General features: G+C 70.5%; 47 protein-coding genes, 1 tRNA gene and 1 pseudogene (1 of these 49 cut by a window edge). 21 read left to right on the top strand and 28 right to left on the bottom strand.

The features are described from left to right. The 3 genes from deoC to ABD658_RS10765 form a co-directional block, all read left to right on the top strand. Positions 1-229, top strand: partial view of a deoxyribose-phosphate aldolase gene (gene deoC, locus ABD658_RS10775; RefSeq protein WP_344681216.1) — the 3' end only. Its footprint begins 497 nt before the window's first position; the window shows 229 of its 726 coding nt (coding positions 498-726); its start codon lies off the left edge, out of view; the stop codon is at positions 227-229. Positions 230-294: 65 nt separating this feature from the next. Then, on the top strand, positions 295-615 hold the full coding sequence (locus ABD658_RS10770) for a hypothetical protein (RefSeq protein ID WP_344681214.1): 321 nt from the start codon (positions 295-297) through the stop codon (positions 613-615). 94 nt (positions 616-709) lie between these two features. After that, a complete protein-coding gene (locus ABD658_RS10765; protein ID WP_344681212.1) occupies positions 710-1,699 on the top strand; it encodes an acyltransferase family protein in 990 nt (329 codons plus the stop codon). Here the strand turns inward: ABD658_RS10765 and mfd are convergent. Next, positions 1,602-5,243 carry a transcription-repair coupling factor gene (gene mfd / locus ABD658_RS10760; protein ID WP_344681210.1) on the bottom strand — a complete coding sequence of 1,214 codons (3,642 nt, stop codon included), beginning with the start codon at positions 5,241-5,243 and terminating at the stop codon, positions 1,602-1,604. The two genes, ABD658_RS10765 and mfd, sit on opposite strands and share 98 nt — an antisense overlap. Positions 5,244-5,271: 28 nt before the next feature. Next, positions 5,272-6,243 carry an EamA family transporter gene (locus ABD658_RS10755; protein WP_344681208.1) on the bottom strand — a complete coding sequence of 324 codons (972 nt, stop codon included), beginning with the start codon at positions 6,241-6,243 and terminating at the stop codon, positions 5,272-5,274. A 79-nt stretch (positions 6,244-6,322) separates the two neighbouring features. Here ABD658_RS10755 and ABD658_RS10750 point away from each other — a divergent pair, with 79 nt between their 5' ends. Continuing rightward, on the top strand, positions 6,323-7,189 hold the full coding sequence (locus tag ABD658_RS10750) for a LysR family transcriptional regulator (RefSeq protein ID WP_344681206.1): 867 nt from the start codon (positions 6,323-6,325) through the stop codon (positions 7,187-7,189). 22 nt (positions 7,190-7,211) lie between these two features. On the opposite strand, the gene ABD658_RS10745 is transcribed toward ABD658_RS10750, so the two are convergent. After that, on the bottom strand, positions 7,212-8,351 hold the full coding sequence (locus ABD658_RS10745) for a calcium/sodium antiporter (RefSeq protein ID WP_344681203.1): 1,140 nt from the start codon (positions 8,349-8,351) through the stop codon (positions 7,212-7,214). A gap of 78 nt (positions 8,352-8,429) precedes the next feature. Between ABD658_RS10745 and ABD658_RS10740 the strand changes: the two genes are divergently transcribed. Together ABD658_RS10740 and ABD658_RS10735 are read left to right on the top strand one after the other, a co-directional pair. After that, entirely contained in the window at positions 8,430-8,837 is a 408-nt protein-coding gene (locus ABD658_RS10740; RefSeq protein ID WP_344681201.1) for a helix-turn-helix domain-containing protein, read from the top strand. A gap of 206 nt (positions 8,838-9,043) precedes the next feature. Then, positions 9,044-10,216, top strand: a complete 1,173-nt coding sequence (locus ABD658_RS10735; RefSeq protein WP_344681199.1) for a right-handed parallel beta-helix repeat-containing protein — start codon at positions 9,044-9,046, stop codon at positions 10,214-10,216. Between the two features lie 124 nt (positions 10,217-10,340). Here the strand turns inward: ABD658_RS10735 and ABD658_RS10730 are convergent, their stop codons facing one another. Together ABD658_RS10730 and ABD658_RS10725 are read right to left on the bottom strand one after the other, a co-directional pair. Further along, positions 10,341-10,961, bottom strand: coding sequence for a ClpP family protease (locus ABD658_RS10730; RefSeq protein WP_344744516.1), 621 nt, complete (start codon positions 10,959-10,961; stop codon positions 10,341-10,343). Further along, positions 10,958-11,611 carry a ClpP family protease gene (locus ABD658_RS10725; protein ID WP_344681197.1) on the bottom strand — a complete coding sequence of 218 codons (654 nt, stop codon included), beginning with the start codon at positions 11,609-11,611 and terminating at the stop codon, positions 10,958-10,960. The genes ABD658_RS10730 and ABD658_RS10725 overlap by 4 nt, the downstream gene beginning before the upstream one ends. Before the next feature lie 171 nt (positions 11,612-11,782). Here ABD658_RS10725 and ABD658_RS10720 point away from each other — a divergent pair, with 171 nt between their 5' ends. Further along, positions 11,783-12,286, top strand: coding sequence for a DUF2505 domain-containing protein (locus tag ABD658_RS10720; RefSeq protein ID WP_070161547.1), 504 nt, complete (start codon positions 11,783-11,785; stop codon positions 12,284-12,286). A gap of 46 nt (positions 12,287-12,332) precedes the next feature. On the opposite strand, the gene pth is transcribed toward ABD658_RS10720, so the two are convergent. Both pth and ABD658_RS10710 read right to left on the bottom strand, forming a co-directional pair. Beyond that, the gene (gene pth, locus ABD658_RS10715) at positions 12,333-12,917 is read right to left on the bottom strand and encodes an aminoacyl-tRNA hydrolase (protein ID WP_344681195.1); all 585 of its coding nucleotides are present in this window, start codon (positions 12,915-12,917) and stop codon (positions 12,333-12,335) included. A gap of 59 nt (positions 12,918-12,976) precedes the next feature. Further along, positions 12,977-13,603: a 50S ribosomal protein L25/general stress protein Ctc gene (locus tag ABD658_RS10710; protein WP_070161552.1), complete on the bottom strand. Its 627-nt coding sequence runs from the start codon at positions 13,601-13,603 to the stop codon at positions 12,977-12,979. A gap of 274 nt (positions 13,604-13,877) precedes the next feature. Here ABD658_RS10710 and ABD658_RS10705 point away from each other — a divergent pair, with 274 nt between their 5' ends. Continuing rightward, on the top strand, positions 13,878-14,702 hold the full coding sequence (locus ABD658_RS10705; RefSeq protein WP_344681193.1) for an alpha/beta fold hydrolase: 825 nt from the start codon (positions 13,878-13,880) through the stop codon (positions 14,700-14,702). A gap of 3 nt (positions 14,703-14,705) precedes the next feature. Here the strand turns inward: ABD658_RS10705 and ABD658_RS10700 are convergent, their stop codons facing one another. The 3 genes from ABD658_RS10700 to ABD658_RS10690 all read right to left on the bottom strand — a co-directional run bounded on the left by ABD658_RS10700 (position 14,706) and on the right by ABD658_RS10690 (position 17,336). After that, positions 14,706-15,686: a ribose-phosphate diphosphokinase gene (locus ABD658_RS10700; RefSeq protein ID WP_344681191.1), complete on the bottom strand. Its 981-nt coding sequence runs from the start codon at positions 15,684-15,686 to the stop codon at positions 14,706-14,708. A gap of 40 nt (positions 15,687-15,726) precedes the next feature. Further along, positions 15,727-17,133 carry a bifunctional UDP-N-acetylglucosamine diphosphorylase/glucosamine-1-phosphate N-acetyltransferase GlmU gene (gene glmU, locus ABD658_RS10695; RefSeq protein ID WP_425574506.1) on the bottom strand — a complete coding sequence of 469 codons (1,407 nt, stop codon included), beginning with the start codon at positions 17,131-17,133 and terminating at the stop codon, positions 15,727-15,729. A gap of 131 nt (positions 17,134-17,264) precedes the next feature. Further along, positions 17,265-17,336 (bottom strand) — tRNA-Gln (locus ABD658_RS10690). Between the two features lie 146 nt (positions 17,337-17,482). Here ABD658_RS10690 and ABD658_RS10685 point away from each other — a divergent pair. Further along, positions 17,483-18,337, top strand: a complete 855-nt coding sequence (locus ABD658_RS10685; protein ID WP_344681187.1) for a DUF6612 family protein — start codon at positions 17,483-17,485, stop codon at positions 18,335-18,337. 44 nt (positions 18,338-18,381) lie between these two features. Here the strand turns inward: ABD658_RS10685 and ABD658_RS10680 are convergent, their stop codons facing one another. Then, positions 18,382-18,936, bottom strand: coding sequence for a DNA-binding protein (locus ABD658_RS10680; RefSeq protein WP_344681185.1), 555 nt, complete (start codon positions 18,934-18,936; stop codon positions 18,382-18,384). A gap of 204 nt (positions 18,937-19,140) precedes the next feature. Here ABD658_RS10680 and ABD658_RS10675 point away from each other — a divergent pair, with 204 nt between their 5' ends. Further along, complete coding sequence (locus ABD658_RS10675) at positions 19,141-20,985, top strand: vWA domain-containing protein (protein WP_344681183.1); 1,845 nt, start codon at positions 19,141-19,143, stop codon at positions 20,983-20,985. Positions 20,986-21,185: 200 nt separating this feature from the next. After that, the gene (locus ABD658_RS10670) at positions 21,186-22,763 is read left to right on the top strand and encodes a hypothetical protein (RefSeq protein WP_344681181.1); all 1,578 of its coding nucleotides are present in this window, start codon (positions 21,186-21,188) and stop codon (positions 22,761-22,763) included. A 40-nt stretch (positions 22,764-22,803) separates the two neighbouring features. Here the strand turns inward: ABD658_RS10670 and ABD658_RS10665 are convergent, their stop codons facing one another. The 4 genes from ABD658_RS10665 to ABD658_RS10650 all read right to left on the bottom strand — a co-directional run bounded on the left by ABD658_RS10665 (position 22,804) and on the right by ABD658_RS10650 (position 28,733). After that, positions 22,804-24,159: a serine/threonine protein kinase gene (locus ABD658_RS10665; RefSeq protein WP_344681179.1), complete on the bottom strand. Its 1,356-nt coding sequence runs from the start codon at positions 24,157-24,159 to the stop codon at positions 22,804-22,806. 44 nt (positions 24,160-24,203) lie between these two features. Further along, positions 24,204-26,030, bottom strand: a complete 1,827-nt coding sequence (locus ABD658_RS10660) for a calcineurin-like phosphoesterase C-terminal domain-containing protein (protein WP_344681177.1) — start codon at positions 26,028-26,030, stop codon at positions 24,204-24,206. A 183-nt stretch (positions 26,031-26,213) separates the two neighbouring features. Then, positions 26,214-28,124 carry an ABC-F family ATP-binding cassette domain-containing protein gene (locus ABD658_RS10655; RefSeq protein WP_344681175.1) on the bottom strand — a complete coding sequence of 637 codons (1,911 nt, stop codon included), beginning with the start codon at positions 28,122-28,124 and terminating at the stop codon, positions 26,214-26,216. A gap of 54 nt (positions 28,125-28,178) precedes the next feature. Beyond that, positions 28,179-28,733 carry a CGNR zinc finger domain-containing protein gene (locus ABD658_RS10650; RefSeq protein WP_344681173.1) on the bottom strand — a complete coding sequence of 185 codons (555 nt, stop codon included), beginning with the start codon at positions 28,731-28,733 and terminating at the stop codon, positions 28,179-28,181. A gap of 70 nt (positions 28,734-28,803) precedes the next feature. Between ABD658_RS10650 and ABD658_RS10645 the strand changes: the two genes are divergently transcribed. Next, positions 28,804-29,778, top strand: coding sequence for an EamA family transporter (locus ABD658_RS10645; protein ID WP_344681171.1), 975 nt, complete (start codon positions 28,804-28,806; stop codon positions 29,776-29,778). Between the two features lie 3 nt (positions 29,779-29,781). On the opposite strand, the gene ABD658_RS10640 is transcribed toward ABD658_RS10645, so the two are convergent. The 7 genes from ABD658_RS10640 to ABD658_RS10610 form a co-directional block, all read right to left on the bottom strand. Beyond that, positions 29,782-31,344 carry an NCS1 family nucleobase:cation symporter-1 gene (locus ABD658_RS10640; protein WP_344681169.1) on the bottom strand — a complete coding sequence of 521 codons (1,563 nt, stop codon included), beginning with the start codon at positions 31,342-31,344 and terminating at the stop codon, positions 29,782-29,784. 192 nt (positions 31,345-31,536) lie between these two features. After that, positions 31,537-32,526 (bottom strand): 4-(cytidine 5'-diphospho)-2-C-methyl-D-erythritol kinase, encoded by a 990-nt coding sequence (locus ABD658_RS10635; protein WP_344681167.1) that lies wholly within the window; start codon positions 32,524-32,526, stop codon positions 31,537-31,539. A 127-nt stretch (positions 32,527-32,653) separates the two neighbouring features. After that, positions 32,654-33,541, bottom strand: a complete 888-nt coding sequence (rsmA, locus tag ABD658_RS10630) for a 16S rRNA (adenine(1518)-N(6)/adenine(1519)-N(6))-dimethyltransferase RsmA (protein WP_344681165.1) — start codon at positions 33,539-33,541, stop codon at positions 32,654-32,656. Beyond that, positions 33,538-34,449, bottom strand: a complete 912-nt coding sequence (locus ABD658_RS10625) for a TatD family hydrolase (protein ID WP_425574505.1) — start codon at positions 34,447-34,449, stop codon at positions 33,538-33,540. Before ABD658_RS10625 ends, rsmA begins: the two co-directional genes overlap by 4 nt. Positions 34,450-34,557: 108 nt before the next feature. Then, positions 34,558-35,022, bottom strand: a complete 465-nt coding sequence (locus tag ABD658_RS10620; protein ID WP_344681161.1) for a hypothetical protein — start codon at positions 35,020-35,022, stop codon at positions 34,558-34,560. Between the two features lie 108 nt (positions 35,023-35,130). After that, complete coding sequence (locus ABD658_RS10615) at positions 35,131-36,984, bottom strand: AMP-dependent synthetase/ligase (protein WP_344681159.1); 1,854 nt, start codon at positions 36,982-36,984, stop codon at positions 35,131-35,133. Between the two features lie 86 nt (positions 36,985-37,070). After that, positions 37,071-38,645 carry a dolichyl-phosphate-mannose--protein mannosyltransferase gene (locus ABD658_RS10610; RefSeq protein ID WP_344744508.1) on the bottom strand — a complete coding sequence of 525 codons (1,575 nt, stop codon included), beginning with the start codon at positions 38,643-38,645 and terminating at the stop codon, positions 37,071-37,073. 77 nt (positions 38,646-38,722) lie between these two features. On the opposite strand from ABD658_RS10610, the gene rsmI reads away from it, so the two are divergent. Continuing rightward, positions 38,723-39,610: a 16S rRNA (cytidine(1402)-2'-O)-methyltransferase gene (gene rsmI / locus ABD658_RS10605; protein WP_344682604.1), complete on the top strand. Its 888-nt coding sequence runs from the start codon at positions 38,723-38,725 to the stop codon at positions 39,608-39,610. Positions 39,611-39,621: 11 nt separating this feature from the next. On the opposite strand, the gene galE is transcribed toward rsmI, so the two are convergent. Beyond that, entirely contained in the window at positions 39,622-40,560 is a 939-nt protein-coding gene (gene galE / locus ABD658_RS10600; protein ID WP_344682606.1) for a UDP-glucose 4-epimerase GalE, read from the bottom strand. 261 nt (positions 40,561-40,821) lie between these two features. Here galE and ABD658_RS10595 point away from each other — a divergent pair, with 261 nt between their 5' ends. The 8 genes from ABD658_RS10595 to ABD658_RS10560 all read left to right on the top strand — a co-directional run bounded on the left by ABD658_RS10595 (position 40,822) and on the right by ABD658_RS10560 (position 50,182). Further along, the gene (locus tag ABD658_RS10595) at positions 40,822-42,036 is read left to right on the top strand and encodes a glycosyltransferase family protein (RefSeq protein ID WP_344744505.1); all 1,215 of its coding nucleotides are present in this window, start codon (positions 40,822-40,824) and stop codon (positions 42,034-42,036) included. Further along, positions 42,029-43,306 (top strand): glycosyltransferase family 4 protein, encoded by a 1,278-nt coding sequence (locus tag ABD658_RS10590; protein ID WP_344682610.1) that lies wholly within the window; start codon positions 42,029-42,031, stop codon positions 43,304-43,306. Before ABD658_RS10595 ends, ABD658_RS10590 begins: the two co-directional genes overlap by 8 nt. Continuing rightward, positions 43,303-44,583, top strand: coding sequence for a glycosyltransferase family 4 protein (locus tag ABD658_RS10585; protein WP_344744502.1), 1,281 nt, complete (start codon positions 43,303-43,305; stop codon positions 44,581-44,583). Before ABD658_RS10590 ends, ABD658_RS10585 begins: the two co-directional genes overlap by 4 nt. Then, positions 44,580-46,496, top strand: a complete 1,917-nt coding sequence (locus ABD658_RS10580; RefSeq protein WP_085437771.1) for an ABC transporter ATP-binding protein — start codon at positions 44,580-44,582, stop codon at positions 46,494-46,496. The genes ABD658_RS10585 and ABD658_RS10580 overlap by 4 nt, the downstream gene beginning before the upstream one ends. Next, entirely contained in the window at positions 46,493-47,908 is a 1,416-nt protein-coding gene (locus ABD658_RS10575; RefSeq protein ID WP_344682617.1) for a phosphotransferase, read from the top strand. Before ABD658_RS10580 ends, ABD658_RS10575 begins: the two co-directional genes overlap by 4 nt. Next, positions 47,905-49,050, top strand: coding sequence for a phosphotransferase family protein (locus ABD658_RS10570; RefSeq protein ID WP_344682619.1), 1,146 nt, complete (start codon positions 47,905-47,907; stop codon positions 49,048-49,050). Before ABD658_RS10575 ends, ABD658_RS10570 begins: the two co-directional genes overlap by 4 nt. 150 nt (positions 49,051-49,200) lie before the next feature. Next, the gene (locus ABD658_RS10565) at positions 49,201-49,812 is read left to right on the top strand and encodes a 5-formyltetrahydrofolate cyclo-ligase (RefSeq protein ID WP_344682621.1); all 612 of its coding nucleotides are present in this window, start codon (positions 49,201-49,203) and stop codon (positions 49,810-49,812) included. A gap of 103 nt (positions 49,813-49,915) precedes the next feature. After that, positions 49,916-50,182, top strand: a complete 267-nt coding sequence (locus tag ABD658_RS10560; protein WP_070159051.1) for an FmdB family zinc ribbon protein — start codon at positions 49,916-49,918, stop codon at positions 50,180-50,182. Between the two features lie 29 nt (positions 50,183-50,211). Here the strand turns inward: ABD658_RS10560 and cpaB are convergent, their stop codons facing one another. The 5 genes and pseudogenes from cpaB to ABD658_RS10535 all read right to left on the bottom strand — a co-directional run. Further along, on the bottom strand, positions 50,212-50,829 hold the full coding sequence (gene cpaB, locus ABD658_RS10555; protein WP_344682624.1) for a Flp pilus assembly protein CpaB: 618 nt from the start codon (positions 50,827-50,829) through the stop codon (positions 50,212-50,214). 360 nt (positions 50,830-51,189) lie between these two features. Beyond that, positions 51,190-51,510 (bottom strand): hypothetical protein, encoded by a 321-nt coding sequence (locus ABD658_RS10550; protein WP_344682626.1) that lies wholly within the window; start codon positions 51,508-51,510, stop codon positions 51,190-51,192. Further along, positions 51,507-55,490: a DUF4011 domain-containing protein gene (locus ABD658_RS10545; RefSeq protein WP_344682628.1), complete on the bottom strand. Its 3,984-nt coding sequence runs from the start codon at positions 55,488-55,490 to the stop codon at positions 51,507-51,509. Before ABD658_RS10545 ends, ABD658_RS10550 begins: the two co-directional genes overlap by 4 nt. A 48-nt stretch (positions 55,491-55,538) precedes the next feature. Beyond that, on the bottom strand, positions 55,539-57,089 hold the full coding sequence (guaA, locus tag ABD658_RS10540; RefSeq protein WP_344744550.1) for a glutamine-hydrolyzing GMP synthase: 1,551 nt from the start codon (positions 57,087-57,089) through the stop codon (positions 55,539-55,541). A gap of 141 nt (positions 57,090-57,230) precedes the next feature. Next, positions 57,231-57,331, bottom strand: a pseudogene (locus ABD658_RS10535) (carbohydrate ABC transporter permease); the annotation flags it as partial.

The following is a 57,331-nucleotide window of genomic DNA, read 5'->3' as shown; positions in this document are numbered from 1 at the left end:
GACGTCCACGGGCTTCGCCGGCGGCGGGGCCACGGCGGAGGACATCGCCCTGATGCACCGGCTCGTGGGAGGCCGGCTGGGCATCAAAGCCTCCGGCGGTGTGCGCACCTACGAGGACGCCGTCGCGATGGTCTCAGCGGGGGCAACACGCATCGGCGCGAGCTCCTCTCTTGATATCGTGGGAGCAGACGACACGACGTCCGCAGCCGGCGCCGACGCCAGCTACTGAGCAACGGACATCGACCACTGGCCGCCCAGCGGGGCCATGAAGACTTCCTCAGGGGGAACCACCACATGATCAGCAACGGCAAGGTCAAGGCCTACTCCGGCCAGGGCAACCTCGTCGGCAATCTCATCGCCTTCCTCTTCGTGTTCGGCCTCCTGGTCGGCTCAGTGGTGGCCATCGGCTTCTGGAGCCTGGAGAACGCCTGGATCCCGGGGCTGTCCTTCATGGCCCTGTGGACCCTGGCCTTCTTCGTGGCCAAGGAGGTCATCGGACGGTCGGACTCGCTGGAGCACCAGGACCTGCACGGTGAGCACGGAGAGCCCCTGGACGCCATGGCCTCCCGTGCCGCCGAGTCCCAGGCTTCGACGCGCGAGCCGAAGGCCCACTGACCGCCCTGTCCCGCGCTGAGAGACCGCTGAGACCCTGACGGCACACCCCACGGCACCCGCCCGCTCCGATCGCGCCTCCGGACGCAACATCGGAGTGGATCTGCTGCGGGTCATCTCCGTGGCCGCCGTCGTCATCGGACACGCCTATCCGGGCATGCCCGGCGAGGAATATCTGCAGATCTGGCGCATGCCGCTGTTCTTCTTCCTCGCCGGGTTCTTCTTCTCCACCTCCCGGACCTTCTCCGGTGAGGTCGCCGTGCGCTGGCGGACGCTGGCCACCCCGTACCTCACCTGGTTCCTGATCCTGCTCGGTGCGGTGTGGGCCATGGAGCACACGCCGTGGCCGTTCGGGGAGTACGTGATCTCCGGGGCGCTGGCCGGCGGCGCTTCCACTGACATGCCGTTCCTGGCGTTCTGGTTCATCTCCGTGATGTTCTTCGCCGCCCTGCTGCTGCGCATCCTGGTGGCCCTGCCCTGGTGGGTGGGCGTCGTCGTCGCGCTGGTGGGCCTCACCCTGGCGGAGATCCCGGAGTCCCGGATGGCCTATACCCTGCTGGGCATCGGACTGGTGCCGGCGTGCACCACCTACATGCTGGCCGGCTACTGGTTCCGCCGCCATTTCTGGAGAATCCCCCGCGCCGTGCCGGTAGGGGTGCTCTGCCTGATCGTCGGGTTCGGCGGCGTCGTGCTGGGCGCGGAGACCATGAACATGAAATGGTCCGGCTTCGGCACCTACCTGCTCTCGCCGATGCTGGCAATCCTGATCTGCTGCGGGATGGTGCTGATCTTCTCCACGCGGGTGGACGCAGTGCTGCGCCGCCTCCCCCCTGCGGTGACCGTGCTCTCCGAGCTGGTGCGCACCGGAACCCTGGTGGTCTTCGCGCACGCACTCGTCCTCTACCTGGCGCTGCGCTGGCTCGGCATCGAGGAGCCCCTCACCCGCACAGCGCTGGCGCTGGCCCTGTGCTGGGCCCTGGGGGTGCTGGTCAACCGGACGCCGCTGTCGCCGTACCTGACCGGACTGCCGGCGCGAAGATCGCCTCGAACACCTGCTCCAGCCAGCCCAGCAGCGCCTCGTCCGTGAGGTCCTGGCCACCCACCCGGGCGGTGGTGGGCCGCGGGAGGAGCACCGCTGAGAGCGACGACTTGATCTGAGACCCCGGGTACAGGCGTTCCAGGCGCATCTGACGAGACTCGGGCAGCTCCTCCACCGGAGCGAAGCGGATGAACTTCCCCTGCACCCCGATGTCGGAGATCCCGGCGGCCCGGGCGCGGTTCCGCAGGCGGGCCACCTCCACCAGGTTCTGCACCGCCTGGGGCAGCTCCCCGTAGCGGTCCTGCCATTCGGTGACCACCTCGGTGATCTTCTCCTCGGTGTCCGCGGCCGCCATCTTCCGGTAGCCCTCCAGCCGCAGCCGCTCCCCCGGGACGTACTCCTCCGGGAGGTGGGCGCTGATGGGCAGCTCGATCTTGACCTCGGTGATCTTCTCTTCGGCGTCGCCGCGGTAGTCGGCCACCGCCTCCCCCACCAGGCGCAGGTACAGGTCGAAGCCGACCCCGGCGATGTGTCCGGACTGCTCGCCGCCGAGCAGGTTCCCGGCCCCGCGGATCTCCAGGTCCTTCATAGCCAGCTGCAGCCCGGCGCCGAGCTCGTTGTTCGCCGCCACGGCCTTCAACCGCTCCAGGGCGACCTCTCCCAGCGGCTTCTCCGCAGGGTAGAGGAAGTAGGCATAGGCGCGCTCCCGGGAGCGGCCCACCCGGCCGCGCAGCTGGTGCAGCTGGGAGAGCCCGTAGGTGGAGGCGCGGTCCACGATGAGCGTGTTCGCGTTGGAGATGTCCAGGCCGGTCTCGATGATCGTGGTGGAGACCAGCACGTCGAAGCGCTTCTCCCAGAAGTCCTGGATGATCTGCTCCAGGCGGGACTCGCTCATCTGGCCGTGGGCCACTTCCACGCGAGCCTCCGGCACCAGCTCGCGCACCTTCGCCGCAGTCGCCTCGATGGAGGAGACCCGGTTGTGCACGAAGAACACCTGCCCTTCGCGCATGAGCTCACGGCGGACGGCCGCCGAGACCTGCTTGTCCGTGAACGGCCCCACATAGGTGAGCACCGGGTGCCGCTCCTCCGGCGGGGTGGCCAGGGTGGAGGTCTCCCGGATCCCGGCCATGGACATCTCCAGGGTGCGGGGGATCGGGGTCGCGGACATCGCCAGCACGTCCACATTGGTGCGCAGCTTCTTCAGCGCCTCCTTGTGCTCGACGCCGAAGCGCTGCTCCTCGTCGATGATGACCAGCCCCAGGTCCTTGAACTGGACCTCCTTGGAGAGCAGACGATGGGTGCCGATGACGACGTCGACGTCGCCTGCGGCGATCCCGGCGATGATCTCCCGGGACTCCTTGGCCGTCTGGAAGCGAGAGAGCGCCTTCACCGTGACGGGGAAGCCGGCGAACCGTTCGGTGAAGGTCTCCTGGTGCTGGGAGCTCAGCAGCGTGGTGGGGACCAGCACGGCCACCTGCTTGCCGTCCTGGACGGCCTTGAACGCCGCCCGGACCGCGATCTCGGTCTTGCCGTAGCCGACGTCGCCGGAGATCAGCCGGTCCATGGGCACCTCTCGCTCCATGTCCCGCTTGACCTCCTCCATGGTGGTCAGCTGGTCGGGGGTCTCCGGGTGCGGGAAGGCGTCCTCCAGCTCCCCCTGCCAGGGGGTGTCCGGGCCGAAGGCGTGGCCCCGGGAGGCCATGCGCGCAGCATAGAGTCGGATGAGCTCGCCGGCGATCTCCTTGACGGCGCGCTTGGCCTTCTTCTTGGTCTGAGCCCAGTCGCTGCCGCCCATCTTGGACAGGCTCGGGGCGTCCCCTCCCACATACTGCGACACCTGGTCCAGCTGGTCGGTGGGCACCATGAGGCGGTCCTTGGGGCCTCCACGCTTGGAGGGGGCGTACTCCAGGACCAGGTACTCGCGGATCCCGGCGGTGCCGGCCTTCACCGCCTGCGGAGAGCCCACACGCCGCTGGACCAGCTCCACGAACTGGCCGATGCCGTGCTGCTCGTGGACCACGTAGTCGCCCTGCTTCAGGGCCAGCGGGTCCACCGCGTGACGACGACGGCGGGCCGGCATGCGCCGCGAACCGGTGGATCCCGAACGCATGGAACGTCCCAGCATCTCGGACTCGGTCAGCAGCGCCAGCTGCAGCGGGTCCACGGCGAAGCCCTGCGAGACCTCCGCAGTGGTGACGGTGATCCTCCCCGGGGAGGGGGCCTCCTCGAGGCTCTCCACCAGCTCGGCGGGGACCTCATGCTCGGCCAGCAGCTCGGCCACCCGCTGGGCCGAGCCGTGCCCGGCGGTGGTGACCACCACGGACCAATGGTCCCGGGCCCGCTCGGCCAGGAACTGCATGACATCCTCCACGCTGCCGCGATACCCGATGGGCTCACGGGAGTCGAGGGAGACGATGTCGGCGTCCTGCTCGAGCTCCTCGTCCAGCCCCAAGGAGGTGATCGACCACCATCCGGCGCCGTGCTGCAGGGAGGCCTCCCGGGTCTCGCCCAACGTGGCGAAGGAGCCGGCGGCCAGGCCCTCCTGCTCGGCGGCGGTGATGTCCAGCGGCGCGGCGCCGCCGTCGGGGGCTGCGGCCCAGGCCGCGGCGAGGAACTCCTCATTGGTGGCGGCCAGGTCCTGGGCGCGGCCGCGGGTGCGCTCCGGCTCCACCACTACGGTCAGTGATCCGGTCGGCAGCTGGCTGACCAGGGGGACCATACGGTCCACGAGCACCGGGGCCAGGGACTCCATGCCTTCGGGCGCCAGCCCGTCGGCGATCTTGGTCAGCAGGTCCTGGGCGTGGGGCATCTGCGGCAGCAGCTCCTTGGCCCGGGCCCTGACGTCCTCGGTGATCAGCAGCTCCCGGCAGGGGGCGGCGTCCACGGCGGTGGGATGCTCGTCCTCCTCCAGCGAGCGCTGATCGGCCACGGAGAACCGGCGCATCTGGTCGATCTCGTCGCCGAAGAACTCCACGCGCACGGGATGGGGCTCGGTCGGCGGGAAGACGTCGAGGATTCCACCGCGCACCGCGAACTCGCCGCGACGGGTGACCATGTCCACCCGGGTGTAGGCGGCGTCGGCCAGGCCGGCGACGACGTCGTCGAAGTCATGCTCCTGTCCGACCTCCAGCCGCACCGGGGCCAGATCGCCGAGGCCGTCCACCAGCGGCTGGACGACGGCGCGCACCGGCGCCACGACGACGTCGAGCCGACCGGCCTGCTGCGGGTGGGCGAGCCGCCGGAGCACGGCGAGCCGTCGGCCGACGGTGTCCGAGCGTGGGGACAGCCGTTCGTGGGGCAGGGTCTCCCAGGACGGGAAGTGGGCGACCTCGATCCCCGGGGCGTAGCTGCGCAGCGAGGTGGCCAGGTCGTCGGCCTCTCGATCCGTGGCGGTCACCGCCAGCAGCACCCCGGTGTCCTCCGCGCCGCGCAGTCGGGCGGCGATCTCCGCGACCAGAGCCGGCCGCAGACCGGTGGTGGCGGCGATCTGCAGCTCGTCGGTGCGTTCGGCCGCCGGGTGCGAGGCCGCGGCGGAGACCCGCCCATAGGAGGAGGAAGCCGCCAGTACCGTGCGCAGACCGGACAGTGCCATGGAGTGGAACGCCTCGCTTCGTGACAGTTCAGGGGAGAGTCGCCGGACCAGGTGGCCGATGGGCCTCCCACAGGATACTGCGCCGCCCGCCGGCAAGGCATCCACGTCCGCTCTCAGCGGGAGGCGACGTGAGGGACGGACCGCGGCGTCGCGGCTCCAGCTGACCGGCGACCAGGGCCGCCAACGCCAGGCCGTACCCTCCCAGCTGGGTCCAGGTGAACACCTGGCCCAGCACCACCACACCCATCAGGGCGGCAGTGAGGGGCGAGAGCAGCCCCAACAGTGCCGTGGCGGTGACGGGCAGCCGCCGCAGTCCGTCGAACCACAGGCCGTAGGCCACCAGCCCGCCGACCAGCCCCAGCCACAGGTGGCCGAGCACCGCACCGGCGTCGAGACCGGTGGGCGGCCCCTCGACCAGGATTGCGGGGAGCAGCAGGACGACGCCGCCGGCGGCGAGCTGCCAACCTGCATAGCCCACGGGTCCCACTCCGTCGGGTCGGCCCCAGCGCTTGGTGAGGACCACTCCGAAGGCCATGCAGACGGCCCCGGCCAGGCCGGCGACCACGCCCAGCCCGTCCAGCGCCGCCGCCGGGCCGAGGACCACCATGCCCACACCGACCACCCCCAGCCCGCCCCACAACAGCCGCCAGCGGCACAGCCGTTCGGAGAGCACGACGACCACCAGCAGGGTCACCAGCAGCGGCTGGACTGCGCCAAGGGTGGCCGCCGCTCCCCCAGGAAGCCGCTCCGCCGCCAGGAACAGCAGCGGGAAGAACGCGCCGATGTTCAGCGTGCCGAGGACCAGGGACCGCCACCACCAGTGCCCGTGGGGCAGACACTGCGCGATCAGCAGCGCCAGCAGCCCGGCAGGCAGCGCACGCAGCAGAGACGCGGTGAGCGGCCGGTCCGGAGGAAGCAGCTCAGTGGTCACCAGAAAGGTCGTGCCCCAGGCGATGGGGGCCAGGGCGGTCAGCACAGTGGTGCGCAGGACGGCGTTCATGGCACCAGCCTCCGCCAGCACTCATCGATGAGTCCAACACATCTTTGTCATCGCAACCATCGTGATGCACGATAGATGGATGGACCTGCAGCAGATCCGCTACGTGCTCGCCGTCGCCGAGCACCGCAGCTTCACGCGGGCAGCGCGGGCATGCTTCGTAGTGCAGTCCGCCCTCAGCCACCAGATCGCCGCCCTCGAGAAGGAGCTCGGCGTGCGGCTCTTCGCCCGCAGCAGCCGACGCGTCGAGCTGACCGCCTCCGGAGAGGCCTTCCTGCCGGCGGCACGCCAAGCCGTGGAGGCCGCCGAGCGGGCCGCGGCCGAGGCGGCCTCCGCCGCCGGAGAGATCCGCGGAACGGTGCGCATCGGGATCATCCCCACCGTCACCGCCGTCGATCTGCCGGCCCTGCTCCGCCGCCTCCACGAGGCCCATCCCGAGGTGACGGTGAGCCTGCGCATGGGGCGCAGCGACGAGATCGTCACCGAGATCCGGCACGGCCGGCTCGACATCGGGATCCTCGGGCTGGCGGCCGGCCAGTCACCGACGGGGGTCAGCTCCCGAGAACTGGCGCGGGACCGGCACGTGGCCGTCGTCGCCCCGGACCATCGACTGGCCCGCCGCCGGAGGGTCCGTCTCGAAGAGCTCGCCGACGAGCGCTTCGCCGACTTCCCCGCCGACTCCCCCGGGCGCACCCAGACGGACCTGGCCTTCGCCGAGGCCAGGCTGACCCGCGAGGTGGCCTTTGAGTCCACCACCGCGGACCTGATCCTCGGCCTGGTGCGTCAGCGGCTCGCCGTCGCGCTGCTGCCCTCCGCGCTCGACGACGAGTTCCAGGGTCTGCACACCCTTGACGTGATGGACGGGCCGACGCGCACCGAGCATCTGGCCTGGGACGGGTTCAACACGTCCCCGGCCGCTGCGGCGCTGTTGGAGCTTCTGCCGGAGTGACCCCGCCCGCCCCGACGGCTGATCAGTCGATCCCCGCCTGGCACCTGCCATGCCGGAGCCCGACCTCGTAGCCCACCAGGGCGATGATCCACAGGGCGGTGACCGGCAGGACGAACCACACCATGGCCGCGCTGAACGGCCCCAGCACGGCGTGATGGGAGGCGGCCATCACCAGATAGGCCACATACGAGGCGTAGAGGGCGACCAGCAGCGCCCCCTCCCAGCGAGAGATCGCCTGGCCGGTGAAGGCCAGCGGCAGCAGCACCAGCGCAGTGGCGAGCATGACGGGCATGTCGAAGTGGATCGCCGCGGCCTCGACGTCGATGCCCGAGGGTGCGACGAGGGCGGTCACTCCGACCACGGCCCCGATGTTGAAGATGTTGGAGCCCACCAGGTTGCCCACGGCCATCTCCCGCTCCCCGCGCAAGGCAGCGATGATGCTGGTGGCCAGCTCAGGCAGCGAGGTGCCGATGGCCACCACCGTCAGACCGATAACGAGGTCAGAGACTCCGAAGGCCTCGGCGATGTCGGTGGCCCCCGAGACGAGCATCTGCGCACCGACCACGAGCAGAGCCACGCCGACGGCGACCAGGACCAGGTCGGTGAGGACCGAGCGCAGCGTGGTGGCCCGCAGAGCCTTCATGAGTGGGCCCGGCTCCTCGCTCCACTCCTCCTCGACGCCGAGCGCAGGAACCCGGCCCTTCGACCGCTGACGTCGGGCATAGATGACCAGCGCCACCAGGTAGACGCCCAGGAGCACCAGCAGGAGGACCCCTTCCCAGGTGGCGATGCCGCCGTCGAGGGCCAGCACCACCAGCAGCACCGAGAAGACGATCATCACCGGGATGTCCGCGCGGATGAGCTGCAGGCGCACGGTCAAGGCGCCGAAGACCGCCGTGAGCCCCAGCACGAAGAGGATGTTGGCGATGTTGCTGCCCACCACATTGCCGATGGCCAGACCGGGGGATCCTGTCAGCGCCGCACCGGTGGAGACCGCCAGTTCGGGGCTGGAGGTGGCGAAGGAGACCACGGTCAGCCCCACGATCAGCGAGGACAGTCCGGCTGTGCGGCCCAGCGACCCCGCGCCGCGCACCAGCGCCTCGCCGCCGGCGACGAGCAGCACGAAGCCGCCCAGGAGCAGAAGAATGCTGAGAATGCTCACCGGTCCAGCCTACTCTCGAGCATCTGCTCAGGGCAGAAACCCTGGAGAGCCACACAGCGCCCGGTCTACTGTGGGGCCATGAGCCAGCAGCAGGGGGACCGTACGACGTGGCGACGCGCCTCGCCGGGAGCCCTTGCGCAGCAGGAGCCGCTGTGGCGCGAAGTGCTCGGTGCCCGCCTCCGTCGGCTGCGAAAGCACCAGGGACGAACCCTGCATGACCTGGCCGCGGAGGCCGGACTGTCCCCGCAGTACCTCTCCGAGATCGAGCGGGGCCGCAAGGAACCCTCCTCGGAGATGATCGCCGCCATCGCCGGGGCACTCGGAATCGGACTGGTGGATCTCACCCTCGAAGTCGCCGACGAGCTGCGCCGCGACACGCTCTCCTTCATCGGCTTCGCCCCCGTCTCCGACCTGCGGACGCACACCGGCCCGCCCCCACGCGACGTCAGTGCCTCCACCGTGGTCAGCCTCAGCGCCGTCGCCTGAGCCGCCGCGATCGACCCACCGGTCATTGAAACCTTTTACTCCCGCATGACGCCTGCTACTGTGCCGCACGTCATGTGATCTGCGACATATTCAGTCGCCGGGAGACTTTCGACCTCATCGTCGTCGTTCGCCCTCCGGGCTGACTTTGCAACGTTGCATGACAGTTCTGATCCCCACGAGAGGCCGACATGACGACTCTTCCCGCGATGAACCATCCACCGACGGCTCCCCCGACGCCACCCGCCTTCCCCGACGTCCGACGTCGACCCAGGTTCCTGAGGAGAGCATTCGGCGCCGCTCTCGCCGTGCTCGCCCTGCTGACAGCCACTCTCACCGGCGGCGCACCCGCCATGGCGCAGCAGGACTGCGGCGGCGGAGACGCCGTCGTGACCGGCAGCCAGCAGCAGGGCTTCACCACCAGCTATCGCGGACAGACGGTCTATCAGGGTGAGAGCTACATCGTCGCCACCTGGGAGGCGGTCGGCAGCCTGACGCCAGGACGCACGTCCCAGGAGAGCGTCTCGGTGATGGCCAGCGGCTGGATCGGCCACCACACCATCGACCTGCCCAGCCACACCTCCTTCGAGGTCTGCGGCATCATGGACGTCGGCAACACCACCGGTCGCGGCGCCATCGAAGCCTTCGGCGCGACGGATGTCGCCATCCCGCATCTGACCATGACCGGGAGCCCCTGGTTCGGACTCCACTTCGGCGCGGTGCGTGGGCTGCACCTGGGCCAGATCACCCTGGACCTCACCGGCGGCCTGGGCGTCCGCTTCGACCGCGAGAGCCCAGACAGCATCTCCGTGGTCATGGACCGCATCCACGTCTCCGGCACCGACAACCACGGGGTGGAGACGTGGAACGTCAACGGCCTCGACATCGGGGCGGTGATCGCCCGGGACGTCGGCTACGCGGGGCTGCTGCTGAACAACACGCGCAACGCACGCATCGGGCTGGTGGACGGCCACAATGTGGCCACCGGCACGGGCTACGCCACCTTCCGCGTGGCCAACACCGCAGGACGCGCGGCCGACGGCGGATATGACACCAACGTCGTCGTGGACAAGGTGGTCGCCCACGGCGGCGGACGCGGCATCTTCTGCGTCTCCCAGTCCGGCGGGCTGCACGTCGGGGAGGTCGAGCTCAGCGGCACCGGCGGCAACGCCGTGCTGATCGAGAACTGCTACAACGTCACCCTGGCCTCCGGCACCGTCGACGGCGGCGGGGAGGTCCGCATCGCCTCGCGCAGCGAGTTCCCCCTCACGCGTGATGTGAGCATCACCCTGGAGGTCGACGGCACCTCCGTCCGCGAGTCGCCCTGCGGGGAGAACATCACCTGGCGCATCACGGGGGACGCCCCTCAGCACATCTGCTGATCACGGAGCCGCCGCGATCGACACAGGCCCTGCTGCTGCGCGATCCACGAGTCACTTTCCCGTGCATCTCCGCACGCGTCAGGCTCGGGATGATCGACGGGAATGTGACGCCTCGATGGAGGGATCACCCCGCGGCCGGGCTCACCGCCGTCGTGGGGCGGGTGCTCAGCACCTCGTCCACGAGCCCGTAGTCCAGGGCCTCGGCGGCGGCGAACACCCGGTCGCGGTCCGTGTCCCGGCGCAGCTGGTCCGGGCTGCGACCGGTGTGACGAGCCATGACCTGCTCGATCTCGCCCCGCACCCGGACCAGCTCGTCGGCGTGCAGGATGAGGTCCGGGATGGCGCCGCGGCCGGCACCGATCGCCGGCTGGTGGAGCACGATCCGGGTGTGCGGCAGCATGGAGCGCATCCCGGGCTCTCCCCCGGCCAGCAGCACCGCGCCGGCGGCGAAGGCCTGCCCCACGCAGGTGGTGGCCACCGGCGCGCGGATGTACTGCATCGTGTCGTAGATGGCCAAGGTGGCCGAGGGGTCGCCGCCCTCGCAGTTGATGTACAGGTTCACCGGCACCTGGGGGTCCGCGGACTCCAGATGCAGCAGCTGCGCGATGATCGCATTGGCGACCCCGGAGTCGATGCCGGTACCCAAGTAGATGATGCGCTCGGCGAGCAGCTGGGAGTAGACGTCCATGACCCGTTCGCTTCGGCCGTCCCGGCTGATCACATGCGGAATGGTGTAGGCGCTCATGATCCCTCCCCGTCGGCCCCCGGCGCGCTGCGCTCCACCTGGGAGGTGAGCCCCACCGGGCGGCGTCGTGCGCGCGGGATGATCGCGGAGAAGTCCGCGACGGCATCGACGAAGCCGTAGTCCACCGCCTCGGCGGCGGTGAACCAGGTGTCCCGCAGGGAGTCCTCGAACACTCTCTCCGGAGGCTGGCCGGTGTCTGCGGCGATGAGCCCCAGCACGGTGTCCCGGGTGCTGCGCAGATCCTTCGCCTGCAGCTCGACGTCCACCGTGGAGCCCCCGATCCCCGAGGATCCCTGGTGCATGAGGATCTTGGCGTGCGGCAGGGCATGCCGGCGCCCGGGCTGCCCGGCGGAGAGGAGGAACTGCCCGGCGCTGGCCGCCACGCCGAGCGCCAGGGTGGTCACCGGGCAGGGCACGGTGCGCATCAGGTCCCGCAGAGCCAGCATGGCCGGCACGGAGCCGCCCGGCGAGTGGATCCACAGGGCGATCTCGGTGTGCGGGTCGTCGGCGGCCAAGGTCATCAGCTGGGTCATCAGCAGCGTGCCGTTGTCGTCGTCGAGCACGCCGTCGAGGACCAGGACTCTGCGGTGAAGCATCTCCTGGCGGGCGGACTCGCCGAACAGCGGGGCTGCGGGGGTCTCATCACTCATGGTCCCAGGATCACCGTCGGCTCCCCGTCGCAGCGACGAAACCTGCTCTCGGCTGATCCGCCGTGGGCTGATCAGCTGACAGCGGCGGCGGGCCTATGATGAGAGGAGCCGCGGGCGACGTCACCTCCGACGTCGCCTTCCCCACGTCCTCACCCTGAAGGAGCACCGCCTGTGGCGCTTGAAGCTGAGACCGTCATCTCCCACTCCGTCGACAAGATCGTGACCGCCTACGCCTCCCGAGACTTCCACCAGCACCTGGCCGACACCGTCGGCTCCACGCTGGAGAGCTTCGAGGTCAGCGGGGACACGGACGGCGCCTTCCAGGTGACCTCGCAGCAGTCGATGTCCGTGGACCGGCTGCCGGACATCGCCAAGAAGGTGATGAAGGGGCAGGTCACCGTGACGGTGACCGAACGCTGGTCGACGCCCGACGCCGACGGCTCCCGCCGCTCCGACATGGACGTGAAGATCCACTCGGCCCCCGTCAGCGCCGAGGCCTCCCAGGTGCTGCATGCGCGCGGGCCCGAGGAGACGCTGTCCACGGTGCGCGGCGAGGTCTCCACGTCGATCCCGCTGATCGGCAAGAAGCTCAAGGCCGCCGCCGAGCCGTACATGAAGAAGTTCGTCGCGGTGCAGTCCCGCGAAGTGGCGCAGTGGATCAGCGCGAACGGCTGAGCAGCGCTCTCTGAGAGGGGGCAGAACGCCGTCCGCCGGGTGCGCCTCAGCTCTGGTGGACGGTGTTCTGCGTTGCGGTGAGACCGTCGGTGATGATCAGCTCGACGGCGTCGGCGGCCCGGTTGATCACCTGCGGCAGGTCTTTCGCCTGTTCGGCGGAGAACTTCTGCAGCACGTAGTCCGCGGTGTCCATCCGTCCGGGCGGCCGCGAGACCCCGACCCTGACCCGGATGTAGTCACGATCCCCCTTCAGGTGCTGGGTGATGGACTTCAGCCCGTTGTGACCGCCCTCGGAGCCGCCGCGTTTGAGCTTGAGGCGCCCGAAGTCCAGGTCGACCTCGTCGTGGACCACCACGAGTCGCTCGGGGTCGATGTCGAAGTAGTCCATCAGCCCGCGCACAGGCCTGCCCGAGGTGTTCATGTACCCCTCGGAGACGGCGAAGACCACCTTGGGTCCGCCTGCACCCAGACGGGCGGCCACGACCTGCGCTCCGACCTTGGTCCGTGTGTACTTCGCGTCCATGCGGTCCACGAGCTCATCGAGGACCATGTGTCCGATGTTGTGCCGAGTATGACGATAGCGGGGCCCGGGATTCCCGAGCCCCGCTATCAGCCAGGTGTCAGATGCCATGCCCCGCAGTCTATCGAGGCGTGGCCGTCGTGGGCGTCAGCTCACGCGTGTGGCGCTGATCAGGCGTCTTCGCCCTCACCGGACTCTTCGGCAGGAGCCTCGTCCGCAGCCTCGGCCTCCTCGGCACCCTCGTCCTCGCCCAGGTCCTGCGCAGTGGGCTCGTAGATGGTGACGACCGGGGACTCGAGGTCGGTCAGCGCGAGGGTGACGCCGGCTGGCAGCTGGAGGTGCTCCGGCAGGGCGTTCTCGTCGCGGTCGGTGATGTCGATGGAGATCGACTCCGGCAGGTGGGTCGCCTCCGCCTCGACGGCGACGGTCGGCTGGTCGAGCAGGTACTCGAAGCCGGAGGCCGGCTCACCGATGACCTCGACCGGGGCGTCGACGACGACCTTCTCACCCGAGCGGACGGCCAGCAGGTCCAGGTGGTCCACGCTGCGGTAGATCGCGTCGCGCTGGATGTCCTTGGGCAGGACGAGCTGCTTCTTGCCCTCGATGTCCAGGGTGATCAGCGCGTTGGGGTTGCGGACCGCCAGGGTGGTCTCGTGGTTGGGCAGCAGCAGGTGGATGGGGTCCTCACCGTGGCCGTAGACGACGGCGGGGATCTGGCCGCTGCGGCGGGCCTGGCGGGCGGCACCCTTGCCGAACTCGGTGCGGAGGGTCGCGGGGATGACGATCTTGTCAGCCATGATGTGTCCTTCGTCGGTTGTCTGGTGGAGTTCCAGGGCCTGGAGCCGGAACCGACGATTTCACGGGGCAGGTCGCCGCACACCTGGTGGAACACCGGGATTCCTCATCCCGGGCCGGGCGGCTGATGCGTCCTGTCCGTCGCCTCGTCGATCACGGAGTCACCGGCGGCCTGTACGGGCCGACGGCGCTCCCTCGCCTGGGCACAGTCGACCATGCTATCACGCACGCGCCGGGGCTTGTCCGGGCGAGAACGGGGCCACCATACTCGGTGCCATGAGCGATGATCCGACTGCCTCAGACGTGGCCGGCGCCCCCGCGCTGGAGGCGACCAGCCTGCGTGAGACCGAGAACCCGCGGCTGCTGCTGGTGCTCGTCCCCGGGTTGGGCACTGACGTCGCCTCCACCTGGAGGGCGGCGGCCGCACACCTTCCCGAGGACGTCTGGGCCGTGGGCCTGGATCTTCCAGGGCATGGCCGATCCGCACCGTGGACGGATGCGCCGGCCACGCCGTCGATGCCTCAGCTGGCCCGGGCCGTGGTCGACGCCGTGCAGCGCCTGCGCAGCACACACCCGCGCCTGGAGCACAGCCCGCTGCGGGTGGCCGGCACCTCGCTGGCCGGCGGACTGACCCTGCAGCTGGCCGCCGAGCACGGCGCCGTCGTCGACTCCGCCACAGTGTTCGGAGGCCTTCCGCGATTCGGCACCGCCGAGGCCTGGCGGGACCGCGCCCAGCAGGTGCTCGACGACGGCACGGAAGCCTTGACGGAGGGCAGCATGCCCCGGTGGTTCTCCCCCGCGTTCCGCGCCTCCGCGCCAGAGGCAGTCCACGCCGTCATGGGCTCGCTCCGGGCGGCGGACGACTCCTCCTATGCCGCCCTGTGCACGGTGCTCAGCGGCTTCGACCTGCGCAAGGAGCTGCCCGCGATCTCCACACCTGTCCATCTGGTGGCCGGCGAGCTGGACCCGGTGGCTCCGCCGGAGGAGATCCGTGCGGCCGCCGAGGCGATCCCGGGAGCACGACTCACCCTCGTCGACGGCGTCGCACATCAGATCGCCGTCGAACGCCCCCAGCGGGCGGCGGAGCTGCTGAGCGCCTGAGCCTCAGGCGTGGCCGTCGAACAGCGAGGTCACCGAGCCGTCGGCGAAGACCTCGTGGATGGCCCGGGCCAGGATCGGGGCGATCGAGAGCACGGTGAGCTGCTCGAAGCGCTTCTCCGCGGGGATCGGCAGCGTGTTGGTGACCACGACCTCCCGGGCGCCGCAGGCGGCCAGCCGCTCAGCGGCCGGGTCGGAGAACACCGCGTGGGTCGCGGCGATGATGACGTCCTTGGCCCCGGCGTCCTTGAGGACCTTCACGGCACCGGAGATCGTGCCCCCGGTGTCGATCATGTCATCGATGAGCACACAGGTGCGGCCCTCGATCTCGCCGACGACCTGCTTCGAGACGGCCTTGTTCGGCATGGTCAGATCGCGGGACTTGTGCACGAAGGCCAGCGGTGCACCCCCCAGGCGCTCCGCCCACTGCTCGGCCACGCGGACGCGCCCGGTGTCCGGGGAGACGACGGTGATCTCATCGTCGGCGACCTGCTCGCGGATGTAGTCGGCCAGCAGCGGCACCGCGAAGAGATGGTCCACCGGGCCGTCGAAGAAGCCCTGGATCTGCGCGGTGTGCAGGTCCACACTCATGATGCGGTCCGCACCGGCGGTCTTGTAGAGGTCGGCCACCAACCGGGCCGAGATGGGCTCACGGCCGCGTCCCTTCTTGTCCTGGCGGGCATAGGGGTAGAACGGGGAGACCACGGTGATCCGCTTGGCAGAGGCGCGCTTCATGGAGTCCACCATGATGAGCTGCTCCATCAGCCAGTTGTTCAGCGGCCAGGGGTGGGACTGCAGCAGGAACACGTCCTTGCCGCGCACCGACTCGGAGGACCGCACGTAGAGCTCGCCGTTGGCGAAGTCGTAGGCACTCATCGGCAGCAGCTCAGTGCCGAGCTCCGCGGCGATCTCCTCGGCCAGTTCGGGGTGGGCACGCCCCGAGGCGACCACCAGGGTCTTCTCGCCGCTCAGCCTGATCTCATCCATGCTGTAGTTCCTTCTCTCCGGTTCCCTGGGGTGTCACTGCTTACTCGGAGTCTGTGTTCGGCTCGGTGCGGCCCGCCTGCTGAGCGGCCTGGGCGGCCGCGGAGCCGGGCCGCTTCCGCTCCACCCAGCCGTCCGCATTGCGCTGCGGCGCCACCGACAGCGCCAAGGCCCCCGCCGGCACGTCCTTGCGGACCACGGCGCCGGCACCGGTGTAGGCGCCGTCTCCGACCTCCACGGGCGCCACGAATACCGTGTTGGAGCTGGTGCGCACGTGGCTGCCGATGACGGTGCGGTGCTTGTTCTCACCGTCGTAGTTGGCGGTGATGTTGCCGCAGCCGATGTTGGTGTGCTCGCCGATGGTCGCATCCCCGGCGTACCCGAGGTGGGAGAGCTTGCTGCCGCGCCCGATCGTCACGTTCTTGGTCTCGTAGAACGCACCGATCTTGCCCTCAGGACCGAGGTCGGTGCCGGGCCGCAGGTAGGTGAAGGGACCGACCGTCGCCCCGTCGCCGATGCGCGCTCCCACACCGTGGGTGCGGGTCACCGAAGCGCCTTCGCCGACGACGACGTCGGTCAGCGTGGTGTCCGGGCCGACGACGGCGTCGCGGCCGATGTGCGTGGTGCCGTGGAGCTGGGTGCCGGGCAGGACGGTGGTGTCCTCCTCCAGCGTCACGGTCGCATCGATCCAGGTGGTGGCGGGATCCACCACGGTGGTGCCCGCCCGCATGGCGGCCTCGACGGTGCGGCGGTTGAGCTCGGCGCCGAGCGCCTGCAGCTGGACTCGATCGTTGGCACCCTCGACCTGCCAGCGGTCCTCAGTGACGACGGCGGCCACGCGGCCGCCCTCACTCCGGGCCAGGGCAAGGACATCGGTGAGGTACTTCTCCCCCTGGGCGTTGTCCGTGGTGACCTGGGTGAGCGCACGGGTGAGCACCTCGGCGTCGAAGGCGTAGATGCCGGAGTTGATCTCGCGGATCCCACGCTGCTCCTCAGTGGCGTCCTTGTGCTCCACGATGCCGGTGACCGAGCCGTCCTCAGCCCGGACGATGCGGCCGTAGCCGGCGGCGTCGTCGAGGACAGCGGTGAGGACTGTGACCGAGTTGCCGTCGGCCTCATGGGTTCCGACCAGCTCCGCGAGCATCTCGGTGGTCAGCAGGGGGACGTCCCCGTAGGTGACCACGATGGTCCCGGTTAGCGTCGCGGCCCCAGGGCCGGTCAGCGCTGCCAGGCCGCATTCGACGGCGCGACCGGTGCCGGGGATCTCATCCTGGTCGGCGATCACCGCACCTGTCCCCAAGGACCCGATGTGGTCTGCGACCTTGTCCCGCTGGTGGCGCACCACGGCCACGAGGTGTTGGGGCTCCAACCCTGAGGCCGCAGCCAGGGCGTGGCCGATCATCGACCGACCGCCGATGCTGTGCATGATCTTCGGCGTGCGTGACTTCATCCGGGTACCCGCCCCTGCGGCCAGGACGATCACGGCGGTGGGTCGGGTCTCAGGTACAGCCACGGGCAGAAGCTCCTTGAGCGGGAATCGGAGGACCCCTCAATCCTAACGGCGGAGACGCCGTGGGGCCGTTCCGCCCCTAGGACTCGAACCTAGACTGCACAGCTCCAAAGGCTGGCGTGCTGCCATTACACCAGGGCGGAGTGCGGACCGGTGGCCACGCGTGGTTCATCTTCGCATGAGAGGCCCGTGGAGTTCACATCTTGACTTCCCTATTGCAAAGCACTACATTTGCCTACGTGAATACCAGCGAAGATCGCAGACGATCTCTTCACAGACGGGAAGAATCATGACATCGACGACATTCCCCACGCGCACCACAAGCTTCACCGCGGCGGCCGGCGTCGCCCTGCTGGCCCTGACCGGCTGCGTCAGCCTGTCACCGGGCGAGAGCCAGGTGAACTCGAACTCATCCTCCGCGGAGGCGGAGCGGGCCAACCACGATCAGCCCGGAGCCTCCCTCACCCACCCGGTGGAGGACGGAGAGGTCATCGCCCATATGCTCGACGCGCGAGAGACCCTCGAGACCCTGCGCACCGAGATGGTCATGACCTTCGAGCTCGACGCGCTCTGGGCCGCCCAGGATCAGCGCCTGGAGATGACCACCGAGGGCGCCGAGGACTTCTCCGAGGCCCTCATCTCCGGCACCGTCGCTGAGGACGGAGAGGTGCTGGAGTCCTTCGAGGCCTACGTGCAGGACGGCCAGGCGATCTCGAACACCGACGGAGCAGGCTGGGAGCAGGATCTGGACATGGAGCCGGAGGAGAGCGAGGACGACAGCCGATACAGCAGGGTGGCGCAGGGCATCGGCGAGCTGGAGCAGCTTCTGGAGGTAGACTTCGACGGCGCCTACCGCCTCAGCTACCGAGGCAGCGACCGCGAGGTCTTCGACGCCTTCGAGGCCCCGTTCTCCCTGACGCTGGACGGCTACGAGCCGGAGGACACCGAGATGACGGTCGACGTCGCCGTCGACCCGGAGACCTTCTACGTGGAGGAGTTCTCCTTCACGCTCCACACCAAGGACTCCGCAGGCCCGATCAGCCTGGGCATGGAGATCGGCGCGGAGTACTCCCAGTTCAACGAGATCCCGGCGCTGGAGATCCCCGAGGACGTCCTCGAGGAGGCCTACGGATCACAGGAGTGAGCACAACCTCCCGTTCTGGCCGCCGCTGAGCCCACAAGGACCTCTCAGAAGAGGTCCTTGTGGCGTGTGTAGTGATCCAGGGCAGGCCCGACGGAGCCGAGCCCATAGGTCCGCAGCACCTCGGCCAACCCGGGAGCGCCCCCTTCGAGCTGGTCGGCGGCCTCCTTGATCTGCTGCCCCGACGCCACAGCCCGCAGCAGGTGGCGCACACCCGCGACGACGGCGGCATCCCCACCTTCGGCCGAGACCATCGAGGTCGTCCGGGTGAAGCGCCCGGTCGACGACCTGATCCCTTCGAGCCGACCCGGAATCTCTGCCGGCTCCACAGCACCCTGATCCAGCTGCTCGGCGAGCTCATCAAGAGCCTGGAGCCGCTGAAGGACCGCCGGATTGCCGATCTTCACCCGCTGGGCGCTGTTGAGCTGAGAGAGCATCGGCGCAGACATCCCCAGCACACCGGCCAGCTCGGACTGATTCATGCCGAAGGCCTGCTTGACCCGGCCGAAGATCCCGGACAGCGGCTCGCCATAGGCGGCCCGCTGAGCCTCGATGTTCTCCTCCACCGTCATGGACGCCTCCTCTCCATCCGTCACCGTCATTCACTCATGCGAAGTCTACTCCGCCGGGGGACGGCATGCGACGACACCCGAACACCGGAGCACGCCCCTGCCCCACCGGACCATCCCCCATGGAGCTGGTGCTTCACCGGATGACACCTGAGGGCCACCATGACGACCCTTGACTTTGCAGTCGCAACTCCTTAGAGTTGCTAGTGCAAAGTTCATCTCACGGAGGAGAACATCATGGACACCCCAGCATGGCGCACCATGACCGCACTGGGCCTGGCCGCCGCACTCACCGGTGCCGCCGCCCCCGCCGCGCACGCCAGCATCACCGCCGACGTCGACGACCGGCAGGAGCAGAATGACCGGGACCGCCGCGAGGACCGCGACATGCGGACCGAGCGGCCCGACATCACCCAGGAGCCGACGGACTCTGACGAGGGCGAGCTGCTGCTGGTCCTCGACGCCTCCGGATCCATGTCCGAGCCGGACGCCGACGGCACCACCAGGATCGAGGCGGCCCGGGAGGCCCTGCACCAGGTGGTCGACGGCCTCGACGAGGACCAGCAGGTCGGCTTCCGCGTGTTCGCCGGTGAGGTCACGGACTACACCGACCCCGCCGCCTGCGAGGACTCCGAGCTCGTGGTCCCGGTCGGCGCCGACAACCGTGCCGAGCTGCGAGACGCGATCCAGGCCTATGACGCCGTCGGCGGACGCACTCCCTTGGCGCACGCGCTCTCCGAGGCCGCCGGCGACCTCGGCCAGACCGGCCCGCGGACCATCGTGCTGGTCTCCGACGGCGAGGAGAACTGCGTGCCGGACCCCTGCGAAGTGGCCGACACCATCGCCTCCCAGGGCGTGGACGTCACCATCCACACCGTGGGCTACCACGTGGAGGAGACCGCCCGTGAGCAGCTGCAGTGCATCGCCGCCGTGGCTGACGGGGAATACTACGACGCCGACGACGTCGACTCGCTCACCCGGACCCTGGAGCGGGTCTCCGACCGGGCCTTCGAACCGTTCAGCCTGATCGGCGAGGAGGTCACCGGTGGAGAGAACTGGGGCGAGGCTCCGCAGCTGGAGACGGGCCACCAGTACGTGGACACCCTGACCGAGCACACGCTGCACTACAGGATTCCCCGCCAGCTGGAGAACTCCTCGGTCCACGTGGGCCTGACCACCCACAATCCGCACGGCGACTCCGACTGGATCCGGATGGAGCTGGAGACCTGGGACGGCGACCGCTGCGACCGGGAGACCATGTCAGGCTTCCACTTCGCCACGCTGAACTTCCTCGGTACCGCGCAGGTCAGCGGGTACCGGGACCCGGAGCGCGACGCCGGGGAGGACCCGTGCGGCGAGGCCGACGAGCTGATCCTCTCCGTGGAGCAGATCGGCGACCCCGCGGATGCCGAGACCCTGGGGCAGGCCTTCGAACTGATGATCTACGAGGAGCCTGAGGCGCTGAACGTCACGGATCTGCCCGCCGAGGCGGAGCGCGGCGAGGTGGAGTGGACCGACATGGGCCGTGACCCCCGGGGCGCCCAGGACGTGGTCGGCGGCACCTCGTTCAACCACGCGCCGATCCTGGAACCCGGCACCACCTATGACGGGGGCATCATCCCTGGTGAGGCCCTGGTGTTCCGGGTGCCGGTGGAATGGGGTGAGCACCTGCAGGCCGAGGCCTACTTGGAGGCCCCGGACATGGAGACTGCGGAGAAGTTCTCCTCGCTGCACACCAGCGTGGGCATCCTCTCGCCGAACCGCGGGATGGTCGACTACGACTCGGGCCGCACCGGTGCCCAGCGTTCGGACATCTTCCAGGCCATGACCCAAGAGGTCCGCTGGCACAACCGCGAGTCCTCGACCTCCGGTGTCGCTGTGACGGACACCGCCGGTCACTACTACGTGACGCTGGTGATGGACCACACCGACGACGGCGCCACCTTCACCCTGCCCTTCCGGCTCACGGTGGACACCTTCGGCGAAGCCGGTGACGGCGCCCCGGAGTACGCGGAGGACCCCGAGGAACTGCGACCTGGACGCGACGAGCGGGAGGACGAGCAGGAGGACGGACGGGCCTGAGGAAGGGGCACTCGCACACCGACCGCACGCTTCGTCCACGATGGCGGCCCCGGGACGGGAGGAGTCCCCTCCTGGCCCGGGGTCGCCGCCAGTAGACTGCACGATGAGGGTTCCTGACCTCCGGGCCCCGAGACCGTGCCGTCGACATGCCGCCAGAGATGCCGACCCCACGATCGAGGGGACCACCCGGGGAGGACGCCATGAAAGGCCGCCACACCACGACCGGTCATCAGGACCCGCCGCACCGCACCGTCGAAGAGGCCCGGGAGATGACCATCAGAGCCCCCTACCGGACCATCGCCGCCATGGGCGGCGCCCTGCTGGTCATGCTGCTGCCCGGCCCTGAGGCCGCCGCCGCAGGCGAGGACACTGTGCAGGACACTGTGCAGGAGCCGGTCCTGCAAGGTGAGGAGATCACCGGCGGATCCAACCCCGGCGACGCCGTCGCGCTCAGCTCCGGCACCCAGTACCTGGATGAGTTCACCACCGGCACGCTCCACTATCGGATCCCCCGAGAGGTCGCGCATTCGACTCTCCACGTGGGGATCACCACGCTGGGTCAGTCCGGCGACGGCGACCAGGTGCGGGTGGAGATGGGCACCTGGGAGGGCGATCTGTGCGCCTCCGACACCATCTCGAGCTCCGCCTCCGGGTTCCTGGACCATCTGCGCACCACCCACGTCGCCGCAGGTCCGCCCTTGGACGGAGGAGCCGACGGGACCTGCGGCTCCTCCGAAGAGATCGTGCTGACCATCGAACTCAACGCCGACCCCGAGGACGCCGTCAGCGTGGGCCAGCCGCTGGAGATCCTCGTCTATGAGGAGCCGCGACCGGTACGCCTGGGGGAACTGCCTCCGCCGGACGAAGGCTTCGACCATGACTGGCGAGACATCGGCCGTGACGTCTCTGGGGCTCTGGAGATCGAACCCGGCCGGTCCTTCGGCATGGCACCTGAGCTCGAGCCCGGCAGCACCTACGAAGTGACGATCCGGCCAGGCGAGACGCAGATCTTCCGTGTGCCGGTGGACTGGGGCGAACGCCTCCAGGCCGAAGCGTTCTTCCCGGAGCCGGACGAGCACCTCGCAGACCGGCTCGCCGGGATGGGTTCGGTGTCCCTGGCGGTCACCAACCCGCTGCGGGCGCTGGTGGACCATGACTCCGGCACGCTGAGCACGTCCTCCGCCACCCAGAGCCGGGTCAGCCCCGGCCCGGTCCGCTGGTTCAACCGGGAGTTCAACTACAACATGCTCGCCGGGGATCACTACCTGGTGGTCACCGCCGATGAGCACGACGCCTCAGACAGCCTCTCCCTCTTCTACCGTCTCACCCTGGACACGTTCGGTGAGGCGGGCGACGGCGCTCCCGCCTACCCCGACGACTACGAGGGCGCGTGGCCGACGTTCTCCGGCGGCGAGGTGACCGCTGACGGGCCCGGCACCGGCGCTCTGACCAGGATCAGCGCGCTGGGCGACAGCACGGCCGTCGTCGCGGTCCTGGCCGTGGTCGGGCTGCTCCTGATCGGCTCCGGGTCCATCGTGCTGGTCCGAGTCATCCGGGATCCCCGGCCGCTTCCGGACGGAGCAGGGCCCGCCCCCTGGCAGGGACCGGCGCCTCAGGGACCAACACCTCAGGGACAGCAGGTCTACGGGGCCGGACCGTATGGCCAGCCGCCGTCCTCTCCGAGCCGCTATGGGCAGAGGCCCTACGACCAGAGGCCTCCCGCCGGCGGCGCCGCACCGGAGCAGCCTTCGTGGGGGCGGGGTCCTGAACAGCACTGACCGGCACTGACCCGCGCCGGCCTGTACCGGGAGTGACGGGTCAGGTCAGCACGATCCAGAACGTGAAGAGCAGCACCAGCAGACCCAGCAGGATCAGTCCCAGGGCGATCCCGATGCCACGGAGCCTCGGAGCTCGCCGGGCGGCCCCACCGTGAGCCGTCGGGGTCCCCCCTGTGTGGGCGGACAGGCTCGTCTGCGGCTGTCCGCCGGTGTATTGGCCCGGTTCCGGTGATCGTGGAGCCGGGCCGGAGTTCGGGCTGGGGCCCACACCGGGACCCCGTGTGGGGTTCGGCGTCGGACTGGGCGCGGGGTTGTGTGCAGGGTTCTGGGCGGGGTGCTGTCCGGCTGGCTGGGTCGCCGCAGGCGCGACCGGTCGAGTCGGTGCGGAGCGATGGTCGAGCATCGCCGTCGACGCGGCGACCGTCTCTGCATCGTCTGTCCCTGGGGCGGCGGCATCAGGGGCGGTCCCGGCCTTGCTCGGTGGGGGTCCTGGAACCGCGGCCCCATGCCCATCGGCCGGGCCGCGAGGAGTCCACTCGGGCGGCAGCTCGGGAACCTGGTCGAAGACCTCGACGTCCCCGAGGATCCCCTCCAGCGGGAGCCGGTCGGTGAACAGCTCCGACTCGACCAGGGCCTGTCGCGCCGTCGTCGCATCCTGGATGCGGGCCGTGATGCTGGGAGCTGCCAGTCGGGTGACGATATCGACCAGTCTCGGGGGAAGCGGGTACGGCAGGTCCGCGCCAGCGAGCGCCTCGGCGGCCTCGGTGTCCTGGTCGGGACGCAGCCCGATGAGCATCTCGACCGCGCACATGCCGGCGGAGTAGAGATCCGCCCGAGGATCGGGGTCCCACCCCAGGCGCAGACATTCCGGCGCCAGGTAGCCGGGTGTGCCCAGCGCGTAGGGTCCCTGGGTGAGCCGGGGCTCGTCGATGCCCGCGGCGATCCCGAAGTCGCCGAGCCACAGCTGGGGCCGGTCCCGTCCGGTGGCGTCGAGCAGCAGGTTCGCCGGTTTGACGTCCCGGTGGACCAAGCCTTCGGAGTGGATGGCCTCCAGCGCGGCGAGCAGCTGGTCCAGGAGCAGGGCCACCAGGCGGGGCGGCAACGGCCCGAAGTCCCCCACCAGTGTGGACACTGAGCCGCCGCGGATGATCGGCATGGTGAACAGGACCTTGTCGTCCTCCCCCGCCCATCCGGTGGGGGCCAGCACGTGCGGGTGGTCCAACCGCAGGCTCTGTTCACGGATGAAGCGCAGCAGGGAGGTGGCATCCACCTGGCGGAGGACCTTCGCGGCGCAGTAGGTCTGCCGTCGGTGGTCCCAGGCGCGCCAGACCGTGCCGACGCCGCCTTCGCCCAGCGGGTCGACGAGTTCGTAGCGTCCTGCGAAGACATCCCCCATCGGGGCCAGTCTAACGACGCACCGACCGTGCGGCGGGCAGCCGTTCAGTCGATGACCTCGAACTCCACGGTGTCGGTGAACTCGTCTCCGTGGACATCGGTGGCAGTCACTTCAGCAGAGTGGGTGCCCGACGCCAGGTCCTCCGGCAGGTCCAGGCGCCACAGGTGCATGCTCCGGTCCGCAATGCTGCCTCCGTGCACCAGCTGCTGCTGCACCGCCGTCGGATCGGAGTGCTCGGCGCCGACCCGCTGCCCCTCGCCCTGCATCTGCTGAGTGCGCTCGGCCTCCACCGGCTCGCCCCCGTCGAGGGAGACCTCCACGGTGGATCCTGTGCCGCCCATCCAGAAGTTTGCGGTCAGCCAGGCCTCTCCCAGATCCTCCTGCGGGACCTCCAGCGGAGACTCGAATTCAGGGGCCTCTCCGGCGTCGTCCTCGTGCGCGGCGAACCAGTCACGGTAGGCCGGGGTGTTCAGCCCCAGGCTCATCTGGGTGGAGCCGTCGTCTCCGCGGGCGGTGAACCGCTCGGTGAGGTGCTCACCACGAGCCTCCAAGGTGATCACCCCGGGCACTCCGCCGTCGCGCTGGATCGCCGTCGGATAGCCTTCCTCGAGCATCTCTCCGGAGAACCAGTCTCCGGAGATGGCCCCGGCGGTCAGGTGGGTGAACGGCAGCTCCTCCACACCGAAGGTCTCCTCCCACCCGGTGAGGCTGTCCCCGGCGCGCAGGTTCTCGATGCTGTGGGTGTGCCCGCCGACGGTGATGACTTCGCGGCCCTCCAGGATCTCGTAGATCTCTGCGACCTCGTCGACCTGGTGGACGTCACTGCCCTGGTCAGCGAAGTCAAGCAGCGGGATGTGCGTGGCGAGAACGATCGCCCGGCCCTCTGGGACCTCCGCGATGTCCCGGCGCAGCCACTCGAGCTGCCGCTCCCCGAGGGCCCCGTTGTACCCGTCGCCGACCGGGTACTCGATGGAGTTCAGCGCGACGACGTGGAGCTTGCCGACGTCGTAGGAGTAGTACTGCGGCCCCAGCTGGGCGCGGAAGGTGTCCACCGAGTGTTCGCGGGACTCGGCGTCGAAGTCCAGGTCATGATTGCCCGGGAGGAACCGGGCCGGCCCGTTGAGCATTCCGGAGAGCTCCCGGACGCTGTCATAGAGTGCCAAGTCGTCACCGACGACGTCGCCGATGAACAGGGCGCCGCAGGAGCTGTAGTCCTTCCGAGCGGCGAGGTCGGAGAACGCGCCGGCGCGTGCGTACTCGACCTCGTCCTCGTCATAGGTCTGCACGTCCCCGCCGATGACGCAGCTCTGATGTGGGTGCTTGGCGCCCATGTCCTTCTCCAGCGGGAAGTTCAGCGCCTCCGGAGCCGGGCCTGTGGGCTCGAGGCCGCCGTACTCGAGCTCGGGCGACCCCTGGGGCATGTGCGTGTAGGCGAACTGCGCGACGTTGTCCTCATCCACCGGCACCTGATATCCGCGCGGCTGGGTGACGAAGACATCCATGCCGTCCTCCAGCGGCAGTTCGTAGCGGCCTTCGGAGTCTGTGGTGACGACGTCGCGCCCGTTCGAGACCTGGACACCGGCCACGCCCTTCTCTCCATCGTCATGAGTGGAGCTGCGATCGGCGTCCTCGAAGACCACGCCGGAGACCATATCCGCAGTCTCGTCATCTCCCGGAATCACCTCGACCTCACCCCGGTAGGCGTCGTCGTTCCACCCGGAACCGGCCTGTGTGGTGCCAGGCGATGTGCTGTCTGACTGCGTCGTGCTGTCACCCTGTGCGACGGCGGCCGGGCCGGCGAGCAGGGCAGCCGCAGCCAGCACCGCACCGGTCGCGGCGGGTCGTGCGGCTCGGACGCGTAAGAGATCCACGATCGTCGTTCCTTTCGTCACTGCTGGTCAGAGTCGCCCCGGGCTGATAGCCCCTGGGGCCTCGACAACTCTGACGTGCGCACGTGAACGACCGGCCAATCCCTGGCCAGACTGATGTGACCAGCGGTGAAGAACGCGTGACCAGGAGCTGGGCAGCACCTGGACATGACACGGTGGAGGACCTCACTCCACGAGCTCGCCGGCCTCCAGCCAGGTCTCCTCCAGCTCGGCGAGCTGGGCGTCCACGTCGTCGAGCTCGGCCTGCAGGGCACGCAGCCGGTCCAGGTCCACGGCCTCGGAGGCGGCGGCCATCTGGTCATGCAGCTGCTGCTGGCGCTCCCCCAGCTTCTCCATCTGCTTCTCGATCCGCGCCATCTGCTTCTTGGCCTGCCGCTTCTGGGCCTCAGAGGCTCCCGAGCTGGACGCCTGCGCCCCCGCGGGCGCCGACGAGCCCGCCGCAGTGGCGGACACCCCAGCGCTCGATGCTGCGGGGACCGTCGTCGTACCGGGTGCCGCCGCCGCCTGGGCGGTGGACTGCCCGCGGTAGGTCCGGTTCGCGGCACCGGGCACCGGCTCCTGTCCGGCCCGGATGCGCAGGTACTGCTCCACCCCGCCGGGCAGAGCCCGCAGGGCACCGTCGCCGAGCAGCGCCACCTGGTGGTCGGTCACCCGCTCCAGCAGGTAGCGGTCGTGACTGACCACCACCAGGGTGCCGGGCCAGCCGTCGAGCAGATCTTCCATGGCGGCGAGGGTGTCGGTGTCGAGGTCGTTGGTGGGCTCGTCGAGCATGAGCACGTTCGGCTCGCCGGTGAGCAGCTTCAGCAGCTGCAGACGCCGCCGCTCGCCGCCGGAGAGGTCCCCGACCGGGGTCCATTGGCGGCTCCGACTGAACCCGAGGGTCTCCAGCAGCTGGCCTCCGGAGAGCTCCTTGCCGCCGACCTCGAAGACCTGCTTCTCCTCGGTCATCACCTCGTGGACCCGCATGTGCGCGCGGTCACGCAGCTCTTCGACCTCTTGGGAGAGGATTGCGGTGCGCACGGTCTTCCCGCGTTTCACGCGGCCCTCGTCCGGGCGGACCCGATCGTCCAGCAGCTTCAGCAGGGTGGACTTGCCCGCGCCATTGACGCCGACGACGCCGACCCGCTCCCCCGGGCCCAGACGGAACGTGACGTCGTCGAAGAGGACATTGCGCCCGCCCTCGGCATCCACGGTCAGACCGACATGCTCCAGGTCGAGCACATCTTTGCCCAGCCGCGCGGTGGCCATCTTCTTGAGGCTCACCGTGTCCCGTGGCTCGGGGACGTCATTGATCAGCGCATTGGCGGCGTCGATGCGGAACTTCGGCTTCGAAGTCCGGGCCGGGGCGCCGCGGCGCAGCCAGGCCAGTTCCTTCTTCACCAGCTGCTGGCGCTTCTGCTCCTCGACGGCGGCGGCCCGGTCCCGCTCGGCGCGGGCCAGCGTATAGGCCGCATAGCCGCCGTCGAAGGACTCCACCGTGGCGTCATGGACCTCCCAGGTCAGCGTGCAGACCTCGTCCAGGAACCACCGGTCGTGGGTGACCACCAGGAAGGCACCCTCGTCGGCCTTCCATCGGGTCTTCAGGTGGTGCGCCAACCAGGCGACGCCTTCGACGTCGAGATGGTTGGTGGGCTCGTCGAGCATGAGCACATCGTGGTCACTCATCAGCAGCTTCGCCAGCGCCACCCGGCGCCGCTGCCCACCGGAGAGCGCGCCGACGGGCTGCTCCCAGTCCAGCCCGCCCAGCAGCCCGGAGGCGATGTCCCGCATCTTCGGGTCGGAGGCCCACTCATGGTCGGCCATGTCCCCGACCACCGCCTGGCGGATGCTGGCCTCCCCGTCGAGGACGTCGGACTGGTCCAGGAAGCCTACGGAGACGCCGCCGCGCCAGGTGACCCGGCCGGAGTCGGCCTCAGACTGGCGGGCGAGCAGGCGCATCAGGGTGGACTTGCCGTCCCCGTTGCGGCCCACGATGCCGATCCTGTCCCCGGCGTCGATGCCGAGGGTGATGTCGTCCAGGACGGTGCGAGTGCCGAAGGTGATGCTGAGCCCTTCGGCTCCGAGGAGATGCGCCATGCGTTAACACTTACCCCAGATGCCCCGCCTGCACCCAAACCGAACACTGAGCCCTCACCCCCGGCGGCTGCGGTAGGCCGCCGCGGCAAGGCGGTTGCCGCAGGTCACCGAGCAGAATCGGCGGGAGCGGTTCCGCGAGAGGTCCACCAGCACCTGCGCACAGTCCTGCGCCGCGCAGACGCGCAGGCGGTCCAGCTCTTCGGCACGGATCACGTCCACCAGCGCCATGGCGGCCTCCACCGCCATGCGTCGCCACAGCGGCGCCTCGGCGGCGGTGGCGTGCAGGTGCCAACCGAAGTCGTCATGGGTGACCAGCTGCGGCAGCGCCTGCGCCTCCGCCAACCACGTGTTGACCTGTCCCACCGCCTGCTCGGTGTCCATCGACCAGACCGCGTGCAGGTCCTTCCGGAATCGGTGGACGCCCTGCAGCTCGTCGGCGTCGTGGGTGCGACTGCCGGTCCACCGCCACTGCTCCACGAACGCGTCCAGCGCGGCGACATCCGGCAAGTCCTCCCGCGGCGCGGCCCCGGCGCGCATCACCTCCGGTGCGGTGTTCACCAAAGCGGCGGCGTTGGCCAGCGCGACGTCGACATCATGGGTGAAAGTCATCTTTGTACGTGATCTCCGGGCGGTCTACCATCATTGACGTTGCTGCTCCACACCCATGATAGGAGGGCCCGTGGCGGTCCAGGTCTCCTCACGCCGGCTCGCCGTCGGCCTGCTCATCGCCCTGTTCTCGGCCGTCGCCTTCGGGTCCTCCGGCGGCGTGGCGAAAGGGCTGCTGGACTCCGGCTGGTCCCCCGCCGCGGCGGTGACACTGCGGATCCTCATCGGCGCCCTGGTGCTGCTCCCGCTGGCGGCCGTAGAGATGCGCGGGCACTGGGAGCTGCTTCGCCGCCGTCGCACGTGGGCCCATGTGGCACTCTTCGGAGCCCTGGCGGTCGCCGGCTGTCAGCTGTTCTTCTTCCTGGCCGTCACCCACCTCACCGTCGGCGTCGCTCTCATGCTGGAGTACCTGGGCCCGATCCTGGTGGTGCTGTGGCTCTGGGCCGTCCGCCGCCAGACGCCACGGGCTCTGACCCTGGCCGGCATAGGCCTGGCTCTGACCGGCCTGCTGCTGGTGCTGGACGTCTTCAGCGACGCGCAGATCAGCATGATCGGGGTGCTGTGGGGGCTGCTGGCCGCCGTGGGCCTGGCGGTGTTCTTCCTGGTCGGCGCCGACGAGTCTACGGGCCTGCCGCCCCTGGCGTTCACTTCGCTGGCGATGCTGCTGGGCGCCGCCGCCCTGGCGCTGGCCGGAGCCCTGGGTGCGGTGCCCTTCGAGATGGCCGCTGACGACGTCCCGCTGGCCGGGGCCGTGGTGCCGTGGTGGGTGCCGGTGCTGTGGCTCGGCATCATCGCCGCCGGCGTCGCCTATGCGACCGGGGTCATCGCAGCCCGGCGCCTGCAGGCCAAGCTCGCCTCCTTCGTCGGACTCACGGAGGTGCTCTTCGCCGTGGCGTGGGCCTGGCTGCTGCTCGGCGAACTGCCGGCGATCATTCAGCTCCTCGGCGGGCTGCTCATCCTCGCCGGCGTGGTGTGCATCCGGCTGGACGAACCCTCCCGTCCCCGGGTCCAGCCCGACCTGACCACCCCGGCGGCGGCGCGGACCTGAGCCTTACGACGCCGAGGCCAGCCGGTTGGCTCGCATGGCCACCAGGTGAAGCAGCCCTCCGACGACGGCACCGAGGATCCAGGCGAAGCCGCTGTAGTCGTCCAGCTGCGGCGTCCACACCAGGATGATCGAGAGCACCGAGGCCACGGAGAAGGCGAAGATGGCCCGGACGTTCCACCCCTTCTGGTACCAGTACAGCCCCTCGGGATCCGAGGAGTACAGCTGCTGGACGTCCATCCTCTGGCGCTTGACCAGGTAGTAGTCGGCCACGATGATCCCGTACAGCGGCGCCAGCAATGCTCCGAGGGTGTCCACGAACATCGGCAGGCCGAACTCGGAGATCACCGAGACCCACAGGGCCCCGATGAGGAAGCCCGCCGCCGCCGTGATCCACCCCGCCCGGGTGAAGTTGATGTGCCGCGGCGCGAGGTTCGACAGCGAGTAAGCCGGCGGGATGAAGTTCGCCACCACATTGATACCCAGCGTGGCGACGAGGAAGGTGACCGCGGCCAGGACCGTCAGCGGGGTGTTGTCCACGGCGGCGACGATGTCGGTGGGGTTCGTCATCGGTGTCCCCTGGCCCTCCTGGTAGAGGACATACGCTCCGGCGGTGATGAACACCGACAGGAACGTGAACAGCGCCAGACTGACCGGCAGCCCGAGGAAGTTGCCCATCCGCATGGCCCGGTGGCTGCGCACGTTGCGGGCGAAGTCCCCGTAGTTGATCACCACAGCCGCGAAGTAGGCCACCATGGTTCCGGTGACGCCCACGAAGGCGCTGACCGCCGCCCATCCGGTGACCTCGTCCCGGGAGAAGATCCCGGCCACCGCGGTCGGAAGGTCCGCCCCCACCTGGATCCAGATGGCCACCAGCAGGGCGATCATCACCAGATAGACGCCCGGGCCGGCGATGTTCAGGAATCGGCCGATCCGTTCGATTCCGCCGATGAACAGCGCCACCTGCAGGGCGGAGGCCAGCACATAGGAGGCCCAGGAGACCCCGTCCATGCCCAGGAGCGTGGCACCGCCGGGCGAGCCCAACAGGGCGTTGAGCGCCAGCGCGATCGCGGTGGAAGCGAAGTAGGTCTGCGCCCCGTACCAGAAGATGGCCACCACGGCTCGGACCAGCGCAGGGAACTGCGCACCCCGGACGCCCATCGAAGCCCGAGCCAGCACGGGGTACGGGAATCCGTACTTCACGCTCGGCTTGCCGCTGAGGTCCACCAGACCCTGGATGATGAATCCGGCCAGCAGGATCGCGGCGAAGACGTACCATCCGTTGATGCCGGCGGCGATGAACAGGCTGGCAGCCAGCGTATAGCCGGCCAACGACTGGATGTCATTGGACCAGACGTTGAATATCTCGAATGCGCCCCACCGCCGCTGCGACTGCGACAGGGGCGCCAGGCTCTCATTGCACAGGTCCGGATCCGCCGCCGCGACGTCGAAGGCCTCGGCGCAGTCCACGCCGTCGCCCATGGTCGCCTCGCGCATCGGACCGGCGGTCTGATCCGCACCCCGTCCCCCGGCCGTCCCGCCTGCGCCCTCAGTTCTTCCCGTGGTCATCGCGCCTCCTCGCCGGCCTGCCTCGCTGCTCATGCCGTGTCCCGGCAGAGCCATGACGAGGCTCAGACTGTCACAGGACATGTTTCCGCAATGTGAAAACTAAGGTCCATGATGTGACGACGAGTGTAATCTGCCTCACACGGGGTGCGTCAAGAGGGCGCGCGGCGTGATCTCAGGCGGGCGCCACCGGGCTCATTCACCGGCGCGGTGCGTGAGCAGATGCGCCCCAGGCGCAGGCCCGCTCACCGGGATCGCCCACACCGAGGTGCGCTCCTCCAGCCGGGTGGCCAGCTGCCCGGCGGCTTCGGCGTCGCGGGCCAGGAACAGCACCGACGGCCCGGATCCGGAGACCATCCCCTGCAGGGCCCCTTCCACCAGGCCGACGTCCATCATGTCCTCCAGAGAGCCGACCATGCTCACCGCCGGAGCCTGGAGATCATTGGCCATCAGGGCGGCGACGAGCTCCGCATCGGCGGTGCACACCGCTCGCACCAGGTCCGGATCGAGCGCCGGCTCCTCGGCCTGGACTCCGGCCTCCTCCCGCATGGCGTCCAGCCGGCGATAGACCTCCGGAGTGGACAGGCCCGTGTTGGAGGGCACAATCACCAGATGCAGATCCCCGCGGGTCAGCAGCGGCGAGAGCTCGTCCCCCACCCCCTGTCCGACGGCGGCGCCGCCGAGGATGGCGAAGGGCACGTCCGCACCCAGCGCGGAACCGATCTCCGCGAGCTGCTCCTTGGACAGGCCGGCCTCCCACAGGGCGGAGCAGGCCACCAGGGCCGCCGCCGCATCCGCGGAGCCGCCGCCCATTCCGCCGGCCACCGGCACGTTCTTGGTGATGGTCAGGTCCACTCCCCGACGGTGCCCCAGCCGCTCACGCAGCAACGCCGCCGCCCGGTGCGCCAGATTGGACTCGTCGACGGGGATCGCCGCGGTGACCGTCTCCCCCGTGTCCGGGTCCTGAAGCTGCACGTCGCTGAAGGCGGAGCGCTCCGAGAGGCTGACGGTGATCGCCTCATCCTCCCGGGGGGCTGCCGTGACCTCTTCGGTCAGCCCCACCGCCAGATACAGGGTGGCCACCTCGTGGTATCCGTCGGCGCGGGGAGGGCCCACGCGCAGGCTCATGTTGACCTTGCCCGGGGCCACGGCCGTGACATGCCCGAAGAATTCGCTGTCCTTCATGATGCGTGTTCCATCCTCCGCGTCTCAGCGCCCCTCAGCCCGAGGGCGACCACGTCTCTGGGTGCCTCCGCACTCTACCGTCTGGGCCTGACGCACCCGCAGATCTGCTCCGACCGCCGCCGTCCGGTCAGGCGGTGTCTTCGGGAAGCTGCCGCCGCGCCTCCGCGATGCGGGTGTAGGCACCGACGTCGAGCGTCTCACCGCGGGCCTGCGGATCCACCCCGGCGGTGCGCAGCATCTGCTCCGCCCGGGCGCCGGACCCCGCGAAGACCGCCAGCGCGGCGCGCAGCGTCTTCCGCCGCTGGGCGAAGGCGGCATCGATCACGGCGAATACCTCCTGGCGGGTCACGGCCTGCGACGCCGGCTCGACCCGGTCGAAGCGCACCAGACCGGAGGAGATCCTCGGCTCGGGCCAGAAGACCTTCTTGCCGACCACCCCGGCCTTCCGCATGCGGGTGTCCCAGGCGGCCTTCACACTGGGGACTCCGTAGATCTTGGAGCCCGGGCCGGCGCACAGCCGATCGGCGACCTCTTCCTGGACCATGACCAGGCCCTTGCGCAATGAGGGCAGCACCTGCAGCAGCTGCAGCACCACCGGCACTGCCACGTTGTAGGGCAGATTGGCCACCAGCACTTCGGGCCCGTCGTCCTCCCAGCGCAGCGCCTCGGGTTCCACCCGCAGAGCGTCCTCCGGCACCACGCGCAGCGCCTCGGTGCGCTGCGGCCGCATGAGCGCCACCGTCTCGGGCAGCTGCCCCGCCAGGGCGGGATCGATCTCCACGGCGGTGACCTTCGCGGCCTCGTCCAGCAGTCCCAGGGTCAGCGAGCCCAGCCCGGGCCCGACCTCCAGCACATGCTCATCGCCGCGCAGCTCGGCCAGACCGACGATGCGCCGGATGGTGTTGGGGTCGATGACGAAGTTCTGCCCCCACTGTTTCGTGGGGCGGACGCCGAGTCCCTCAGCGAGGTCCCGGATGTGGGCGGCGGAGAGCAGCTCCGGGCCGCCGCCGCTCACGTCCAGCTCCCATAGGCCTGGACGGTGTTGAGCATGACCTGCTGGCACAGCGCGTCCAGCTCGGTGTGCCGCACCTCGGCCATGAGCCGCATGGTCTGCGGGATCAGGTAGGGCGCGTTCGGCCGACCCCGATACGGGTGCGGGGTGAGGAAGGGGGTGTCGGTCTCCACCAGGATCAGGTGGGGGTCGGCCACGTCGAGGGCCTCCCGCAGATGACCCGCATTCTTGAAGGTCACCGTGCCGGCGAAGGACATGTACCAGCCGTTGGCGTTGCAGATCCGGGCCAGCTCGGCGTCCCCGGAGTAGCAGTGGAACACCACCGACCGGGGCAGCGCGGGGGCATCGCGCAGCACCGCGACGACGTCCTCGTGGGCGTCCCGGTCGTGGATCTGCATCGCCAGGCCGCGCTCGACCGCGAGCTCGATGTGCCGGCGGAAGCTCTCCTGCTGGGCGGCCACGCCGTCGGGCCCGGTGCGGAAGTGGTCCAGCCCGGTCTCCCCGACGGCGACGACCTGCTCATCGGCGGCCAGCTCGGCGATGCGGGCGAAGGCATCGTCGAACTCGCCGGCGGCGGTGAGCTCGGGGGCCTCGTTGGGATGCAGCGCGACGGCGGCCTTGGCCCGCGGATCCGCCGCGGCCGCGGTCACGGAGAACTCGGAGGAGGCGACGTCGTAGCCCACGCAGACAGCGCCGGCCACCCCGACCGCTTCGGCGGCGTCGAGGGCGGCCTCCACGGAGACGGCCACCTGGCCGTCTCGGAAGTCCAGGTGGGCGTGGTTGTCGATCACCGGCACGTCCAGGGGCTCCGGCGCGGGCGGGTACTCCAGGCGACGACGACGGCCCGAGCTCTCCTCGGCGGCGTCGCGCACCGGCCGCTCGGCCTCAGGGAGGCGGTCGGCGGCGGGGATGTAGGCCTGCGGGGTCTGCCCTGGGGTCACCGTGGTCTGCTGGCGGGTCTCACTCACAACCCACCAGCTTAGTACCCCGGGCAAGCCAGCACCGCGGGCAAGGGCGGATCAGCGGCGGTTCGGTCGCTGGTCGATCACGCGGCGGAGGCCTGCGGCCACAGCTCCGGTGATCGCGCCCCAGATCAGGTTGACGATCAGCACCGCCGGAATGGCGATCGGGTGGGCGAAGGGCCCCTGCAGCTCGCCGTCCAGCAGCGGAGACAGGACTGCGGAGAGCAGCATGCTCAGCACCGCATACGTCAGACCGGCCAGCACGAGCGTCAGCAGGGGCCGCTGCACGCGCGCCAGCACGACGACGGCGATCCAGATCACCGAGATGACGAGGGTGGCGCTCACGGCGACGGCGCCGGCGGCCACACCGGGGGCGCTGCTCAGTCCGGTGATGTGCAGCAGCGGGCGGACCAGCGCCACGGCGCCGAGTCCGAGGATGAGCAGCCAAGGCAGCGGGGGCCGGTCGGCGGCACCCGGCGTCGAGGAGGTCGAAGGGGCGGAGAAGCTGTGCGTGGTGTTCATGGACTCCACGCTACGGAGCCGGATCCCGCCGACCATCCGTCGCGCGGCGTCTCCTGGGGTCGCTCGCAGGCGACCTCGACGGTGCGCGCGAGTCGCCGTGGAGCGACCTCAGCCGGCGTAGAGCTGCTCGATCTCCTCGGAGAAGTCGGCGATCACCTTGTGCCGCTGCAGCTTCATCGACGGCGTCAGGTGCCCAGAGTCTTCGCTGAGCTCAGCGTCCAGGATGCGCACCTTCCGGATGGACTCGGCCCGGGAAACGGCGGCGTTGGCCTCGTCCACCGCGGTCTGGATCGCCGCGGCCACGCGCTGGTCCGCAGCGGCCTGGGTGAGACTGAGCGCCCCGATGCCCTGTTCCGCGCACCAGGCGGGCAGCGCCTCGGCGTCCAGAGTCACCAGGGCGGAGACGAAGGGGCGGTCATCGCCCACGACGACGGCCTGGCCCACCAGGCGGTGGGCTCGGACGGTCTCCTCCAGCGGGGCAGGGTGCACGTTCTTGCCTCCGGCGGTGACCAGCAGCTCCTTCTTCCGTCCGGTGATGGAGAGGAACCCGTCCGCGTCGAGCGCGCCCAGGTCCCCGGTGCGGAAGAGACCGTCCACGAAGGCCTCGTCGGTGGCGGCGTCGTCGTGGTGGTAGCCGTCGAAGACGACCGGTCCGGCCAGCAGGACCTCCCCGTCGTCGGCGATGCGGACGGTGCAGCCCGGCACCGGCAGGCCCACCGACCCGATCCGGGTCGCCCCAGGGATGTTGAGCGTGATGGGCGCGGTCGTCTCGGTGAGTCCGTAGCCCTCCTTGACCGGCACGCCGATGCCGGTGAAGAAGTGGGCGATCTCGGCGTTCAGCGGGGACGCCCCGGAGATCATGTACTCGGCGCTTCCGCCGAGCCGAGCATGGAGCTTGGAGTACACCAGGCGGGAGAACACCGCGCGGCGGGCCTTCAGCGCGGCTGAAGGTCCGGGCCCGCGCCCGGCGGCGGCGGCGTCGAGGGCCTGAGAGTACTCCACGGCGGTGCGGCGGGCGGCCTCGAAGACGCGGCCCTTCCCGGAGGCCTCAGCGGCGGCTGCCGCCCCGTGGTAGACCTTCTCGAACACGCGGGGCACACCGAGCAGCCATCGGGGCCGGAAGCTGGCCAGATCCTGCTGCAGTGTGGAGGTGCTGGGGCTGTGGGCCACCTGCACGCCGTGGTGCAGGCAGATCAGCTGCACCGCGCGGGCCAGCACGTGGGCCATCGGCAGGAAGATCAGGGTCCGGGAGGTGCCCGCTCCGAGGATCTCCCGGGCGAAGGGCACGATGTTAGCCGCTCCCTCGGCCAGGTTGCGGTGGGTGATCCGCACCCCCTTGGGGCGCCCGGTGGTGCCGGAGGTGTAGACCAGCGTGGCGACGTCGTCGAGGCGCGCCGTGGTGCGGGCCCTCTCCAGGGCGACGTCGTCGACGCCTGTGCCGTGGTCGACGATGGTCTCCAGATCCCGGGGGGTACGCATGCCGCGCACCGGAATGCGGGCCGCCGGTCCGTCCTTCTCCTGGGCCGCCAGGTCGACGGCGCGGTGCACGGTGGCGGCGATGTCCTCGCTGCCGGTGAGGGCGAGCACGGCACCCGAGTCGGCGAGCACATCGGCGACCTGACGCGGGGAGCTGGTCTCATAGATCGGCACGGACACCCCTCCGGCGAACCAGATGGCCTGATCCATCACCGCCCAGGAGTAGCAGGTCGGTGACATGACGGCCACCCGCTGGCCGGGCTCCACGCCGAGGCCGATGAGCCCCTTGGCCACCGCCCGGACCTGGGCCACGAAGCCGCGGATGGTGACGTCCACCCACCCGCCGGACCCGTTGGGCACCGCGTAGACCGGGTGCGCCGGCGAGGTCTCGAACAGGGCCAGCACCCCGTGGGTGACGTTGATGCTCGGGTCCAGCTGGACGACGTGTTCAGTGGTGGCCTCGGTGAGGGGGGCGGTGGAAGTCACGGCAGACACTATAGCCCTGCGAGGGTGCCTGGATGTGAGCTGAACGACAAAAGTTACTTCTTGGTAGGACAGCGTGGTCGAGACGGTCAGACCCAGGAGGGAAGCCACATACGCAGCCGCCACTGCTCGTAGTCGATGAGCTCCCCCGTCCAGACCGGCAGGAAGAAGATCGACACCGCCGTCGCCAGCAGCAGGAAGCTCAGGATGACCACCGTGTTGCGCCGCCGGTTGGCCCGGACCTCCTCCGCTGCGAACCGCTGTGGATCGGTGCCCGCACGCAGCACGATGGCCCCGACCGCCACCAGGGAGAGGATGAGGAAGGGGTGGTAGGCGATCGTGTAGAAGAAGAACATGGTGCGGCCCGGGAACAGCAGCCAGACCGCGAAACCGGCCACATAGCCAGAGAGGATCGCCCCGAAACGCCAGTCCCGGCGCCCCAGCCAGAGGGCGAACACCAGCACCAGCGCGATCAGTCCCGCCCACCAGATGACAGGGTTCGCCAGGTCGAGGATCGCCGAGGAGCAGCGCTCCACCCGACAGCCGGCCTCGCCGGGGTCGAAGGACTCATAGTGGAAGGACACCGGCCTGCCCATGAACAGCCAGGTCCAGGGAGTGGAGGCATAGTCATGACCCGCATCCAGCCCCGTATGGAAGTCCGTGGACATCAGATGGTACTGCCACAGCGAGCGCACCGGCCCGGGCACCAGCGCGGCCAGCCCCTCGGCAGGATGGCTCTCATGCCAGAGCCTGCCCCACCCCGTGCCCGAACGGAGCCACCCGACCCAGGAGGCCAGGTAGGTCAGCGCGGCCACCGGCAGCACGGTGACCACGGCCACCCCGGCATCCCTCAGCCCGGCCAGGCCCCACCGGCGGGCCCCTCCAGCCCGTCGGGCCTGCAGATCCCACAGCACCACCACGATGCCGAACACCGCCAGGAAGGCGAGCCCGGAGAGCTTCACCGCAGCCGCCGCACCCAGCAGCACCCCGGCGAGCAGCCGCCACGGGCGCCACAGCAGCGGGGCGCCGGGGCCGAGGGCGGCGAGCCGTCGTCGGCCTCGATACCGGTCCGCCAGCAGGGCACCGAAGGCCGCCAGCACGAACAGCATGAGGAAGATGTCGAGCAGCGCCACCCGGCTCATCACCAGATGATGGCCGTCCACCGCCGTCAGGACGCCCGCCGCCCCGCCGAGCAGCACGGAGCGGAACATCCGCTGGGCGATCAGGCTGACCAGCAGCACCGACAGAGTCCCGGCCACCGCGGCGGAGATCCGCCAGCCGGCCGCAGTCTCGGCACCGAGGCCCTGCAGGCCCAGGGCGATCAGCCATTTGCCCAGCGGCGGGTGCACCACATAGGCGGCCTCCTCCGTGGGCTGCGGATCCCCGGCCAGCCAGGCGTCGTCCGCGCCCTCGGGCCAGACCAGCTCGTGGCCGGCGATCAGCAGGGCGTAGGCGTCCTTGGCGTAGTAGGTCTCGTCGAAGATGAGCTGGTGAGGATGCCCCAGCCCGGGCAGCCGCAGCGCGGCGGCCAGGAGGGTGACCAGCAGCGGGACCACCCAGCCCAGCAGTCCGGGGCGGAACGGCTCGGCATCGAGACGCGCGGCCTGCGAGGCGGCGCCCGGAGGCACCGAGGAGGTGCCGCGGCTGGTCAGAGTCCCGTCCACTCTGGGTATGCTACGTGACCGGCCCCTGTGGCACGCTGGTGCCCGCCGTCCCCGTCCCCTGCAGAGAGTCGGTCACCATGACCTCCCCCTCCCCCGCCCCTGCCCTGCCGGACGGACTCTGGGACGCCCCGGTGGTGCTGGCCGCCACGCCGATCGGCAACCTCTCGGACGCCACGGACCGCCTGCGGGCGCTGCTGGCCAGCGCAGAGATCATCGCCGCCGAGGACACCCGCCGCACCCGCCACCTGTGCCAGGCCCTCGGCGTCTCCCCAGCTGGCCGGATGGTGAGCCTGCATGAGCACAACGAGGCCGCCCGGGCCGCGGAGGTGGTGGCGGCCGCGACAGAAGGCGCCCGGGTGCTGGTGGTCTCCGACGCCGGAATGCCCGGCGTCTCGGATCCCGGCTTCCGCCTGGTGACCGCCGCGATCGCCGCCGACGTGGGTGTCACGGTCGCGCCCGGGGCCTCTGCGGTCACCACGGCGCTGGCACTCTCCGGGCTGCCCACTGACCGGTTCACCTTTGCCGGATTCCCGGCGCGCAAGGGAGCCGAGAGGCGTCGCCTGGTGCGCCGACTGGTGAATGAGGAGTGGACCACGGTGCTGCTCGAGTCGCCGCACCGCACCGCTGCCACGGTGGCCGAGCTGGCCGAGCAGCTGGGCGCCGGCCGCCGCGCCGCCGTCTGTCGCGAGCTGACCAAGAAGCATGAGGAGGTGCTGCGCGGCACCCTCGGCGAGCTGACCGAGCAGCTGGTCGAACGGGAGGTGCGCGGTGAGGTGGTGCTGGTGATCGGCGGCGCCGAGGAGCCCGAGGAGGAGATCACCGCGGAGGAGCTCGCCGCCGAGGTGCTGCGCCGCACTGAGGCCGGAGTGAAGCTGAAGGTCGCCGCCAAAGAGGTGGCCGCCGACCACGGGTTCAGCTCACGGGAGCTCTACGACGCCGCGCTGAGCCTCCGGGGCGCATCGTAGACCCCGCCCTCTCAGAGGTGCGCCCACGCGTCGCGGATGATGTCCTCCAGGGTGTGCTGCGGCGCCCAGCCGAGGACGTCCCGGGCCTTCTGGCCGGAGGCGACGAGAGTGGCCGGGTCGCCGGCGCGGCGGGGATGCTCCTCCACCGGCACGGTGCGCCCCGTGACGCGCTCGACGGCGTCGATCACCTGCCGCACCGAAGACCCCACCCCGGTGCCGAGGTTGAAGATCTCATGGGTGCCGGGCCGAACCCACTCCATGGCCTGCAGGTGGGCGGCGGCCAGATCCAGGATGTGGATGTAGTCCCGGACCGCCGTGCCGTCGGGGGTCGGATAGTCGGTGCCGAAGAGCTTGGCCGTGCCGCCCCGGCCGGCGGCGGCCTTCAGCAGGTTCGGGATGAGGTGGGTCTCCGGGTCGTGCCGTTCGCCGAGCCCGTCGCTGGCGCCGCCGACGTTGAAGTAGCGCAGGCTGACGGCCGCCAGGCCGTGGGCCTTCGCCTCGGCGGTGAGCATATGGTCGATGGCCAGCTTGGAGGCCCCGTACGGATTGATCGGGGCGGCCGGGTGGTCCTCCACGATGGTCTCGGTGATCGGATTGCCGTAGACGGCGGCGGTGGAGGAGAACACCATGCGCTGCACTCCGGCGTCCCGCATGGCGTCGAGCAGGCCCAGGGAGGCGACGATGTTGCCGTGCCAGTAGCGCTCCGGGTGCTCCACGGACTCGCCGACCAGTGACTTCGCGGCCAGGTGGATGACGGCGTCCACGCTGGGGTCCAGCACCTCGGCTGCCTCGGCGAGCCCGCCCTGGTGCCAGGTCGCACCGGGGAGCACGGCGTCGGCGTGCCCCTTGGAGAGGTCGTCCAGGACGATCACCTCATGATCGGCACGCAGCAGCTGCTGGGCCACCACGCTGCCGATGTAGCCGGCGCCGCCGGTCACCAGTACCTTCATGCGTGCTCTCCTCCGGGTCGTCGTCGCCTGCCCGTCACAGGTCCTGGAAGGACTCTACACAAGAGCCTCCAGAATCAACACAGTCAGACATTTTCACACTTTCTTCACCATCTGAAACCTGTGACCGACACGCTCGGGCTGACCAGCCGGCCTGCATCCGTCTCATGGACTCCTCATGAGCTTCTCATCTGTCTCTCATGAACACCCCTGAGTCTGGACAGCGATGACGACACCAGCGCCGGACCTGCTGAGAGGGCACCCATGAGCATCACGATCGCCATGTACTCCCATGATTCCGTGGGTCTGGGCCATGCCCGCCGCAATCGGGCGATCGCCCACGCCCTGGCCGCCGACCTGCCACGGCTCACCGGTGAGCCCGTGGGCGGGCTGCTCATCGCCGGCCACCCCGACGCCGCCAGGGACGCGCTGCCGGCCGGGTGGGACTGGCTGGTGCTCCCTGGGTTTGCCCGCACCGCCGACGGGTACGCGGCCCGCCGGATGAACCTGCCGGCCGCTCAGATGTCCGCGCTGCGCGGCTCCGCGGTGGCCGCCGCCGTCGACGCCGTCTCCCCCGATCTGTTCATCGCCGACCGCCACCCCTTCGGCGTGGGCGGCGAACTCACCGAGGCGCTGGATCTGCTGCGCGGGCGCCCGGGCTGCCGCACGGTACTCGGCATGCGGGACGTGCTCGACACCCCGGAGGTCGCCGCCCGCGAGTGGGAGTCCGTCGGCGGAGCGGAACGGGTGGCCGAGGCCTACGACCAGATGTGGATCTACGGCGACGCCGACGTCTATGACCCGCGCCGCACCGGGGAGATCCCCGCCGCCCTGGCGGCGAAGGGTCGCACTACCGGCTACCTCGCCCATGGCAGGCCCGATGACGAAGGCGCCCCGGCCGCGCGACCCTACGTGCTCACCATCGTCGGCGGCGGCTCGGACGGCGCCCACATCGCCACCGCCGCCGCCCAGGCCCAGCCTCCCCGCGGCCACCGGCACCTGATCGTTGCGGGACCGCAGATGCCGCCCGAGGATGTGGGGCGGCTGCGCGAGCTGACCGCCGACCGGCCCGAAGTGGAGCTGCTGCGCAGCGCTGCACATGTGCCCGCACTGGTCCGGGAGGCCTCCGCCGTGGTCTCCATGGCGGGCTACAACTCAGTGGCCGAGATCATGGCCACCACCACGCCGGCCCTGCTGGTCCCCCGGCATACGCGCCGGGCCGAACAGCCCCGGCGGGCGGCGGCCCTGGCCGACGTCGACGCCGTCGACACCCTGGACGCCGCTCAGCTGAGCCCGGAGGCGCTGAGCGACTGGTTCGCCCACACCGCGGGCCGCCGCACCCTGCGCGACCGGATCGACCTGGACGGGCTGACGCGCGTCGGAGACTTCGCCGCCGAGCTGATCTCCGTGGCCCGCACCTCGGATACCGGCTCCGCTCACTCCCGCACCGAATCGATGGAGGTTCCCACCCATGTCTGAACAGACCGCCTCGGGGCCGAGTCCCGCAGCCACCAGTCCCGCCGCCCCGGTGGTCGGCTACGTGCTGAAGATGTATCCGCGCTTCTCGGAGACGTTCGTCGTCTCGGAGATCCTGGCCCGCGAGGCCCAGGGCGAACAGATCGTGATCTTCTCCCTGCGTCCCACCACGGACAGCCGCTTCCATCCGGAGCTCGCCCGGGTGAAGGCCCCTGTGGTGCACGTGCCGCGCCCCAGCTCGGCCACCCGCCTGTGGGACGCTCTCAGCGCCGGGCCGGCGTCGGGCGTGGCCGAGGCCTGGGAGGAGCTGCGCCGCCACAGCCATGACGAAGCCGCCCAGGCCGTCGCCGTCGCACGGCTGGCCCGCGAACACGGGGTCACGCACCTCCACGCCCACTTCGCCTCGGTGGCCACCACGGTGGCGCGGCTGGCCGGGCGCATCGCCGGGCTGCCCTACTCCTTCACCGCCCACGCCAAGGACATCTTCCACCAGGATGTGGACCCGACCGACCTGAAGGCCAAGCTCGCCGACGCCCACCATGCGATCACCATCAGCGGCTACAACCTGGCCGATCTGCGCCGCCGCTTCCCCGAGGCCACCGACACTCTGCAGCTGGTGCGCAACGGCCTGGAGCTCGAGCGCTTCCCCTTCACCCCGGACCGCGCACGTCGCTCCGACCCGGCGCGGGTGCCCCGGCTGCTGGCCGTGGGCCGGCTGGTGGAGAAGAAAGGCTTCAGCCTGCTGATCGAAGCCGTCGACATGTTGCGCTCGCGCGGGGTCGACGTCGCCGCCGACATCGCCGGGGACGGGCCGCTGGCCGGGGATCTGACCGCCCAGATCGATCGGCTCGGACTGGACGACCGCGTCCGCCTGCTGGGTCCGCTCACCCAGGCCGAGGTCTCCGCGCGACTCGGCACCGACGACGTGTTCGTCGCCCCCTTCGTGGTCGGCTCCGACGGCAACGCCGACGGACTGCCCACCGTGCTCCTGGAGGCGATGGCGCGCGGCATCCGCTGCGTGGCGGCCGATGTCACCGCCGTCGGTGAGGTGGTCGTCCCCGGCGAGACCGGGTGGCTGGTGCCCAGCGGCGACGTCGGCGCCCTGGCCGACGCGGTCCAGGAGGCCGTGGCCGAGTCCTCCGTCCATGACCAGATGGTCCACCGGGCGCGCGCTCTGGTGGAGGAGCACTTCGACTCCCGCCGCCAGGCCGCCGCCCTGCGCGCCCTGGTGCCCGTGGAGCGCACCGCCGCACCCGTCGGAGGTGCCCGATGAGGATCGCCTATCTGCTCGCCGACCCAGGCATCGGTGTCTTCGGGACCAAGGGCGCCTCCGTCCACGTCCAGGAGATGGTCCGCGCCCTGCGAGCGCACGGGCACGAGGTCACCGTGTACTGCACCAAACGCGGCGACCGCCCGGGCCGGCCGGAGACCGAATCGGTCCCTGAGGACCTGGCGGATCTGCCGGTGGTGGTCGTCCCGGTCCCCGGGGCCAAGGACGCCGCGGCGCGGGAGGCCGGTGTGGCTCACGTGGCCGCGGAGATGGCCCAGCTGGCCGCCCTCGACGGCGCTGAGGCCGTCTACGAGCGCTACGCGCTGTTCTCCGACGCCGGCGCGCGGCTGGCCGCCCGCACCGGGATCCCCTTCGCGGTGGAGGTCAACGCCCCGCTCATCGCCGAGCAGCAGACTCACCGCAGCCTGCACGACGAGGCCTCCGCCTGGGAGGCCACGCGCCGCACCTTCGCCGCCGCCGACATCGTGGCCTGCGTCTCCGGCCCGGTGGCCGACTGGGTGCGTCAGGTGGAGGGCGACGCCGCGGTCACCGTCATCCCCAACGGGGTCAACACCGACCGCATCCGGCCTGGTCTCGGCGCCGATGCCGACACCGATGCCGATGCCGAGCACTTTGCTTCCCTGCGCACCTTCACCGTGGGCTTCGTCGGCACGCTCAAACCCTGGCACGGCACCGAGATCCTGCTGCAGGCCGTGGCCGCAGCCACCGGCAATGCCGCCGACGCCGGGGGCACGCGCCCCTGGCGGCTGGAGATCTGCGGTGCCGGCCCTCAGCTGGACCCGCTGCGCGACCTGGCCCGGCGGCTGGGGCTGCAGGACAGCATCCACTTCCACGGTGCGGTGGCGCCGGCCCGTGTTCCGGAGATCCTCGGTCGCTTCGACGTCGCGGTCGCGCCCTACCCGATGCCCTCCCCTGGGGCCGAGCACTACTTCTCTCCGCTGAAGGTCTACGAGTACCTCGCCGCCGAGGTCGCCGTGGTCGCCTCCGCCGTCGGGGAGCTGCCGGAGGTCCTGGGCGACGGCGGCCACGGCCTGCTGGTCGCCCCGGGTGACGTCGACGCCCTGGCCAACGCCCTGGATCAGCTGGCCCGGCGTCCTGAACTGCGGGCCCGGCTGGCCGCCTCCGGGCGGGCCGCCGCCGTCGCTGAGCACAGCTGGCAGCGCCGCTGCGCCCAGCTGCTCGCGCTGCTGCCGCAGCCGGGGCGCCGCCTGGAACACCACGCGGAACTCCAGGCGCCCGAGCAGGTGAGCCCTCGATGAGCGCCGCCTCCGCCGCCTCCCGCCGCCAGCACCGTCAGGCCGTCTCCCGGACCCTGCGGATGCTGCTGCCGCATCTGGGCGAGCACAAGCTGCTGATCATCCTCGGGCTCATCGCCCTGGCCGGTGATGTCGCGTTCCGCATCCTGGAGCCCTGGCCGGTGAAGTTCGCCGTCGACGCCGTCACCGAGGCGCTCGGCGCCCAGCTGGCCGAGACCACGGGTCTCGCCGGGGACGTCACCACCACAGTGGTGCTGTGGGCGCTGCTGCTGGCCGGAATCGTCGGGGGGCGGGCCGTGTGCAACTACGTCTCCACCATCGCGTTCGCCAAGACCGGGGTGAAGGTGGTCACCCGGCTGCGCACCCGGGTGTTCGACCACATCCAGTCACTGTCCCTGCGCTACCACTCCACCGCCTCGGTGGGTGACACCTCTCAGCGGCTCGTGGGCGACATGGGCCGGCTGCAGGAGGTCGCGGTCACCGCAGGACTGCCGCTGGTGGGCAACGTGCTGACCCTGGTCGCCCTGTTCGTGGTGGTCATCATCATGAACCCCACGCTCTCGCTGGTGGTGCTGGTCACCGCCGGGCTGTACTTCGTGATCTCCCGGTTCTCCTCCCCGAAGATCTCCTCGGCCTCCCGAGCCACCCGCAAGGGCGAGGGCCAGCTGGTGGGGGACGCCGCCGAGGCGCTGGCCGCCATCCGCGTGGTGCAGGCCTACGGCCTCGAGTCTGTGGTGGCCTCCAGCTTCGCCGCAGGCAACGCCACCGCGTTGAAGGCCGGCATCCGAGCCCGTAAGCTCGCCGCCCGTCTGGAGCGCTCCACCGACGTGCTGGTGGGGATCTCCACCGCCGTCGTGCTCGGCTTCGGCGGCTGGCAGGTGCTGCGCGGGGTGATGACCCCCGGGGACATGGTGCTGTTCCTGATGTACCTGAAGATCGCGATGAAGCCGCTGCGGGACATGGCCAAGTACACCGGCCGCATCGCCCGAGCGGCGGCCTCCGGCGAGCGCATCGCCGACCTGCTGGACGAGCCGGTGGAGATCACCGACCCGGACCCCGCCCTGCCGATGGGGCGGGTCTCCGGCGACGTCGCGTTCTACCGCGTCACTGCCCGCGACGGCCACGGCCGGGAGCTCTTCGAGGACCTGAGCCTGCACATCCCGGCCGGTCAGCGTGTCGGCCTGCTGGGACCCTCCGGGTCCGGGAAGTCCACGCTGGCGGGCTACCTCCTGCGGCTGGCCGACCCCGACGACGGCGCAGTGCTGGTGGACGGCTGCGACACCCGGCGGGTGCGGCGGGCAGACCTGCGACGCAACATCTCCATCCTGCTGCAGGAGTCGGTGCTGTTCGCCTCCTCGGTGCGGGAGAACATCCGCTACGGACGGCTCGACGCCACCGACGACCAGGTCGAGGAGGCGGCCCGCCGGGCGGGGGCCCATGAGTTCATCCGCGCCCTGCCGCAGGGCTACGACACCGTGCTCGGCGCCCGCGGGGACACGCTCTCTGGGGGGCAGCGTCAGCGCATCGCCATCGCGCGGGCCCTGGTCCGCGACGCCCCCATCGTGGTGCTCGACGAGGCCACCACGGGCTTGGATCCGGCGTCCCGCGCCCTGGTGGAAGCCTCGCTGCGCGAGCTCACCCGAGGGCGGACCACAGTCGCCATCACGCATGATCTCAGCACCCTCCAAGGTCTGGACCGCATACTCTGGCTTCAGGACGGTCGCATCGTCGAGGACGGCTCACCGGACGAGCTGCTCGCCGACGAGTCCAGCCGGGTCGCTCGCTGGGCGTCGACCCAGCAGGAGACCTCGCCCCGGGAGAGCCCCGAGGCGGCGGCCGTCGACGGGACGGCGGGTGTGCCCGCCGCGCGGCAGCGCGCGGAGGACCCCGCCCTGGACGAGAGGGCGAATGCGTGAGCGCAGCACGAACCACAGCGGAGCCGGCACCCGAGGACGCCGCCCGGCCGCTTCAGGCGGCGCGCGGAGCGGTCTCCCCGGAGGAGCTGGAGACACCCATGGAGTCCCCGGAGATCCCCGCGGGCGCCGCCGATCCGGATGAGCAGCTCGCCCAGGCCACCTACCGCACGATGCCGGTGCCTCCGGTGAAGATCCGCGCTCCGCAGGCGCATGAGGCCGATGTGGCCGTGGCCGAGATCGCCCAGCTGGACCAGGTGGCCCAGCTGCTCGACGACGCCGCCCTGTCCAGCTGGCTGGGCATGCCGGTGCGCGGCCGGCACCTGCGGGTGAAGCCGGAGCGCAGCGTGGTGCTGGCCTGGGAGCGCACCGATGTGGACCTCACCGGCGGGGAGCCGGTGGACGTCGACGCCGAAGGTCCGGCGCACCACGGCTGGACCGTCATCTCCCGCGACCAGGACAAGTACGCCAAGTCTCTGGCCCGCGCCGAGCGGGTGGACCAGCGCCTCACCGTCCACCAGGACGAGCCCGTCTATCGGGTCTCGGGCTCCCTGTGGTCGGACCCGGCCCTGGCCCGGGAGCTGCTGGAGGCCCGTCAGGCTCTGGCCGAGACGGCCGGCGCTGAGCTGCCATGGCGGGTCCTGCGCTACAACCCCCGACGTCGGGTGGTCGCCGCCGTGGAGCTCGACGGCGGCCCCCATGTGGTGCGGGTGACCGCTGAGCCCGCCGCCGCGCAGCTGGAGACCGCCGACCGGTGGCGTCGGCTCGGAGTGCCGTTGGAGCCGGTGCGCCCGCTGGGTGACCGCGGCACCGCCCTGCTGACCCCCTGGTGGGGTCAGGGCGACCTGCTGGAGCACCCCGTGGAGTTCGCGGCGGAGACCGCCGGGACCATCGTGGCGGAGCTCCACGTCCGTTCCGGCGAGCTGGGCGAGGCTCCTGACCGGGTGCTCGACCCGGATGTGGCCGAGGCAGTCCACTCCATCGGACTCATCGCACCCTGGCTGGGCCAGCGGGCCGACATGCTCGCCGAGATGGTCTCCCCGCTGGTGGAGGAGGCGGAGTCGGCCGAGCTGGTGGAGCTGCACGGCGACCTCTCTCCCGACCAGGTGCTGGTCTCCGGCGAGGACGGCTCCCGGGTGCGGATCATCGATCTGGACCGCGCCGGGCAGGGCCCCGCGATGCGCGACGTCGGCTCCTGGGTGGCGTCCTGCCGCGCGGCCGACCACGTGGAGCTGGCGGAGGCGTTCCTCCGGGGCTACCGGGAGATCACCCCCATAGATGAGGAGTCCCTGGCCGCGTGGGAGGCCTACGCCCATCTTCGCGCCGCCCTGGACCCCTTCCGCCGGCGGGAGGAGAACTGGCCGCAGAAGGCCTCGCGGCGCATCTCCATGGCCGAGCGGTCGATCCACGGATGAGCGCACCCCGCACCGGGTCGGCGCTGTCGCCGCTGCCCCCGGAGCATCTGGACACCGAGGCCGGGCCGGTGACCGTGACGCGCGTGTGGCCGGAGAAGCGGTCGCCGGCCGCATCGAGTCGAACACGACTTGCGGTGGAGGCCCTTGACACCTCCGGAGCGCTGCGCGCCGGGTGGTATCACAGCGGGACCGGAGTTCTGGAGCTCTTCGAAGCGTGGAGCGACCCGCGACTGCCGCAGCTGACGGAGCTGCGTGGCCCCGGCGCCGTCGTCGTCTCTCATCGGCCGGGTCGACGGGCCGTGGTGCGCCGAAGCCCGGACGGCACCACGTCGGGTCACCAGGACGGCTCGGCCGTGGAGTTCCGCAAACTGGTGCGGCCCGGTCGTGCCCAGAGCATCCTCGACGGCGTGGCGCGCGCGGCGACCTTCGACGGCCCCTTCCGCACCCCGCGGGTGCTCACTCATGACGAGTCCTCCGTGACGTTCGCCTCCTTGGCCGGCGCGGGACTGCATGAGGTCAGTGAGGACGACGCCGCCGCAGGACCCGGTTGGGCCCGGGCCTGGGGCGAGGTCCTGGAGGCGTGGCGCGAGGCGGTGCTCCGCCCGGTCCCGGCATCCGGGCTGCCGGTACATGCCCCGGGAGACGAGATCGGTGTGCTGCGCCGCTGGACGGAGCAGGCCATGCCGGTGCTGCGGACGGGCCAGGCGGAGGCGGAGCTGTTCATCGAAGCCGTGGAGTCGACCGCCGTCGCACTGCAAAGGCTGCCGCAGATGACCCCGCGGCCCGCCCACCGGGACCTGCACGACAAGCAGGTGCTCTGGTCCGCCGACCAGGGGCCGGGGCTGCTGGACGTGGACACCGCCTGTCTCGCCGACCCTGCGCTGGACCTGGGGAACCTGCGGGCGCATGCGACCTGGCGCCGTCGTCAAGGCGTCTGGAGCACGGGCCAGGCCGAGACGGTCCTCCTGGCGGTGGACGGCACGGCTGCGGAGCTGTCCCGGGTGCTGGACTCTCCCGTGGAGGACGCCGTGGCGGTCTATGAGCAGGCCAGCCTGCTGCGTCTGCTGTGCGTCTACGCGTTCCGTCCGCGGTACGCGGCTCTGGCCGACCAGATGCGTGGCGAGCTTCACCCGCGGAACTGAACCTGGGCCGCTGGATCTGTGTCCCTCGTGTCGGGATGCGTCTCCCTGATGAATCGCGACGGCGGTTTCTATCGGTGGTCGTCCCCGCACCGGGGACAGCGCTCGGCCCGCCGCCGTCTTGTGGTCTGGACCAGGACGTAGGGTGGGCCCATGAGTGAGATCGCAGAGGCCAAGAAGGCGGCCCGGGCGCGGATCCGATCAGCCCGCAGCACCCTCGACGTCGCCGAGAGTGCTCGCCGCGCGGATGCTCTGGGACGGGTGCTCGAGGAGCATGTGCCGGCCCGGGCACGCGTGGCCGCGTATCTTCCGATGGCCCACGAACCCGATGTCCGGCCGTTCCTGACCCGGCATCTGCGCCGCGGAGGCCAGGTGCTGCTCCCCCGCGTCGCGGACGACCCGGTGCCCCGCTTGGAATGGGTCAGCTGGGCCGCGCAGTCCGAGACACGACGCCACCCTGTGCTGCCTCTGGACGAACCGGTCGGCCACGCTCAGACGCTGAGTGACGTCCTGGCCGAGGGCCCGCTGCAGATGCTGCTGCCCGCCCTGGCCGTGGACACCTCCGGGCATCGCCTGGGCCAGGGCGGCGGCTACTACGACCGCATGTTCGCCGAAGTGGAGGCCGCTGACCTGCGTGAGCAGGTGTCCGCCTGGGCGGTGGTGGGACCGGAAGAGGTCCTGCCAGCCGGGTCCTTCCCCGTGGAGCCCCATGACCTCGCGGTCGACGCGGTGGTGACGCCCGAGGGGCTCCGCAGACTCCGCTGACCCGCCGGTGCCTCGCGGCGGTATAGAATCAGTGGTCGGCAGATGTCCATGCGGCGGCACCCGACCGGTGAGCCTGCCGACTGTCCCCTGACTGAGGAATCCGATGCCCACGTACTCCTACGCCTGCAAGGCCTGCGGCCACGCCTTCGACATCGTCCAGTCGTTCAGCGACGACTCGCTGACCGTGTGCCCGGAGTGCTCGGGCACACTGCGCAAGAAGTTCGGCAGCGTGGGGGTGACCTTCAAGGGGTCGGGCTTCTACCGCACCGACTCGCGCGGCTCCTCCTCCAGCTCCGAGTCGTCCTCCAGCCCCTCCTCCAGCTCCTCCTCGGCGCCCAAGCCCGCTGCGGCCTCCGCCACGGCCGACTGAGGCACCGGCCCTCGACGTCGGGCCTGCCCTCACCCCACCAGGCTCAGATGCAAACGCCCCTCGTGGGCTGCCTGCGCGATGTCCTGGGCCGTGGACGGATCCACCCCGACGACCACCACCTGGCCGGCGTCGCCGGCCTGCGGAAACCAGTCGTCGCTCTCGCCTGAGGGGACCCACAGCACCGGCGCGGCACGGGCCACGGTCCGCGAGGAGGTGCCGTCCTCCAGCGACTCGGAGGAGAGGATCACATCCACCCGCTGGCCCGGGCTGAGCATCCCCACCAGCGCCGTGTCCGCCGGGCGCACCGGCACCGCCACATGGTCCTCGGGCTGGCCCGCCAGCAGCCCCGGGCCGACCAGCTGCGACGGCAGGACCATCGCCCCGCGAGGCAGAGGGACGGCTGCCTGGCGGCCCAGCAGATCCTCCACGCGGACCGGCTCCTCGCCCGGTACGGCCTCGGCGTCCACCGAGACCTCCTCCAGCACCGCGGCCGTCAACTCATCCCCGGCCGAGACATCCTGGGTCACCCGCACCGCCGTCGCCGTCTCCCCACGGGACTCCACACCCGCGGCGAGCCCGGCCAGCACCGCACCCAGCGCGCAGAGCAGCGCCAAGGGAAACCGCAGACGCCGCAGCCTGAGGCCCAAGCCTCCTCCGCGCAGCCTGCGCGCCACCCGTGGAGGGCGACGTCGGACGCCTGAACGGGGCGGCGTCGGGGATCCCGGTCTCTGGGCCTGTGCACGACGGCTCCGCCGCGTGATCGCGCCGGCAGCGGTCCCCGCGGATCGTCGGGCAGCGACCGCGCTGCGGGAGTCGGCGGGTCCGGCGGATCCGCCGGGGCGCGGCGGCGGTGGGAGGCGAGCAGGTCCTGCGGTGAGCGTCATGCCCTCCACCCTGCCGCTCACAGACCCACACGACGAGAACGTCGGGCGAGGGTGTGGATCGTCGCGCGTGTCAGCGCCGCACGCGACGGCCCTGTGGAGGAACACCCCACCAGCGTCGAGGACTCAGTCCCAGTGGGGTGGGCGCTGCTCCAGGATCCATCGATCCCGCGCGCTCAGGGGCGACTTCCGGTCAGGGTCAGGCCCTCCGGAGCCTGACGCCCCCTTCGAGGCCGGGGCCGCATCGTCCTGCGCAGAGTCTTCCAGCGAGGCGGGGATGAACGCCTGCGACTCGGTCTCCTCCGGCTGCCCAGAGGTGGCGGGCGCGATCACGCGACGCCGTCCCCGGCGTCCCGAGCGCTGCGCCCCCACCCCGTCCGGATCCGTGCCGTCGGGAGCCGGGCCGTCCAGATCCGTGCCGTCGGGCGCGTCGGCCGCAGGCGTCATCGCACCCACTTGCCGCGCTCCCGCGGCGGGGCCCAGGTGGTGGCACGCCGATGCGAATCTTCGTCCTCCGCGTCGGCGGCTCCGCCGAAGCGAACCCGCGCCCCGGCACCATCGCGCGGCAGCCGCTCCGCCAGCGCTCCGGTGGTGTTCAGCGCGATCCGTCCATGCTCGGCGAACTCGGGACCGGCGGCCAGGCCCACCTTCTCCGCGACCACCTCGGTGCAGCGGATCGGATCGGAGAACACCTCGATGGTCCACAGCACCAGATAGTGCCAGCCCAGCGCCTCGAAGGCAGCAGGCCGCTGCCGGGAACGTTCACGCACACTCATCGCCGCGTAGGTGTCCGTGCCGTCGGAGACCATCGCCAGCGGCACCACCGGCGACTGCGGGCTGATCTTCCGCGGGCAGGCCGCCAGATCCAGCGTGCCGCGGAATCCGTCCTCCACACGACCCCCGCGAGCACGGATCCGGTCCACCAGGTCCAGCACCAGCGGGTCCTTCAGGGAACCAGAGCCGGAGGGGTTGTCCTCTGCACGCAGACCCAGCTCGATCAGGCCCCGCATCAGAGCGGCTCCGGACTCCAGCCCGGCAGGGTCCAGGTCCTCGGGCGCCAGAGACGTCACCACGGTCAGCTCGCCGCGCGCCCGCGTCGTCGCCACGGCGAACAGCTCTTCGCCGCGCGGCTCGGAGAGCTCTCCGAAGTGATGCACCGGTTCGCCCTTGATGCTGCGCCCATAGCCGAGCGAGAAGATCACTCGGTCCCGCACCAGATGGTGAGCACGTTCCACCGGGGCGACGACGAAGCTCTCCCCCTCGTCAGAGTCGAAGAAGGGCCGCGCCCAGCTGTGATTGGCCAGGTTCACCCGGATCGCATCCGCCACGCGCCGAGCATGCCACTCGGAGCCGGTGACCACCGCCAGCGACCGGTCCTTGCTGGTGCGCACGTGGTCGAAGACCATGTCCACCACCCGGTTGACCTCCACGGTCGGGGACTCCACCGAGTCGCGTGCCCCCGGTCGGCCCAGGGCGTCACCGAGGTGCTCCACCACCAGACGGCGGCCCTGCCCGGTCAGCTGGGCGGCATCGGGCAGACGCTCCAGATCCCCCTCGTAGAGCGCTTCGGAGAGCAGCTCGGTCAGCTCCTGGTCCACACCCCTGTGCACCCGGCGCAGCCGGTGCTGCGGGAGCACCTCGGCCAGCTCCGCGAAGATCGACGTCGGCACCTGCTGCCCCGCCTCGCGGGCCGCGGGATCCGCCGACACGTGGAAGGGCTTCGGGGTGCCGGAGACGGGGTCGCCGAAGGCGATGACCTGCTCGGCCCGGGAGATCGGGCCCAGCGCGGCCGGCACCGACAGCGTCTCCGCGTCCAGCAGAATGACCGTGTCGAAGCGGGCCTGGGCCGGGAACTGCTCGGCCACACCCAACGGAGAGCTGGTCCATACCGGCACCAGCGGCTGGGTGAGCGCGCTGTCGACGGCGTCCAGCCCGGTCACGGTGGGCTCACCGTCGCGCAGCAGCTCCTTGAGCCGGGCCGCAGCCTCCGGGTGGGACTCGACGGCGGACTTCCAGCGCACCGCCAGCGCATGGGTCAGCCGCTGTGCGCCGGTCTCCACATGGGCGGCATCGGCGGCCCGGAACTCGGCCTCGATGCTGCGGAGATTCTCCCCGGTGGTCATGGCCAGGTAGTCGTCGCCCGAGATCATCGCCTCCAGCGCGGACTGCCACCAGGCCAGCTCCAGCTCGTCGGCGACACGCTCGGCGGGGACCTCGCGGGCGGAGAAGTCGTCCATCAGCTCACGGAAGCCCTGCTCACGCAGCTGTTCCGTGACCAGGGTGCGCTCCGGCAGCGTCTCCAGGGGCTTCTCATCCTCGGCGAGGGTCTCCACCGTGGAGATCATCTCCTCGGCCGGCATGTCCAGCAGATCCCGGTCGGCGTCGTCCTCAGGATCCACCGGCCGCAGCACGCCCACCAGCTTCTCCAGCCGAGTCTGCACATGCCCGATCATGTCGGCCAGCCGGTCCAGGCTCTTGGGCACCTTCGGCTGGGAGTCCTCCACGGCGTGCCGGGACCACTCCTCCCGCTCGGTCTGCACCTCGATCAGCGAGGAGTGCAGATCGTTGATCGACACCCCAGGGCGGACATACTCCTTGGCGACCCGCCGCAGCCGGGAGCGTGCCATAGAGCTCATCTCGATCTCGTGCTGGCGGCGCCACCAGCCGGGTGCGGTGGCGGCGATCAGGTCGTCGACCGGCTTGGCATAGACGTCATGGCTGAACCGGCCCAGCGACTCCTGGACCCGCTGGAACAGCAGCACCTGGGCGTGCCAGTCGGTGAAGCTCTCCCCCATCCTCAGGCCGGTCACCGCGGTGGCGACCTCCATCTGCGCCTTCAGCTTGGGGAGTTCCTCGCGGAGATCCTTCACCAGGGCCATCGCGTCCTCGGTCTCCTGGCGATTCCGCAGCCGGGCGTTGTACCAAGGGCTGTTCCGGGTCTCCGAATCGAAGGCGCCCAGCTCCGCGGCGCGACGCAGCTTCACCGTCACCTGGCTGCGGTCCACCGTGTTGTCCAGCACCGAGCGCTTCAGCCGCACGGCGGTCGACGGCGCCGGGTTCAGCGAGGTCAATGCAGCCAGGGCCTGCATGGCCTGATAGGGCGAGCAGTTCCAGCGGGAGCGCACATTGTGCAGGGACTTCACGTGGTCCAGCAGCTGATGCCGCCGGTCCACGAGACGCTGATGCAGGGCGGCCAGGCGCGGGGGCTCCGCCCGTTCGGCACGTTTGATGGCCCGCACCATCTGCTCCCGCAGGTCCTCACCCGTGGTGGAGGCCGGCACGTGCAGCGCCAGCGTCCCCAGCCGGGCGTCCTTCAGACGACGGCGGAGCTCCTCCAGAGTGGAGGTGCGCTCAGCGACCACCAGCGTGCGGCGGCCGGTCCAGGCCAGAGCCGCCACCGCGTTGATCGCCGTCTGGGTCTGGCCGCTCCCCGGAGGGGCCGAGACCACCATCGAGGCTCCGGCCTCGACGGCGTCCAGCACGGCCTGCTGATCCGGGTCGGCGTCGAGGACGAGCTTCTCCTCCCGGGGGTCCCGCTCGTCCACCGGAGGGGCCTGAACCTCGGGTCCGGCCAGGCGGTCGGAGGTCGCCAGCGCACGCAGCACCGGGTGCTCGCGGTCGAGGGCCTCCGGGTTTCCCAGGTCGGCGAGGTCCGCGAAGGTGGAGACGTAGGTCTGTCGCCACACCTGCAGGGCATCCACGGAGTCGGCCACCAGGCGGCTGAGCAGTTCAGCGGTCCGGACAGGGTCGAAGCGGGCTGTGGCGTAGCCTGCGGCGTGGAACTCCTCCGGGTCCAGGGTGATGCCGTGCCGGCGGTCCATGTGGCGAGCCAGGGCGGGATTCAGCCGGGCGGACGCGGAGAACTGGATCTCGTAGTCGTCATTGTCCGGGCGGGGCCTCAGCGTGATCGGCACCAGCATCACCGGAGCGGTGAACTGCTCAGCGCCGGCGTCGGTGGTCTCGGTCCAGGAGGCGATGCCCGCAGCGAGGAAGCCGACGTCGATGCCACGCTCCTCGGCCATCTCCCGCACCTTGGCGCGGATGCCTCGAGCCGCCTCGCGTCCGGCGGCGAACGCGCCGGATTCGTTGAGCAGAGTGGACAGCCGCGTCCGTCGGCCGGCCAGCAGCTGCATGAGCCCGGAGGAGTTCGACTCGGTGAGGTCGACGGCATTGTGCTGGGAGGGGGTGAACCGCAGCATCGTGTCGTTCTCCGTGCCGGAGTGCAGCGCCTCCACCCAGGCCGTCACCGGGTCGTCGGCCTGCGAGGTGCGGATCTCCGCGAGCTCGCTCTGCGTGAACTCGGAGGTGTCAGCCGGCTGGCAGTCATCCGATGACGCCTCGGCCGACTCCTCGGCCTCGGCCGCGGCTTCGATCTCCTCCGCGGACAGCTGGGTCCTCTCCTCAGACGTGGACTCGTCTCTGCTCACTTCTGACCTTCCGGCAGGATCACCTTCACATGGACGTGTGATGCTAGATCATTCCCATTCGATAGTCCCCGGGGGCTTCGAGGTCACATCGAGAGTTACCCGGTTGATCTCCTGGACCTCATTGGTGATGCGGTTGGAGATGCGGGCCAGCAGGTCGAAGGGCAGGCGCGACCAGTCAGCGGTCATCGCGTCCTCGGAGCTGACCGGTCGCAGCACGACCGGGTGCCCATAGGTGCGACCGTCGCCCTGGACGCCCACTGAGCGAACATCGGCGAGAAGCACCACAGGCATCTGCCAGACCTCGCCGTCCAGACCCGCGGCGGTGAGCTCCTCACGGGCGATGGCGTCGGCGCGGCGCAGGATGTCCAGACGCTCGGCGGTGACCTCTCCAATGATGCGGATGCCCAGCCCCGGCCCCGGGAACGGCTGGCGCTGGACGATCTCTGCGGGCAGCCCCAGCTCGGCGCCCACGGCACGCACCTCGTCCTTGAAGAGGCTGCGCAGCGGCTCGACGAGTTTGAACTGCATGTCCTCGGGCAGCCCGCCCACATTGTGGTGAGACTTGATGTTGGCCGCACCCTCGCCGCCGCCGGACTCGACGACGTCGGGGTAGAGGGTGCCCTGGACGAGGAACTCCACACGGGCTCCTTCGGCGGCAGCCTCCTGCAGCACGGCGGCCTCCGCGGCCTCGAAGGCGCGGATGAACTCGCGGCCGATGATCTTGCGCTTCTGCTCCGGATCCGTCACCCCGGCCAGCGCGCTCAGGAACCGGTCGCGTTCGTCGGCCACATGCAGCTTCGCCCCGGTGGCGGCGACGAAGTCCCGCTCCACCTGATCGGCCTCGCCCTCGCGCAGCAGTCCGTGATCGATGAACACACAGGTCAGCTGCTCTCCCACGGCCTTCTGGACCAGGGCGGCCGCGACGGCGGAGTCGACACCGCCGGAGAGCCCACAGATGACCCGGGCGTCGCCGACCTGGGCGCGGATCGCCGCGACCTGCTCCTCGACGATGTTGCCGGTGGTCCACTCCGGCGTCAGCCCTGCGCCGCCGTAGAGGAAGTTCTCCAGCACCCGCTGGCCCTGCGGGGAGTGCTTGACCTCCGGGTGCCACTGGACGCCGTAGAGCCGGCGAGTCTCATCGGCGAAGGCCGCCACGGGGGCGCCGTCGGAGCAGGCCAGAACCTCGAAGCCCTCCGGTGCACGCTGCACCGAGTCCGAATGGGACATCCAGGTGGTCTGCACCGTGCCGGTGCCGTCCAGCAGCGAGTGCGGCGCCGTGGTGGAGCGCACCTCCGTCTTGCCGTACTCACGGTCGCCGGTGCGGGCGACCTCCCCGCCCAAGGCGTGGGCCATGGCCTGGAATCCGTAGCAGATCCCGAGCACCGGGATGCCGGCCTCGAAGAGCGCGGACTCCACCGCCGGGGCGCCCTCGGCGTACACGCTGGAGGGGCCGCCGGAGAGGATGACCGCCGAGGGGCGACGGTCGATGATCTCCTGGGCCGAGAGCGTGTGCGGGACGACCTCGGAGTAGACGCGCGCCTCACGGACGCGGCGGGCGATCAGCTGGGCATACTGGGCGCCGTAGTCGACCACCAGCACGGTCTGCGCACTGTGGGCCGGGCGTTCGGCGGCGGGGGCGGGGCTCTCAGATGTCACCCGACCATCCTACCGGTGACTCCCCACCCCTGCTGGGCACTCCCTGCTGGGCACTGACCGCGAGTCACCACCTGCATCGTGTTCTCACTGTTTGACGGATCCGAGCATGATCCCCCGCACGAAATACTTCTGCAGGAACGGATACAGACAGATGATCGGCAACGTGGTCAGCAACATCGTCACCG

Origin of the sequence: Nesterenkonia aethiopica (assembly GCF_039534665.1) — a bacterium.
In the GTDB taxonomy this organism is placed as follows: domain Bacteria; phylum Actinomycetota; class Actinomycetes; order Actinomycetales; family Micrococcaceae; genus Nesterenkonia; species Nesterenkonia aethiopica.
This window is presented reverse-complemented; position numbering and strand designations above follow the sequence as displayed.

Excerpts from the sequence above, each read along its gene's own strand:
- ABD658_RS10770 (WP_344681214.1), top strand. The coding sequence starts at position 295 with ATGATCAGCAACGGCAAGGTCAAGGCCTACTCCGGCCAGGGCAACCTC.
- mfd (WP_344681210.1), bottom strand. The coding sequence starts at position 5,243 with ATGGCACTGTCCGGTCTGCGCACGGTACTGGCGGCTTCCTCCTCCTAT.
- ABD658_RS10755 (WP_344681208.1), bottom strand. The coding sequence starts at position 6,243 with ATGAACGCCGTCCTGCGCACCACTGTGCTGACCGCCCTGGCCCCCATC.
- ABD658_RS10750 (WP_344681206.1), top strand. The coding sequence starts at position 6,323 with ATGGACCTGCAGCAGATCCGCTACGTGCTCGCCGTCGCCGAGCACCGC.
- ABD658_RS10740 (WP_344681201.1), top strand. The coding sequence starts at position 8,430 with ATGAGCCAGCAGCAGGGGGACCGTACGACGTGGCGACGCGCCTCGCCG.
- ABD658_RS10735 (WP_344681199.1), top strand. The coding sequence starts at position 9,044 with ATGAACCATCCACCGACGGCTCCCCCGACGCCACCCGCCTTCCCCGAC.
- ABD658_RS10730 (WP_344744516.1), bottom strand. The coding sequence starts at position 10,961 with ATGAGCGCCTACACCATTCCGCATGTGATCAGCCGGGACGGCCGAAGC.
- ABD658_RS10725 (WP_344681197.1), bottom strand. The coding sequence starts at position 11,611 with ATGAGTGATGAGACCCCCGCAGCCCCGCTGTTCGGCGAGTCCGCCCGC.
- pth (WP_344681195.1), bottom strand. The coding sequence starts at position 12,917 with ATGGCATCTGACACCTGGCTGATAGCGGGGCTCGGGAATCCCGGGCCC.
- ABD658_RS10710 (WP_070161552.1), bottom strand. The coding sequence starts at position 13,603 with ATGGCTGACAAGATCGTCATCCCCGCGACCCTCCGCACCGAGTTCGGC.
- ABD658_RS10705 (WP_344681193.1), top strand. The coding sequence starts at position 13,878 with ATGAGCGATGATCCGACTGCCTCAGACGTGGCCGGCGCCCCCGCGCTG.
- ABD658_RS10700 (WP_344681191.1), bottom strand. The coding sequence starts at position 15,686 with ATGGATGAGATCAGGCTGAGCGGCGAGAAGACCCTGGTGGTCGCCTCG.
- glmU (WP_425574506.1), bottom strand. The coding sequence starts at position 17,133 with ATGAAGTCACGCACGCCGAAGATCATGCACAGCATCGGCGGTCGGTCG.
- ABD658_RS10685 (WP_344681187.1), top strand. The coding sequence starts at position 17,483 with ATGACATCGACGACATTCCCCACGCGCACCACAAGCTTCACCGCGGCG.
- ABD658_RS10680 (WP_344681185.1), bottom strand. The coding sequence starts at position 18,936 with ATGACGGTGACGGATGGAGAGGAGGCGTCCATGACGGTGGAGGAGAAC.
- ABD658_RS10675 (WP_344681183.1), top strand. The coding sequence starts at position 19,141 with ATGGACACCCCAGCATGGCGCACCATGACCGCACTGGGCCTGGCCGCC.
- ABD658_RS10670 (WP_344681181.1), top strand. The coding sequence starts at position 21,186 with ATGAAAGGCCGCCACACCACGACCGGTCATCAGGACCCGCCGCACCGC.
- ABD658_RS10665 (WP_344681179.1), bottom strand. The coding sequence starts at position 24,159 with ATGGGGGATGTCTTCGCAGGACGCTACGAACTCGTCGACCCGCTGGGC.
- ABD658_RS10655 (WP_344681175.1), bottom strand. The coding sequence starts at position 28,124 with ATGGCGCATCTCCTCGGAGCCGAAGGGCTCAGCATCACCTTCGGCACT.
- ABD658_RS10650 (WP_344681173.1), bottom strand. The coding sequence starts at position 28,733 with ATGACTTTCACCCATGATGTCGACGTCGCGCTGGCCAACGCCGCCGCT.
- ABD658_RS10640 (WP_344681169.1), bottom strand. The coding sequence starts at position 31,344 with ATGACCACGGGAAGAACTGAGGGCGCAGGCGGGACGGCCGGGGGACGG.
- ABD658_RS10635 (WP_344681167.1), bottom strand. The coding sequence starts at position 32,526 with ATGAAGGACAGCGAATTCTTCGGGCATGTCACGGCCGTGGCCCCGGGC.
- ABD658_RS10620 (WP_344681161.1), bottom strand. The coding sequence starts at position 35,022 with ATGAACACCACGCACAGCTTCTCCGCCCCTTCGACCTCCTCGACGCCG.
- rsmI (WP_344682604.1), top strand. The coding sequence starts at position 38,723 with ATGACCTCCCCCTCCCCCGCCCCTGCCCTGCCGGACGGACTCTGGGAC.
- galE (WP_344682606.1), bottom strand. The coding sequence starts at position 40,560 with ATGAAGGTACTGGTGACCGGCGGCGCCGGCTACATCGGCAGCGTGGTG.
- ABD658_RS10595 (WP_344744505.1), top strand. The coding sequence starts at position 40,822 with ATGAGCATCACGATCGCCATGTACTCCCATGATTCCGTGGGTCTGGGC.
- ABD658_RS10590 (WP_344682610.1), top strand. The coding sequence starts at position 42,029 with ATGTCTGAACAGACCGCCTCGGGGCCGAGTCCCGCAGCCACCAGTCCC.
- ABD658_RS10585 (WP_344744502.1), top strand. The coding sequence starts at position 43,303 with ATGAGGATCGCCTATCTGCTCGCCGACCCAGGCATCGGTGTCTTCGGG.
- ABD658_RS10580 (WP_085437771.1), top strand. The coding sequence starts at position 44,580 with ATGAGCGCCGCCTCCGCCGCCTCCCGCCGCCAGCACCGTCAGGCCGTC.
- ABD658_RS10570 (WP_344682619.1), top strand. The coding sequence starts at position 47,905 with ATGAGCGCACCCCGCACCGGGTCGGCGCTGTCGCCGCTGCCCCCGGAG.
- ABD658_RS10565 (WP_344682621.1), top strand. The coding sequence starts at position 49,201 with ATGAGTGAGATCGCAGAGGCCAAGAAGGCGGCCCGGGCGCGGATCCGA.
- ABD658_RS10560 (WP_070159051.1), top strand. The coding sequence starts at position 49,916 with ATGCCCACGTACTCCTACGCCTGCAAGGCCTGCGGCCACGCCTTCGAC.
- ABD658_RS10550 (WP_344682626.1), bottom strand. The coding sequence starts at position 51,510 with ATGACGCCTGCGGCCGACGCGCCCGACGGCACGGATCTGGACGGCCCG.